This window comes from Roseovarius sp. MMSF_3359 (assembly GCF_030733385.1).
Classification (GTDB): domain Bacteria; phylum Pseudomonadota; class Alphaproteobacteria; order Rhodobacterales; family Rhodobacteraceae; genus Roseovarius.
In genome coordinates this window covers 1-55,466 of record NZ_JASHJC010000018.1, presented here as the reverse complement: position 1 = coordinate 55,466, position 55,466 = coordinate 1, and the positions used below count along the sequence as shown (strand labels likewise).

59 protein-coding genes (1 of these 59 running past the window's edge) are annotated in these 55,466 nt (G+C 61.8%); 8 read left to right on the top strand and 51 right to left on the bottom strand.

The window, feature by feature from the left end:
• The 6 genes from RBB29_RS19930 to RBB29_RS19905 form a co-directional block, all read right to left on the bottom strand.
• Nucleotides 1-1,086, bottom strand: the 5' portion of a protein-coding gene (locus RBB29_RS19930; RefSeq protein ID WP_306116671.1) for a hypothetical protein. The gene continues 24 nt to the left of window position 1, outside the view; only the first 1,086 of its 1,110 coding nucleotides appear in the window; it begins with the start codon at nt 1,084-1,086; its stop codon lies beyond the left edge, outside the window.
• A gap of 82 nt (nt 1,087-1,168) precedes the next feature.
• The gene (locus RBB29_RS19925; protein ID WP_306116670.1) at nt 1,169-1,924 is read right to left on the bottom strand and encodes an SDR family NAD(P)-dependent oxidoreductase; all 756 of its coding nucleotides are present in this window, start codon (nt 1,922-1,924) and stop codon (nt 1,169-1,171) included.
• Nucleotide 1,925: 1 nt separating this feature from the next.
• A complete protein-coding gene (locus tag RBB29_RS19920) occupies nt 1,926-3,014 on the bottom strand; it encodes an ABC transporter ATP-binding protein (protein ID WP_306116669.1) in 1,089 nt (362 codons plus the stop codon).
• Between the two features lie 91 nt (nt 3,015-3,105).
• Nucleotides 3,106-4,476, bottom strand: a complete 1,371-nt coding sequence (locus RBB29_RS19915; RefSeq protein ID WP_306116668.1) for a sodium:proline symporter — start codon at nt 4,474-4,476, stop codon at nt 3,106-3,108.
• A gap of 114 nt (nt 4,477-4,590) precedes the next feature.
• The gene (locus RBB29_RS19910; RefSeq protein WP_306116667.1) at nt 4,591-5,718 is read right to left on the bottom strand and encodes a DNA alkylation repair protein; all 1,128 of its coding nucleotides are present in this window, start codon (nt 5,716-5,718) and stop codon (nt 4,591-4,593) included.
• 2 nt (nt 5,719-5,720) lie between these two features.
• Nucleotides 5,721-6,500 carry an SDR family oxidoreductase gene (locus tag RBB29_RS19905; protein WP_306116666.1) on the bottom strand — a complete coding sequence of 260 codons (780 nt, stop codon included), beginning with the start codon at nt 6,498-6,500 and terminating at the stop codon, nt 5,721-5,723.
• Nucleotides 6,501-6,649: 149 nt separating this feature from the next.
• On the opposite strand from RBB29_RS19905, the gene RBB29_RS19900 reads away from it, so the two are divergent.
• On the top strand, nt 6,650-7,663 hold the full coding sequence (locus RBB29_RS19900) for a Hint domain-containing protein (RefSeq protein WP_306116665.1): 1,014 nt from the start codon (nt 6,650-6,652) through the stop codon (nt 7,661-7,663).
• Nucleotides 7,664-7,789: 126 nt separating this feature from the next.
• Here the strand turns inward: RBB29_RS19900 and RBB29_RS19895 are convergent, their stop codons facing one another.
• The 3 genes from RBB29_RS19895 to RBB29_RS19885 form a co-directional block, all read right to left on the bottom strand.
• Nucleotides 7,790-8,479: a cyclic nucleotide-binding domain-containing protein gene (locus RBB29_RS19895; RefSeq protein ID WP_306116664.1), complete on the bottom strand. Its 690-nt coding sequence runs from the start codon at nt 8,477-8,479 to the stop codon at nt 7,790-7,792.
• A gap of 83 nt (nt 8,480-8,562) precedes the next feature.
• Entirely contained in the window at nt 8,563-8,937 is a 375-nt protein-coding gene (locus tag RBB29_RS19890) for a nuclear transport factor 2 family protein (RefSeq protein WP_306116663.1), read from the bottom strand.
• Nucleotides 8,938-9,098: 161 nt separating this feature from the next.
• Complete coding sequence (locus tag RBB29_RS19885) at nt 9,099-9,353, bottom strand: hypothetical protein (RefSeq protein WP_306116662.1); 255 nt, start codon at nt 9,351-9,353, stop codon at nt 9,099-9,101.
• Between the two features lie 101 nt (nt 9,354-9,454).
• Here RBB29_RS19885 and RBB29_RS19880 point away from each other — a divergent pair, with 101 nt between their 5' ends.
• The 4 genes from RBB29_RS19880 (at nt 9,455) to RBB29_RS19865 (ending at nt 14,467) form a co-directional block, all read left to right on the top strand.
• Nucleotides 9,455-11,065, top strand: a complete 1,611-nt coding sequence (locus RBB29_RS19880) for a peptide chain release factor 3 (protein WP_306116661.1) — start codon at nt 9,455-9,457, stop codon at nt 11,063-11,065.
• Nucleotides 11,066-11,293: 228 nt separating this feature from the next.
• Entirely contained in the window at nt 11,294-12,061 is a 768-nt protein-coding gene (locus RBB29_RS19875) for a VPLPA-CTERM sorting domain-containing protein (protein ID WP_306116660.1), read from the top strand.
• A 67-nt stretch (nt 12,062-12,128) separates the two neighbouring features.
• A complete protein-coding gene (locus RBB29_RS19870; RefSeq protein ID WP_306116659.1) occupies nt 12,129-12,764 on the top strand; it encodes a hypothetical protein in 636 nt (211 codons plus the stop codon).
• A gap of 254 nt (nt 12,765-13,018) precedes the next feature.
• On the top strand, nt 13,019-14,467 hold the full coding sequence (locus RBB29_RS19865; RefSeq protein ID WP_306116658.1) for a DEAD/DEAH box helicase: 1,449 nt from the start codon (nt 13,019-13,021) through the stop codon (nt 14,465-14,467).
• 328 nt (nt 14,468-14,795) lie between these two features.
• Here RBB29_RS19865 and RBB29_RS19860 read toward each other — a convergent pair whose 3' ends face one another.
• From RBB29_RS19860 to RBB29_RS19715, 30 genes are all read right to left on the bottom strand, one after another.
• Nucleotides 14,796-15,638: a phytanoyl-CoA dioxygenase family protein gene (locus RBB29_RS19860; RefSeq protein WP_306116657.1), complete on the bottom strand. Its 843-nt coding sequence runs from the start codon at nt 15,636-15,638 to the stop codon at nt 14,796-14,798.
• A 103-nt stretch (nt 15,639-15,741) separates the two neighbouring features.
• Nucleotides 15,742-17,412: a ribonuclease J gene (locus RBB29_RS19855; protein WP_306116656.1), complete on the bottom strand. Its 1,671-nt coding sequence runs from the start codon at nt 17,410-17,412 to the stop codon at nt 15,742-15,744.
• A gap of 6 nt (nt 17,413-17,418) precedes the next feature.
• Entirely contained in the window at nt 17,419-18,189 is a 771-nt protein-coding gene (locus RBB29_RS19850; RefSeq protein ID WP_306116655.1) for a type III pantothenate kinase, read from the bottom strand.
• 15 nt (nt 18,190-18,204) lie between these two features.
• Nucleotides 18,205-18,954 (bottom strand): biotin--[acetyl-CoA-carboxylase] ligase, encoded by a 750-nt coding sequence (locus RBB29_RS19845; RefSeq protein ID WP_306116654.1) that lies wholly within the window; start codon nt 18,952-18,954, stop codon nt 18,205-18,207.
• A 15-nt stretch (nt 18,955-18,969) separates the two neighbouring features.
• The gene (gene nuoN, locus RBB29_RS19840; protein WP_306116653.1) at nt 18,970-20,406 is read right to left on the bottom strand and encodes an NADH-quinone oxidoreductase subunit NuoN; all 1,437 of its coding nucleotides are present in this window, start codon (nt 20,404-20,406) and stop codon (nt 18,970-18,972) included.
• A 15-nt stretch (nt 20,407-20,421) separates the two neighbouring features.
• Entirely contained in the window at nt 20,422-21,969 is a 1,548-nt protein-coding gene (locus RBB29_RS19835; RefSeq protein WP_306116652.1) for an NADH-quinone oxidoreductase subunit M, read from the bottom strand.
• The gene (gene nuoL, locus RBB29_RS19830) at nt 21,969-24,092 is read right to left on the bottom strand and encodes an NADH-quinone oxidoreductase subunit L (protein ID WP_306116651.1); all 2,124 of its coding nucleotides are present in this window, start codon (nt 24,090-24,092) and stop codon (nt 21,969-21,971) included. Before nuoL ends, RBB29_RS19835 begins: the two co-directional genes overlap by 1 nt.
• 4 nt (nt 24,093-24,096) lie before the next feature.
• Complete coding sequence (nuoK, locus tag RBB29_RS19825; protein WP_299848573.1) at nt 24,097-24,402, bottom strand: NADH-quinone oxidoreductase subunit NuoK; 306 nt, start codon at nt 24,400-24,402, stop codon at nt 24,097-24,099.
• Nucleotides 24,403-24,446: 44 nt separating this feature from the next.
• A complete protein-coding gene (locus RBB29_RS19820; protein ID WP_306116650.1) occupies nt 24,447-25,055 on the bottom strand; it encodes an NADH-quinone oxidoreductase subunit J in 609 nt (202 codons plus the stop codon).
• Nucleotides 25,052-25,465 (bottom strand): carboxymuconolactone decarboxylase family protein, encoded by a 414-nt coding sequence (locus RBB29_RS19815; protein WP_306116649.1) that lies wholly within the window; start codon nt 25,463-25,465, stop codon nt 25,052-25,054. The genes RBB29_RS19820 and RBB29_RS19815 overlap by 4 nt, the downstream gene beginning before the upstream one ends.
• The gene (gene nuoI / locus RBB29_RS19810; RefSeq protein ID WP_306116648.1) at nt 25,462-25,956 is read right to left on the bottom strand and encodes an NADH-quinone oxidoreductase subunit NuoI; all 495 of its coding nucleotides are present in this window, start codon (nt 25,954-25,956) and stop codon (nt 25,462-25,464) included. Before nuoI ends, RBB29_RS19815 begins: the two co-directional genes overlap by 4 nt.
• Before the next feature lies 1 nt (nt 25,957).
• Nucleotides 25,958-26,995, bottom strand: coding sequence for an NADH-quinone oxidoreductase subunit NuoH (gene nuoH / locus RBB29_RS19805; protein WP_306116647.1), 1,038 nt, complete (start codon nt 26,993-26,995; stop codon nt 25,958-25,960).
• 7 nt (nt 26,996-27,002) lie between these two features.
• Nucleotides 27,003-27,404, bottom strand: coding sequence for a hypothetical protein (locus tag RBB29_RS19800; RefSeq protein WP_306121209.1), 402 nt, complete (start codon nt 27,402-27,404; stop codon nt 27,003-27,005).
• Nucleotides 27,404-29,422 carry an NADH-quinone oxidoreductase subunit NuoG gene (gene nuoG / locus RBB29_RS19795; protein WP_306116645.1) on the bottom strand — a complete coding sequence of 673 codons (2,019 nt, stop codon included), beginning with the start codon at nt 29,420-29,422 and terminating at the stop codon, nt 27,404-27,406. Before nuoG ends, RBB29_RS19800 begins: the two co-directional genes overlap by 1 nt.
• Before the next feature lie 7 nt (nt 29,423-29,429).
• The gene (locus tag RBB29_RS19790; protein ID WP_306121208.1) at nt 29,430-29,840 is read right to left on the bottom strand and encodes a DUF5333 domain-containing protein; all 411 of its coding nucleotides are present in this window, start codon (nt 29,838-29,840) and stop codon (nt 29,430-29,432) included.
• Nucleotides 29,841-29,961: 121 nt separating this feature from the next.
• Nucleotides 29,962-30,294: a hypothetical protein gene (locus RBB29_RS19785; protein ID WP_306116643.1), complete on the bottom strand. Its 333-nt coding sequence runs from the start codon at nt 30,292-30,294 to the stop codon at nt 29,962-29,964.
• Between the two features lie 49 nt (nt 30,295-30,343).
• Nucleotides 30,344-30,760, bottom strand: a complete 417-nt coding sequence (locus RBB29_RS19780; RefSeq protein WP_306116642.1) for an MAPEG family protein — start codon at nt 30,758-30,760, stop codon at nt 30,344-30,346.
• A 4-nt stretch (nt 30,761-30,764) separates the two neighbouring features.
• On the bottom strand, nt 30,765-32,060 hold the full coding sequence (nuoF, locus tag RBB29_RS19775) for an NADH-quinone oxidoreductase subunit NuoF (RefSeq protein ID WP_306116641.1): 1,296 nt from the start codon (nt 32,058-32,060) through the stop codon (nt 30,765-30,767).
• Between the two features lie 6 nt (nt 32,061-32,066).
• Complete coding sequence (locus RBB29_RS19770; protein WP_306116640.1) at nt 32,067-32,285, bottom strand: DUF5337 domain-containing protein; 219 nt, start codon at nt 32,283-32,285, stop codon at nt 32,067-32,069.
• A gap of 13 nt (nt 32,286-32,298) precedes the next feature.
• A complete protein-coding gene (locus RBB29_RS19765) occupies nt 32,299-32,973 on the bottom strand; it encodes an NADH:ubiquinone oxidoreductase (protein ID WP_306116639.1) in 675 nt (224 codons plus the stop codon).
• A gap of 34 nt (nt 32,974-33,007) precedes the next feature.
• A complete protein-coding gene (locus tag RBB29_RS19760; RefSeq protein WP_306116638.1) occupies nt 33,008-34,177 on the bottom strand; it encodes an NADH-quinone oxidoreductase subunit E in 1,170 nt (389 codons plus the stop codon).
• Nucleotides 34,177-34,461, bottom strand: coding sequence for a hypothetical protein (locus RBB29_RS19755; protein ID WP_306116637.1), 285 nt, complete (start codon nt 34,459-34,461; stop codon nt 34,177-34,179). Before RBB29_RS19755 ends, RBB29_RS19760 begins: the two co-directional genes overlap by 1 nt.
• Nucleotides 34,462-34,493: 32 nt before the next feature.
• The gene (locus tag RBB29_RS19750) at nt 34,494-34,856 is read right to left on the bottom strand and encodes a hypothetical protein (RefSeq protein ID WP_306116636.1); all 363 of its coding nucleotides are present in this window, start codon (nt 34,854-34,856) and stop codon (nt 34,494-34,496) included.
• Complete coding sequence (locus RBB29_RS19745) at nt 34,856-36,088, bottom strand: NADH-quinone oxidoreductase subunit D (protein WP_306116635.1); 1,233 nt, start codon at nt 36,086-36,088, stop codon at nt 34,856-34,858. The genes RBB29_RS19750 and RBB29_RS19745 overlap by 1 nt, the downstream gene beginning before the upstream one ends.
• Nucleotides 36,085-36,264, bottom strand: coding sequence for a hypothetical protein (locus RBB29_RS19740; protein WP_306116634.1), 180 nt, complete (start codon nt 36,262-36,264; stop codon nt 36,085-36,087). Before RBB29_RS19740 ends, RBB29_RS19745 begins: the two co-directional genes overlap by 4 nt.
• Entirely contained in the window at nt 36,261-36,869 is a 609-nt protein-coding gene (locus tag RBB29_RS19735; RefSeq protein WP_306116633.1) for an NADH-quinone oxidoreductase subunit C, read from the bottom strand. Before RBB29_RS19735 ends, RBB29_RS19740 begins: the two co-directional genes overlap by 4 nt.
• Before the next feature lie 25 nt (nt 36,870-36,894).
• A complete protein-coding gene (locus RBB29_RS19730; RefSeq protein WP_306116632.1) occupies nt 36,895-37,428 on the bottom strand; it encodes an NADH-quinone oxidoreductase subunit B family protein in 534 nt (177 codons plus the stop codon).
• Complete coding sequence (locus RBB29_RS19725; RefSeq protein ID WP_306116631.1) at nt 37,419-37,784, bottom strand: NADH-quinone oxidoreductase subunit A; 366 nt, start codon at nt 37,782-37,784, stop codon at nt 37,419-37,421. The genes RBB29_RS19730 and RBB29_RS19725 overlap by 10 nt, the downstream gene beginning before the upstream one ends.
• A gap of 171 nt (nt 37,785-37,955) precedes the next feature.
• Complete coding sequence (locus tag RBB29_RS19720) at nt 37,956-39,005, bottom strand: cobalamin-independent methionine synthase II family protein (protein ID WP_306116630.1); 1,050 nt, start codon at nt 39,003-39,005, stop codon at nt 37,956-37,958.
• A 356-nt stretch (nt 39,006-39,361) separates the two neighbouring features.
• Nucleotides 39,362-40,312 (bottom strand): AraC family transcriptional regulator, encoded by a 951-nt coding sequence (locus tag RBB29_RS19715; protein ID WP_306116629.1) that lies wholly within the window; start codon nt 40,310-40,312, stop codon nt 39,362-39,364.
• A 138-nt stretch (nt 40,313-40,450) separates the two neighbouring features.
• On the opposite strand from RBB29_RS19715, the gene RBB29_RS19710 reads away from it, so the two are divergent.
• A complete protein-coding gene (locus RBB29_RS19710) occupies nt 40,451-40,969 on the top strand; it encodes a DUF4142 domain-containing protein (protein WP_306116628.1) in 519 nt (172 codons plus the stop codon).
• A complete protein-coding gene (locus RBB29_RS19705) occupies nt 40,966-41,304 on the top strand; it encodes a hypothetical protein (protein ID WP_306116627.1) in 339 nt (112 codons plus the stop codon). The genes RBB29_RS19710 and RBB29_RS19705 overlap by 4 nt, the downstream gene beginning before the upstream one ends.
• Before the next feature lie 31 nt (nt 41,305-41,335).
• Here RBB29_RS19705 and RBB29_RS19700 read toward each other — a convergent pair whose 3' ends face one another.
• From RBB29_RS19700 to RBB29_RS19670, 7 genes are all read right to left on the bottom strand, one after another.
• Entirely contained in the window at nt 41,336-42,583 is a 1,248-nt protein-coding gene (locus RBB29_RS19700; RefSeq protein WP_306121207.1) for a hypothetical protein, read from the bottom strand.
• An 86-nt stretch (nt 42,584-42,669) separates the two neighbouring features.
• The gene (locus RBB29_RS19695) at nt 42,670-43,458 is read right to left on the bottom strand and encodes a crotonase/enoyl-CoA hydratase family protein (RefSeq protein WP_306116625.1); all 789 of its coding nucleotides are present in this window, start codon (nt 43,456-43,458) and stop codon (nt 42,670-42,672) included.
• Nucleotides 43,459-43,470: 12 nt separating this feature from the next.
• The gene (locus tag RBB29_RS19690) at nt 43,471-44,325 is read right to left on the bottom strand and encodes a hydroxymethylglutaryl-CoA lyase (RefSeq protein WP_306116624.1); all 855 of its coding nucleotides are present in this window, start codon (nt 44,323-44,325) and stop codon (nt 43,471-43,473) included.
• A complete protein-coding gene (locus RBB29_RS19685; RefSeq protein WP_306116623.1) occupies nt 44,326-44,985 on the bottom strand; it encodes a glutathione S-transferase family protein in 660 nt (219 codons plus the stop codon).
• Nucleotides 44,982-45,650: a glutathione S-transferase family protein gene (locus RBB29_RS19680; protein WP_306116682.1), complete on the bottom strand. Its 669-nt coding sequence runs from the start codon at nt 45,648-45,650 to the stop codon at nt 44,982-44,984. Before RBB29_RS19680 ends, RBB29_RS19685 begins: the two co-directional genes overlap by 4 nt.
• Entirely contained in the window at nt 45,650-47,593 is a 1,944-nt protein-coding gene (locus tag RBB29_RS19675; RefSeq protein WP_306116622.1) for an acetyl/propionyl/methylcrotonyl-CoA carboxylase subunit alpha, read from the bottom strand. Before RBB29_RS19675 ends, RBB29_RS19680 begins: the two co-directional genes overlap by 1 nt.
• A gap of 100 nt (nt 47,594-47,693) precedes the next feature.
• Entirely contained in the window at nt 47,694-49,298 is a 1,605-nt protein-coding gene (locus RBB29_RS19670; RefSeq protein WP_306116621.1) for a carboxyl transferase domain-containing protein, read from the bottom strand.
• Nucleotides 49,299-49,438: 140 nt separating this feature from the next.
• On the opposite strand from RBB29_RS19670, the gene RBB29_RS19665 reads away from it, so the two are divergent.
• Nucleotides 49,439-50,056: an OmpW family protein gene (locus RBB29_RS19665; protein WP_306116619.1), complete on the top strand. Its 618-nt coding sequence runs from the start codon at nt 49,439-49,441 to the stop codon at nt 50,054-50,056.
• 110 nt (nt 50,057-50,166) lie between these two features.
• On the opposite strand, the gene RBB29_RS19660 is transcribed toward RBB29_RS19665, so the two are convergent.
• From RBB29_RS19660 to RBB29_RS19640, 5 genes are all read right to left on the bottom strand, one after another.
• Nucleotides 50,167-50,655, bottom strand: coding sequence for a hypothetical protein (locus RBB29_RS19660; RefSeq protein WP_306116618.1), 489 nt, complete (start codon nt 50,653-50,655; stop codon nt 50,167-50,169).
• Nucleotides 50,652-52,202 carry an AMP-binding protein gene (locus RBB29_RS19655; RefSeq protein ID WP_306116617.1) on the bottom strand — a complete coding sequence of 517 codons (1,551 nt, stop codon included), beginning with the start codon at nt 52,200-52,202 and terminating at the stop codon, nt 50,652-50,654. Before RBB29_RS19655 ends, RBB29_RS19660 begins: the two co-directional genes overlap by 4 nt.
• Nucleotides 52,203-52,252: 50 nt before the next feature.
• Nucleotides 52,253-52,870: a lysozyme inhibitor LprI family protein gene (locus tag RBB29_RS19650; protein ID WP_306116616.1), complete on the bottom strand. Its 618-nt coding sequence runs from the start codon at nt 52,868-52,870 to the stop codon at nt 52,253-52,255.
• Nucleotides 52,867-54,030, bottom strand: a complete 1,164-nt coding sequence (locus RBB29_RS19645; protein WP_306121206.1) for an isovaleryl-CoA dehydrogenase — start codon at nt 54,028-54,030, stop codon at nt 52,867-52,869. The genes RBB29_RS19650 and RBB29_RS19645 overlap by 4 nt, the downstream gene beginning before the upstream one ends.
• A 99-nt stretch (nt 54,031-54,129) precedes the next feature.
• Nucleotides 54,130-55,323, bottom strand: coding sequence for a DegT/DnrJ/EryC1/StrS aminotransferase family protein (locus tag RBB29_RS19640; protein WP_306116615.1), 1,194 nt, complete (start codon nt 55,321-55,323; stop codon nt 54,130-54,132).
• Nucleotides 55,324-55,466: the final 143 nt, after the last annotated feature.

The window sequence follows — 55,466 nt, the reverse complement described above, 5'->3', positions numbered from 1 at the left end:
AAAGGCGGTCAGCAAAGGCGATCCGGTCGCGATGAGCGCCTGGATGGCTTCGGTCATGCTGATCTGCAGCCCATGGCTTTTCTTCCATTTGTCGAGCCGCGTGACCGTGGGTACCACGTCATCCTCCGCGGCCTCGGGCGTGCTTTCTTCTTCCATCAGGCTTTCCATCGCCAATTGATCCGACCGCCGCGCTGCGAGATACATCACCGGGCCAAAACCGGTCACGATCAGCAATGTGTAGAAAACCCCAGTGTAAAACAGCGTCGCCTTGATCGTGTCGCCATAGCCGGGATGCGCCTTGGCATCGACGAAGGGCATCGGCCAGTGCATCCAGGCCATCGCCATGAACATCCCCGCGCTCAGCATCAGCCCCGCAAGGTACAAAAACCGCCGCGCCGCCCGCTGATTTCGACCGTGATCAAACGCCCGTTCGGACAGCGGCGTCCTCTCCGGCGGACAAGACAGCGACAGGATCATGCCCAGCACAAGCGCGGCCACCCCGATCCCCGACAGAAACGAGCCCAGATCAAGCAGGAACCGGAAAAGCGCGAGCCCCGGGTTTTCGGTACAGAGCCTGCCCGCAAAGAGCGGTTTGTCCGGATCCGTCCGATAGAAATTCCGCCCGTCCTCCTTAATCAGCACCTGGCAATGGCGCACCTCGCCGCGCGATAGCACCTCGGCCATCACGTCGGTACCAAGCTGATGATAGGCCCGCCAGTTCCAGATCTCGTCCTCCTGGTGGCCCATCACGGTGCCGACCACCGGCAATTGCGTGGCCAGGAACGCCGCGATGGCCAAAACCCGCGTCTGGGTCGTCAAAGGGCGCAACAGTTCACTCACGAACATGACCACGGCAATTACAACAAGCACGGCAAAGAACATCAGCGCGCCAAGATACCGGTTGCGCCCGCCCGCCTCCAGATACCCGTTGCCCTCGATCAGCAATTCGTCAGCCGTGATACCCAGCATCGGCACCCCGAGCGCCGGAACCATCCAGTCGCTCAGCAGGAAGATCAGCACAGGCGCCGCCAATATCAGGAAACAGGCCGGCGGCACCCGCCGTCGTGCGATCAGGAAATTGCGCATGTCTCAATCCGTTATGTCGCGGAAATCGCGGGTAATAACGGCACTCTAGCACATCAACCTGAACGCGCAAATTGCGGTGGCGTTACCCGCGCGGCAAGACACCCGACGCCATGAAACCGCCATCGACATTGAGGATATGACCGTTGATGAACGCGGCCTCATCCGATACCAGGTAGCAGACCGCCGAGGCGACCTCTTCCGGTTCGGCGTAGCGTTCGATCGGCGTTTGCGCGTACCACAATTCGCGGTCCTTGGGGCCGTGGACCTGCTTGATCATAGGCGTATCGACGGGGATCGGCGCCACGGCGTTGGCGGTGACCCCCGAGCCGCCCAGTTCCGCCGCCAGTAGCCGGGTCAGCATGTCGACCCCGCCCTTGGAGCAGGAATAGGCGCCGCGCCCGATATTGGCGATCTGCCCGTTCACGGAGCTTAGCGTGATGATCCGGCCCCAACCCTGCGCCACCATCTGCCGACCCGCAAGCTGGCAACAATGGAAGGTACCGTTGAGGTTCACGTCGATGATCTTGGCCCAGTCCTCCGGGTCGAAATCGAGCACCTTCACCGCCTTCACAATCGCCGCGCAGGTCACGAGGATGTCCACCCCGCCTTGCGCTTCAAGCTCGGCAAAACCGGCTTCGACCGCCGTGCGGTCTGCAACGTCGAAGGCGACCCATTCGACACCCGTCGGCAAATCCGCAGTGGCTTTTATGCAAGCCGCTTCCGACACATCCGTGATCGTCACATGCGCCCCTGCCGCCGCCAGCCCCCGGGCGCATGCCATCCCGATCCCCCCGGCCCCGCCGGTCACCAAGGCGCGCTTGCCCGTCAGGTCAGTCATTCTACTCCCCCTCCACCGGGAAAATGAAACAACGGTCCCGCCGGATCATCAGCCAGAGCGGTTTGCCGGGACTTGGCAGAAAGACATTCGGCACGGTCGCCTTGAGGGTCGAGCCATCGTGATCCATGCGGAATTCAACAAGGCTCTCGCTGCCCATGAACCGCGCGCGCTGCACGATCCCTCGTGCCGCCGTGCCGTCCGAGATTGTCGGATTCGGCCCACGCCCGTCGCGATCGAAGTCGATCTTGATGTGCTGGGGCCGGATGACAATCTCGACCTCCTGGCCTTCCATCACCCCCGGGGTGAGGAACTGCCCAAAAGGCGTCTGCACCAATGATCCATCAACTTTGCCGCGTATCACATTGATATCGCTGAAAAATGCTACAGAATCCCGATCCACCGGTGCGTTGTAGATGTTGTATGGCGCGCCCTGCTGTACGATCCGTCCGCCGCGCATCAGCGCAATCTCATCGGCCATGCGCATCGCCTCTTCGGGCTCATGGGTGACGAGCAGTACGGCAGTGTCCTGCTCGCGCAGAATATCCAGCGTCTCGTCGCGAATACCATCGCGCAGCCGGTTATCAAGGCCCGAAAACGGCTCGTCCATGAGCATGATCCGCGGACGTGGCGCCAGGGCGCGGGCAAGTGCCACGCGCTGTTGTTCACCACCGGACAATTCGTGAGGATAAGCGTCGAGATAGCGGCCCATGCCAACCCGGTCGAGCAGTTCGGTAACCCGCGCGCCCTTGGCGGATTTGTCCCCTTCCAGTCCGAAAGCCACGTTTTCCCCGACCCGCAGGTGCGGAAACAGGGCAAAATCCTGGAACATCAGCCCGATATGGCGCCGCTCGGGCGGGACGCGCGTGACCGTGTCGCAGATCAGGCCGCCATCGACATAAATCTCTCCGCTGTCCTGCATCTCGACCCCGGCGATCATCCGCAGCGTCGTCGATTTGCCGCAGCCGGAGGGCCCAAGCAGACAGGTCACCTGCCCCGGCATTACCTTGAGGGAGACATCATCCACCACAACGCGCCCGTCATAGAGCCGGCGCAGGTTCCTGATTTCCAGTCTGGGGGGATGTTCGTCCACGGGGCCTCGCGTTTTCCGATCAATTCTATCGGACATTCAGAGGCCAGATAGCAACCAACCCGGCCTGAGGCAATAGAAACCGCGCATTCCCTCAGGCTCGGCGGCGCATCCCGCAAAGTACGGCGGCAAATCCCACGATCAGGACAACGACGCAGATCGCTAGGAGTTGCTCGTACTTGTGACCCTCCGGCAGGAGCGAGGCGAAGAACGCCGAGGCGCGGGCGAAATAGGCCACCGCGCCGAGCAATGCTGCCGCAAAGGCCACCACATAGGCCCAGAGCGCGATGTCGCGCCCCATCACCAGGCCGACCAGCAGGACCGGTGTCAGGAACATGCTCGCCGTGCCGCTGACCGCGACCGCGTCAAACAGGGTCTGGTTGCCCCAAAGCGTCAGAAGCGCGCCGAGCACCATGAAGATCACCATCGCCAACCGTCCGCCATTCAAAGTCCGGGGGCTGAGCCGGAGTTCATCCACAACCAGCCGCGCGGCGCTGGCAAGAGCCGAATCCAGGGTGCTGAGCGCGGAAATCAGGAGCGACACCAGCAGCGCCACGAAGAGCCAGGGCGGGAAAATGCCCATCCAGGTGCCGATCAACTGCCCCTCGTATTCGGCACCCTGAAGCCCCGCCTGGATGCCGAAAAAGCCGAAACCGATGATGCAGACGGCCGAGATCCAGAACGCATGCAGGAAGGACCGGCGGGTCGTCTCCCGGTCGGCGATGAAGCCGCGGTCCATCATGACGGGATCGTGGGCGGGATAGGAGAAGACCTGCAGGAAGGCTACAAGCAGGAGCACTTGCCCGTTCCAGGCCCCGCTGGTCCCTTCGGCGGTCAGCACAGCGCCGAGGTCAAAGCCCGGGCTGGTGACCAGTGCGCCGAAGGCCAAAGCGAAAATCACCAGGAAAACAAGCATCTGAAGCACATCGGTGCGCAGGGCCGCACTCAGACCACCCCAGGCGCTGTAGGCGAGCCCGAGCGCGGCGACCAGCAGGATCGAGACCTCCCGCGCAAGACCCATTTCCGGCAACGCGGCGGCAAAGATCAACCCGACCACGAGCAGGTTGGCAAACACTTCCGACAGGAGCCGCAGCGCAATCACCACGTTGTAACACGCCACGCCCGGCGTCCCGAACCGCGCGCCCAGCCAGTCCTGCACCGATCCTGCCCCACCGGCGCGTAACCGGGCGACGATGAACCCGCCGGTCAGGAAAGAGCCGTAATAGGCCGCATAGGCCAACGTTCCCCAAATGCCGTAGAAGTACCCCAGAATGGCCGCGTTCATCAGCGAGCGCGCGAAAATCCAGGTGGTGACCTGGCTCAGGACCAGCACCCAAAGGCCCGGTGCGCGCCCGGCGTTGCCCGTGCCCGAAAAGAACCCCTCGATCGTGGCCCGGCGCGGGGCCACGGCGATGCTTGCGATGACGACAAGACCAAAAAGGGCAATGATGGCAGTGGCTTGCATATTGGGGAATCCTGAATTGGTGCCTTGGGTCGCATCGGCGTAGCAGGCAGCCGCGCCTCTGGCCAGCGCCTGTAACGCCGCCCTACGCGAATGTGATACCCGTTCAGATTGAGGTTACGTGGCGGGGTGCAAATCAAAGCCTGCCTGCGCCACGATCCGGCCATTCACCTGCAGTTCGATCCTGTGGGGTCCGGGATGAAGCGTGAAGGTCGTGGCATTACCCTTGAGCGCGTGTTTTTTGTGCAGCGTGAGAGGCTTGCCGTGCTCGCTGCGTGTCTGTTTGAGCTTGAAGACCTTCCGGCCCGCGCGCCCATTCGGGCGGTGAAAATGCAGGATGTAGTCCACCAGGAGGTTCGACGGCGCGTCGGTCGTGATATGGGCGTCGAAAGCCAGAACGTCGCCGATATGGATGGGGTCGGACGCAATCGAGAGCTCCGCCGCGATCTTGATATCATCCCTGTATCCAAGCTGCCGCAACGCGGCCCGGTCGCCGTTTTTGACCAAGGTGCGCAAGGCATGGCGCGTCATCCACGCCAGTTCCTTTTCGCTTTGCCGCGCCATCTTACGCCACTTCGACAATCGCTCCGTCACCGTATCGGGATGAATTTTTGCGATATCATTCAGATGGTTGGCGACCGATCTTGTCACATATCTCGTGGGATCCGCATGGAGCCTGTCGAGCAAGTCAAGCGGCATCAGGGGATCAAGGTCGATCTTTGCGGCCCAAGGCAGCTTCGGCCGGGTCCCTTCGGACACCAGCCGGCGGACATGATAGTTTTCGTCCCCCGCCCAATGCGACAGGCGCGCCAAGGTCTCCTCGGGCCAGCGGTTCAGGAAGGGCCGGATGTAGAACTCCATCGAGAACCGCTTGGTGGCCGCATGCAGCAGGTCGAGCGCGCGGTCGCGATGATGCTCCAGCCCGTGACGCACAGCCAGAATGCCCGGAACCGCGTGGATGAAACGGCCGAAATCGTCATCTGCCCGCGTCGGGTCCAGTTCCGGCGGCATCGCCGCGTTCAGTTGATCGGCCATCGTCGGGAAATCCGTGGCCAGTTGCGGCTCCAGACAATCCGCGATCCAGTTGAGCCGCGCGAGCAATTCGCGGTCTGCCAGCCCGGCCATCACCTCCGAATGGAACCGTTCGGGATCGAACCCCGGCACCCCGGCGGCAAACTCCGCCGCCAGGTCACCCACGCTATCCGCGTTAAACAGCTGATCCTTCAGCGAAAACCCCTGCGCCACGGTTACATCGTTGAATTGGTGGCACCGCCATCCAGCAGGATGTTCTGCCCGATCATGTAACCGGCATGCTGCGAACACATGAACGCGCAGGTCGCACCAAATTCCTCCATCGTGCCATAGCGCCCGGCGGGGATGGTCGCGTTACGGTTGGCCTTGGCCTGCTCGACGGTGATCCCCTGCGCTTCGGCGGCGGCATTGTCCAGTGACACGGCCCGATCGGTTGCATGAATACCGGGTTGCAAGTTGTTGATAACGACGCCGGAACCGGCAACCTGGCGCGATGTCCCAGCGACATATCCGGTCAAACCAGCGCGGGCCGAATTGGACAGGCCGAGCACCGGCACCGGGGCCTTGACACTAACCGACGTGATGTTGACCACCCGGCCCCAGCCACGGTCCATCATGCCCGGCAGCAACGCCTTCATCAGCGCAATCGGCGTCAGCATGTTGGCATCGAGCGCCTTGATGAAATCGTCGCGGTCCCAATCGCTCCACAGGCCCGGGGGCGGCCCACCCGCATTGGTCACAAGGATATCGACGTCCGCGGCCCGCGCGAGCACCTTGGCCTGCCCGTCCGGTGTGGTCACATCCGTGGCCACGGTCACGACGTCCACACCGAATTCTTCGCGGATGGCTGCGGCGGATGCCTCGAGCGCCTCTTCACCGCGCGCGTTCATCACCAGATCGACACCCGCCTCCGCCAATGCCCGCGCACAGCCCAGGCCCAATCCCTTGGACGATGCACAGACCAGCGCCCGTTTACCCTTTATTCCCAAATCCATGATGTCATTCCTCCGATTTTCCCCCTGACGCATAGCATCCGTAAGCGCAGGATTGCCAGCAAAAGACCCGTGGATTGACCGGACCGCCGGACAACCCTAGTTTATCCCACTGGCCCGAGGGCCGATACGACCAAAAAAACCGGAAACGCATGTCAAAACCACCGCCCGCCCCGATCCAGTCGATCCCCGTGTATCAGGCCGGTGATGTCACTGTGGTCAATGGTGCCAACCTGGGCGATCCGATGTCGTTTGCCGCCGAGTTGGACCTGGATGACACCTACGAGCTGCGGCGCGATGCGACCCCACATCTTTTGTCGCTGCAGACCGACGGCAAAGACGGGTTTATCGTGGCCGAGGATTCCGAGATCGGCGTGCATGGCGCGACGCTCTACCTCGACAGTTGCCTGACGCTGATGTCCGGCAATGGCGTCACGACCGAGGTGCTGATTCTTGTCGAGGTGGACGATGAGGGCGATGTGGAGGCGGTCTATGCCTTGCCGCTGGCCCCGCTGACGCCCCGCCTGGGCTACGCGTTGGTGGGCATCAGCAAGGACGACGCCCGCACCAAGTTTGCCGAGGTGGCCTGCGTTTCCTTCACCCGTGGCACCCATATCACCATGGCCTCGGGCGCCCAGTGCCGGATCGAGGAATTGCAGGTTGGCGATGCGGTTCTGACCCGCGATGACGGGCCGCAGAAGATCCGTTGGATCGGTCATGCGACCGTACGCGCCGTGGGGGATTTTGCGCCGATCCGGATCAAGGCGGGCGCGCTGCACAATGAGAACGACCTTCTGGTCAGCCCCGATCACCGGCTTTTCATCTATCAGCGTTCCGACGCCCTGGGTGCCGGGCGGAAAGAAGTCCTCGTGCGAGCGCGTCATCTGTTGAATGGCGATACGGTGGTGCGGGAGGATGGCGGGTTCGTCGATTACTTCCAGCTTCTCTTTGACGAGCATCAGATCATCTATGCCGAAGGGATCGCCGCGGAGACGATGCTGGTCGACACCCGCACGAGCCCGGCATTGCCCCCGGACCTGAGCCAGCAGATGGCACAATCCCTCGCCAGCCACGACATCCGTGAACATTCGCGTTTCGAGGTCAGCGAGAAGCTCCTGAAACACCCGGATATGGCCAAGCTCCTGAAGCGCGCATCGACACGCTGAGCGGGCAGAGTGCCGCCCTTGCGGTGTAATTCATCAGGCGAGGCGGTCTTTTAGGACGCCCTTCGTTGGCACAGGCCGATGAAGATCACCGCAAGCACCTCCACCCCGGGACTGCGCCGCCCCGCCTCAGGCCCGCGCCTTCATCACGTCGCTCAGGTTCGGCGGGGCCACGGCGAAGGAAACCTTCGTTGCCAAATCCCCCGCGATCATCGCCTCCAGGGCAAGTTTGAACCGCGATGACTTCGCGCTGCGACGGTAGAGGTCGCTATAGCGCCAGCGCAACACCTCGGAACCTTCGGCCAACACGGTCGTCGCAGCACTCCGCCGACCCGTCAGATAGGCGACCTCGCCCACGAAGGTGCCGGAGGGGAGCCGGAATTCCGCGCCCAGCTTCTGCACCCGGGCCGAGCCGTTGATGAGGAAATACAGATGCTCGGTCTCACCGCCCTCGGTCGCCAGTTCGATTTCCGTGTCAGTCACGAAACGATCCGCGCAGCGGACCAGCGATCGGAAATCACCAGGTGTGAGGTTGCCGAATTGCGGATAGATGTCGCGATGCTGCGCCGGGACGATCATCCGCGACCGCTGCGCATAGAGGCTCATCAACCCGAAGAGGTTTGCCGCCCCCATGGCCAGAGAGGTGTAAATCGCCTCCCACAAGGGCGCGTCTGCGACCGTGGCGTAATACCAGATATAAAGCACGGTCCCGGCCAGCACGAAGATGCGTAGCCACACCTGATTGATCGTCAGATATCCGAGCACGAAAGTGCCGCCCGCCAGCAGCACTAGCACCTCGGGCGTCAGTATTGCCCCCATGGTCCCCCCCAAATTCTTTGGCACATAGCAGCCGAAACTTGCCTCTGCGTAAAGAAATTTTTCAGGGGGGAAACAAATGAGGATCAGGCGTCAGGCATGGCGTAGAAGAATTCCTCCCGCACGATCTTGCCATCGGCGACCGTGTAGAGTGCGACTTCCTCCATATCCATCATCTGGCCGCTGCCCTTCTCGCCCGCGGTCATGCGGAAAATCACGGCAAACCGGTCCTCTCCATGGGGCATCGGATCGGAAACATGCGCCTCGGCCACCTCCATCGTGCTTTCCCACCAGTCATGCTTGGCTTTGATCGCCTCGACCCCCTTGGCTTCACGCCCCTGCCCCAGATCGGCCGCCTCCACCGACACGGCATCCGGCGCATAGAGTTTTTCGAGGTTCGCGCGCTGCCGGTCCTCGCGGCATCCGGCGACAAGCTCCTGTGCGATTTCACTCAACTGCATAATGTGATTCCTCCAGAATGTTCTTGAATTGTTCCTATACTTCCCCGGTTTCCCGATTGACGCTACTGACAATTGCAGGCGGTGGCAAAAACCTGCCAGACACACGGAAACACGCCGCTGCAATGTTCGGCAGCGGCGCGTCATCTCTTTGATTTAGAACTCTACTTCTTGTGCTTGTCTGCGAGCTCGTCCGTTACGGGATCGTCGGCTCCGTCGAAAGATGGCTTGCGCGTCTTCATCGCGATCGCCTCGCGGGTCCATCCTTCATCGGCCTTGGGGCCGCCAAAGGGGTCCTTCGCGGCAACATCGTTGCCAGGTTTGGCGTTCTCACCGGGTTCACGCTCGGTCAAAGGCTTTTCCGGTTCGCGTTGACTGTCGAGCACGCGGGTTTCCGACATTTGTTTCTTGGATGGCATGGTTTGGCTCCCTTCTGGGGCAATAACGCGGTTCTGTGGCAGAATGTTCCGATATCCGCTTCATATTGCACCGCCGGGCGACGCGCTCTATACGGCCCCTCATGTTGGATACCGCCCATAACCGCCCCGATCTGCCCCCGGAAATCGCACGCCGCCGGACCTTTGCGATCATCTCGCACCCGGATGCGGGCAAGACGACCCTGACTGAAAAGTTCCTGCTTTTCGGTGGTGCCATTCAGATGGCCGGACAGGTCCGCGCCAAGGGTGAGGCCCGGCGGACGCGCTCGGACTTCATGCAGATGGAAAAGGATCGCGGCATCTCTGTCTCCGCTTCGGCAATGTCCTTTGATTTCAAAAGCTTCCGGTTCAATCTTGTCGATACGCCGGGTCACTCGGATTTCTCGGAAGACACATATCGCACGCTTACCGCCGTTGATGCGGCGGTGATGGTGATTGACGGCGCAAAGGGTGTCGAAAGCCAGACGCAGAAACTTTTTGAGGTCTGCAGGTTGCGCGATCTGCCAATCCTAACCTTCTGTAACAAGATGGACCGCGAGAGCCGCGATACGTTCGATATCATCGACGAGATCCAGGAAAACCTGGCCATCGATGTGACGCCCGCCTCCTGGCCCATCGGAATGGGTGCGGATTTCTTGGGCTGCTACGACATGCTGAATGATCGGCTGGAACTCATGGACCGCGCCGACAGGAACCGCGTGGCGGAAAGCATCGAAATCAACGGCCTTGATGATCCCGCGCTGGCCGACCACGTCCCCGCGGAACTGCTCGACAAGCTGCGCGAAGAGGTCGAGATGGCACGCGAGCTTCTGCCCGCGCTGAACCCGCAATCGGTTCTCGAAGGGCATATGACCCCGATCTGGTTCGGCTCCGCGATCAAGTCCTTCGGCGTCAAGGAATTGATGGACGGCATCGGCACATATGGCCCCGAGCCGCAGCCGCAGCGGGCCGAGCCGCGCGAAATCAGCCCCGAGGAAACCAAGGTTGCGGGTTTCGTCTTCAAGGTGCAGGCCAATATGGACCCCAAGCACCGCGACCGGGTGGCGTTTCTGCGCATGGCGTCGGGGCATTTCAAGCGCGGCATGAAACTCACCCATGTGCGGACGAAAAAGCCGATGGCGGTCTCGAACCCCGTGCTTTTCCTCGCCTCCGACAGGGAACTGGCCGAAGAGGCCTGGGCCGGGGACATCATCGGCATCCCGAACCACGGACAGCTCAGGATTGGCGACACGCTGACCGAGGGCGAAGCACTGCGCGTCTCGGGCATCCCTTCTTTCGCGCCCGAGCTTTTGCAACAGGCCCGGGCAGGTGACCCGATGAAGGCCAAGCACCTCGAGAAGGCGCTGATGCAATTTGCCGAGGAAGGCGCGGCCAAGGTCTTCAAACCCACCTTCGGGTCGGGCTTCATCGTGGGCGTCGTCGGCGCGTTGCAGTTCGAGGTTCTGGGTTCTCGCATAGAATTGGAATATGGCCTGCCCGTGCGGTTCGAAGCCAGTCAGTTCACCTCGGCCCGGTGGGTCAATGGTGACCGGCAGGCGGTGGACAAGTTCACCGAGGCCAACAAGCAGCACATCGCCCATGACCATGATGGCGACATCGTCTACCTGACCCGGCTGCAATGGGATATTGACCGGATTGAACGCGATTATCCCGACGTCAAACTGACAGCGACGAAGGAAATGATGGCCGGGTGAAGTGCCGCCGCGCGCGATTCTCTGACAAGCGCGATACGCGGGTCAAAACCTTGGATGCACACGTATAAATTGCATTCAAGATGCCATTGTTTCGTCAAGGGGAACATTGCCGAATTTTCCCCCGTAATTGTTCCGGCCGCTGCCCCAGAAATGCCACAAACACCCTTGGAGGATCGGCGAAAAATTGCTAACGATTTAGCTGGAACTTTAACGAGTAAGGACATTACGATGACTCTGATCCGCAAACTGGCGTTTGCCGCATGCGTTGCATTCGCCCCCTCCACCGTACTGGCAGCACCGATCGCCGTAGGCACCTACGATGCGCTCGACTATAACGGCAAGCGTTCGGTCTGGACGCCCGGTGGCAACCCGACAACCCATTCCAAGTCGTTCGTGACCGGCAACAAGGCGAGCGCGCTTTGGTCGTTCAACCCCGGCAGCAAGTTCATCTACACCGGAAGCAAAGCCCGCCTTAAGGGTACAGCGACAAACACCGGCCAATCGAACCTGTCGTTCGACTTCGACCTGAAGTTCAACGTCAAGAAGACTGGCAACACGCCCTATTGCCAGCAAGCTGGCGCTGGCAGCATGCACAACTGCGCGACAACCAAAGCCGGCATCGACCCGTCGGACTGGACATATTTCTCGCTGACCTCTGCCATCTTCACCGGTGCCGCCGGCTCGCACATGGAAGGCCTGACCTACAGCCTGGTCAGCAACCCCAAGCACGCCCCGCAAGCAGGTGAAGCCGCCAACGCGCTGGACACAACCGGCACCGGTTTCTCGATGTGGTTCAACTGGACCGTTTCGGGCCAGGCAACTTCGCCTTTCGCGAACCTCTACGACTTCAACCGCTCGGGCAAAGGCGATATCAACATCGACCTGGAAATCGACCCGAATGGTGGTGGCGTCGTGCCGCTTCCGGCCGCTGGCTGGATGCTGCTGGCCGGCATCGGCGGTCTGGCCGCTGCAGGACGCCGTCGCAAAAAAGCGTAACGCCTGCTACACTTAAATTCCGAAGGCCGCCTGACCGGGCGGCCTTTTTCGTTGGAGAGACGCAACAATGCCGCTGCAGAACCGTGTGCTGCCCACCGGAGAGATCATCACCGCGTCCTGGCGCGGGGGTTTCATGGGCAATCGCGGCATCCTGCACGACGATAACCGGAGGCTGAAAACCGCGCGCTGGACCCATCCGCACTGGGTGACATGTGTCCTGAGATACAAGGATTGGCATCGGGAGGTCATGACCCCGCGCCACTATACCGAGTTGTTTTTCCTTGATGAATCCTCTGCCTTGGCCGCGGGTCACCGCCCATGCGGCCTGTGCCGGCGGGCGGATTACACGGCGTTTCGCAGGGCCTGGGCCACGGCGCATAGGGCGCAGGACCTCGATCACGACGACAGGATGCTGCATGCGGCCCGTGTGGATCGGACACGTCGCCACAAACGCTACGAGGCCGAAATCGACACGCTGCCCGACGGCACGTTCCTCTGGCACGAGGGGGCTGCGCATCTGCTTTGGGCGCAGCATCTGATCCGGTTCGACGCGGGCCGCTACATCGCCGCCCTGCCGCGCCCGGCAAGTGGTCGCGTGACCGTTCTGACGCCAAAGCCGACGGTGGCGGCTATGCTGGCCGGGTATAGGCCAGCCCTTCACGCCACGGCAGAACGGCTCCTGGAGGCCCGTTCCAACCGGTGAAATCCGGCCCTTTTCGGTGCAACAAGAACGATAAAAATCGGCCAGGGCCAAGTTATTGTTGCGCCCCCGTCAACAATTCGCGCTCCTGACCGCTCATTTACTCTCATTTTGCGGCGCGCATTGACCCACACCCCTCTCTTCCGGTAAACGCTTGCAAACCGGATCATTTATGTGGATGTCCACAGGCCCGTTCGGGGCCCGATCCGGCTCTCAGACGCGCGGGCCAAGGCAGTGTCCGCAAAAGACGGACACATATGACCAAGTTTTCCGAGTTGAAACTGAACCCGAAGGTTCTGAAAGCCATTGACGAAGCCGGGTATGAAAGCCCCACCCCGATCCAGGAAGGTGCCATCCCTCCGGCCCTTGAAGGACGTGATGTTCTGGGCATTGCCCAGACCGGGACCGGCAAAACCGCCAGCTTCACCCTTCCGATGCTGTCGCTGCTGGCGCGGGGACGGGCGCGGGCACGGATGCCGCGTTCGCTGGTGCTCTGCCCGACGCGCGAACTGGCGGCGCAGGTGGCCGAGAATTTCGACACCTATTCCAAACACCTGAAGCTGACCAAGGCGCTCCTGATTGGCGGCGTCAGCTTCAAGGAGCAGGACCAGTTGATCGACAAGGGCGTCGACGTGCTGATCGCCACGCCCGGGCGGCTGCTTGATCATTTCGAGCGGGGCAAGCTGATCCTGTCGGACGTGAAGGTCATGGTCGTGGACGAGGCCGACAGAATGTTGGATATGGGGTTCATTCCCGATATCGAGCGCATCTTTGGCCTCACGCCCTTTACCCGCCAGACGCTCTTTTTCTCCGCCACCATGGCGCCCGAGATCGAGCGGATCACCAACACATTCCTCAGCGCGCCGGAACGGATCGAGGTCGCGCGTCAGGCCACCGCGTCAGAGACGATCGAACAGGGCGTCGTGATGTTCAAAGCCTCTCGCCGGGATCGCGAAGGCACCGAGAAACGCAAACTGCTGCGTGCCCTGATCGACGGTGAAGGCGAAAAATGCACCAACGCGATCATCTTCTGCAACCGCAAGACGGATGTGGATATTGTCGCCAAGTCTTTGAAAAAATACGGCTATGATGCCGCGCCGATCCATGGCGATCTGGACCAGTCACAACGCACCCGGACGCTGGACGGCTTCCGCGATGGCGCGTTGCGCTTCCTCTGCGCCTCGGATGTGGCCGCACGGGGCCTCGATGTGCCCTCGGTCAGCCATGTGTTCAATTTCGATGTTCCCGGCCATGCCGAGGATTACGTTCACCGCATCGGCCGCACCGGGCGTGCCGGGCGGGACGGCAAGGCGATGATGATCTGCATCCCGCGTGATGAGAAGAACCTCGACGCCATCGAACGGCTGATCCAGAAGGAAATCCCGCGGCTGGACAACCCGTTGAAAACCGAGGCGCCGAGACCCGAGGCGGATGCAGAGAAGGCCGAGAAACCAAAACGCTCTCGGTCCCGCAAGAAGGCCGAGGAACCGACTGAACAGTCCGCTGAGCAAAGGGCCGACGATAAGGCGGCGGCGCAGGAGCAACCTGCGGAGGACAAGCCCAAGTCTCGCGGTCGCGGTGGCAGGGGCAAGTCGGACGGCGGCAAATCGGATCGCGGCAAACAGGGCGGCAACAAGGTTGTCGGCATGGGGGATCACCTGCCCAGTTTCATCGCCCTGAGCTTCGACGACCGCCGCGCGGGCTGAACTTCCGTAAGCACCCACCCCTGGTACTGGGAACATAGCTTTCCTGTGTCGGCGTGAGAGCAATAGCCACTGGCAAAGTCCGCTTTGAGCCCAAAGCGGACGTTCGTGGTTTCCGCCCGCGCGGAATCAAGGCCGAAGGCCGCCGCGCGATCGCCAGACCGCCCGCAAGGGCTGGCGATTTGGTGGGGTCGTGCACCGCACAGAGGTTTTCCGAACTTGGCAAAGATAAAGTGCGTCTCACAACGGTTGATCGCCATCCCGCGGTCTGGCCATCGCGCGGCTCGTTCTTGGATGTCCGGTTGGTCCCGCAAGGCTGCCAAAGACCTCCTCAGTCGATATAGTCATCCGTCCTCTGCCCCGCCCTTTCGTGATGAATAGGCAAAGTCCGGCCATAGAGCTGCTTGGTGCGCTCGGGCGCGCCGACCATTCCCGGCTCTTCGACATAGGAAAAGATCGCCACATAGCGCGGCCGTGCGCCGACGAGCGGCGCCACGCGGTGCAGCGAGTAGCGCCCGCGAAAGAGTTGCAGATCGCCGGGTTCAAGCTCAAGCACTGTCACCCTGTCCGACGTACCTTTGAGCACGCGCGCGACCTCGTCGAAATTCTCGTCACCCTCACGAATGCCCGCCGCATATTCAAACGCCCCGCCGCCTTCGGCGTTCTGAATGGCAAGGGTCACGGTGAAATTGTTGGTGTCAAAATGCCAGGGAAACCCCGGCCCCTCCTTCGCCATGTTGACGATCACATCCGCCAGCGGATCGGCATAGCGATAGAACTGCGCTTCTTGCAGGCAATCGCGGATGAACCCATCGAAGCCCTCGAAATCATGTACCGTCCGCAACGGGCCATCCTTGGCAAAATTATCAGCCGGGATAAACGCGTTCGAGCGGTCAAAGAATTGCCGCCGCGGGTCATCATCGGGCAGGCTCGGGTCATCCTTGGTGAAATAGGCGTTGGTGCGGCTGAAGGATTTATGCCCATTGTCGGCAACCCCGTCCGCCTCGGCGGTGAGGGCCGCCACCCCTTCCGCGGTCAGGAACCCCTTGAGAACAGCACAACCGTCCCGGGCCAGATCGGCACGCACCTGCGCCAATACCGCATCGCGCGCGGCGCCGTCCCGGTGGATCGGATAGCGCGCAAGGTCGATCAGTCGTGTGGCATCGAAAGGCATGGGCGGCACCTCCTCGTGGTGCCTCCCATGAAACGGTGCAGATCAAAGCCGCGTCTTTGCTGTTTTCGACATGGCAGAGGTCGCAAACCGCCTTTGACCGGCCTCAGGCCGACAGGCGGCTGATGATGATTGACACTTCGGGCTTTTTGCCGATCTCGCCCATCGCGCTTTGGCGGGTGACCCGGCGCAACCCTTCTTCGAGCTTATCATCGTCGATCAGCGTCTTGGATCCCGCCCGGCCCAGAAACTGGCTCAGGTCCTCTTCGAGCACATCCACCAGCGGCGCGCGGCTCACCCCGGTTTCCGGCAAGCCCTTGATTTCACACCAGGGTTCGCCCAATGGCTCGTCATCCTCGTCAAGGATCACATTGACCATCACATGCCCGTTGAGCGCCATGCGGATGCGGTCCCGCACCACCCCATCGAGCGCGCCGACCTTGATGCTGCCGTCGAGATAGGTCCGCCCGGTTTCGATATATTCGGCCACCACGGGCGTGTTTTGACTGAGGTCCATCATCATGCCATTCACCGCCAACACACCATAGAGCCGGTTCGACTTGGCCAGTTTCACATGCTCGCGCAGGTGGCGATGTTCCCCGTGCATGGGGATTACCATCTGCGGCTGGATCAGCTTGTGCATCTTGTCGAGGTCGGGCCGGTTGGCATGACCCGAAACGTGGTAGAGCCCGCTGCTGTCGTCGACCACATCGACGCCCATCTCGCTGAACTGGTTGATGATGCGGATCACGCCGCGCTCATTGCCGGGGATGGTCTTGGAGGAGAACAGAAACGTATCCCCCTCGGCCAGCGTGATTCCGTTATACTTGCCCTGAGCCAACTGCGCACTGGCGGCGCGACGTTCGCCCTGGGAGCCGGTCACGATCAGCATCAGGTTCTCGCGTGGAATGCTCTTTGCATCTTCGGGGCTCACGACCTTCGGGAAGCCCTTGAGCACGCCGGTCTCCACGCTGGCCTCGATCATCCGGCGCATCGCCCGCCCCATCAGGCAGATCGACCGCCCTGCCCGCTCGCCCGCCTCCGCCAGGGTTTTCACGCGCGCCACGTTGCTGGCGAAGGTGGTGCAAACGAACATGCCTTTGGCCCCTGCCACCAGCTTTTCGATCTCAGGCCCCACGCTCGATTCTGACCGCCCCTCGGCGGGGCTGAACACATTGGTGGAATCGCAGATCAGTGCCTTGACACCGGGCTTGGCGATATCCGCCCAGACGTCCGGGTCAAACGGCTCTCCCACCACCGGATCGGCGTCCATCTTGAAGTCGCCGCTGTGGACTAGCCGTCCGTCCGGCGTATCGATGACCAGGCCGGAGCTCTCTGGAATCGAATGAGAAATCGGCACGAAACCCACCTTGAACGGTCCCGCTTCGGTCACCTCGGGCCAGGGCGACACAGTGCGCACGGCCTTTTCCGGGTGGCCGTGTTCCTCCATCTTGCGGCGGGCGATATTGGCGGTAAAAGCGCGGGCATAGATCGGCGCGCCAAGAGCTTCGTAGTAATGAGCGACGGCGCCGACGTGATCCTCGTGGGCATGGGTGATGAACACCGCCTCAAGCTGGTTCTTGCGCTCACTGAGCCAGGAAATGTCGGGCAGGATCAGGTCCACCCCCGGGCTGCCATCCATATCCGGGAAGGTCACGCCCAGATCGACAAGGATCAGGCGCTCTTCATCCGGTTTCCCATAGCCATAGACATAGGCGTTCATGCCGATTTCGCCCGCCCCGCCAAGCGGCAGGTAAATCAGTCTTTCACTGCTCATGGGGCCTCAGCCCTCCTTGTTATAATCATGAATCACGGTTAGGCCGTGCATCGTCAGATCGTCTTCGATCACATCAAACAGGTCCTCGGTCTCGGCAAAGAGCGGCGCGAGGCCACCGGTGCCGATCACTTTCATGTCGCGATCACGTTCCGCCTTGATCCGCGCGCAGCACTCCTTGACCAGCCCGATATAGCCCCAGAAGACCCCCGATTGCATGCAGTCCACCGTGTTGGTGCCCACGACCTTCTGCGGCTTGGTGATGTCCACATGCGGCAGGGCGGCGGCGGCCATGTGCAACGCCTCAAGGCTCAGGTTCACACCCGGTGCGATCACCCCGCCAATATAGTTGCCGTCCTTGGATACCACATCAAAGGTCGTCGCCGTGCCGAAATCCACGACGATCAGGTCACCGCCGTGCCGGGAAAATGCACCCGCGGAATTGACCAGCCGGTCCGGCCCCACGATTGTGCCTTCATCCACGCGCGGCTCCGCCGGGAGGCGGCATTCGGGCTTGCCGACTACAAGCGGGCGACAGCCAAAGAAACGGTCAGCAAAGACACGCAGGTTGAACACGACACGCGGCACTGTGGAGGAGATGATCACATCGGTGATCTCAACGTCAATCCCGTAATGTTTCACCAGCGTCGAGTACCAGGTGAAATAGGCATCCGCCGTGCGGGCATGATGGGTCGAGGTGCGCAGGGTGCACAGGAATTTCCCACCATCCCAGATGGCAAAGACGGTATTCGTGTTGCCGCAATCAATTGCCAGAAGCATGACAGCCTGCCTTCGTCAGAAAAACACGTCGGCGGCCGGGATGGCCACGCGCGATTTGGCCGTAGATAGTACAAGATTGCCCGCCGCGTCCACCGTTTCAAAGGTGCCGGTCACTTCGTCGCGGGTGGTGCGTGCGGTCACCACCTCCCCCAGGCGGGCCGCCCGGGAGAGCCAGGCGGTGCGGATCGGATCGAAGCCGTAGGTGGTGAACTGCGCCTCGTAGCGGGCGTAGGCGGGCGCGAGCAGGTCGAGGAATTCCTCGGGCGTGATCGCGACACCGGTTTCCGACAGGAGCGAGACAGGTCGCGTGGCGCCCTCTTCGACCTCGGGAGCACCCGGCGCTTCCTTGAGGTTCACACCGATCCCGATGGCAAAATGGGTAAGCCGCCCGCCGCTGCCCGCGCTTTCGAGCAGGATACCGGCCAGCTTGCCACCGTTCAGCAGCACGTCATTGGGCCATTTGAGCGAAAACGGCTCCGCCCGACCGGTTGCGGCGACGAGCGCATCGTAGAGGGCCAGCGAGGTAACGAAGGACCTGAGCGCGACCTTGTCGGGTGTTTCGCCCGGGTGCATGACCAACGTGGCCGCGAAATTACCCTTGGGATTGACCCAGCCCCGCCCACGCCTGCCCCGCGCGGCGGATTGTTCGAGTGCGAGGATCCATTCCGGGCCGGCAAGACCGGGGGCGATCCGCGCCGCTTCGGCATTGGTGCTGTCCACGCGGGCCAGCACCCGTTTGCCATAGCCCTCGGGCCAGTCATTCATCGGGGCGATCCGGGATCAGTTGACAAGCGTGGCCGCGGCGGCTTCGGCGATGGTTTCGACGCCGAACATGTTGATGATCCCCACCAGCATGACCGTGGCCGACACCATCAGAAGGCTCCACAAGACCGGCGAGCGGGCAGTTTCAAGCTCTTCCTGCTCTTCGCCGAAATACATAAAGAAGACGATCCGCAGGTAGTAGAATGCGCCGATGACCGAAGCGATCACGCCCGCGACAGCAAGCCAGGCCAGCCCGCCATCATAGGCGGCGCGCAGCACGTAGAACTTGCCGAAGAAACCCAGAAGCGGCGGGACACCGGCGAGGCTGAACAGAAGGACCAGCATTGCCATCGCCCGCGCGGGATGCGCCTTGGAATACATGTTGAGGCTCGCGATATCGGTGACCGGCTGGCCGTCACGCTCCATCGACAGGATGAAAGCAAAGGTACCCACGTTCATCGTCACGTAGATCGCCATGTAGATCAGCATGGCCTGCACCCCGAACGCGGTTCCGGCGGCAAGGCCCATCAGGGCAAAGCCCATATGCGCGATCGAAGAATAGGCCATCAGGCGTTTGATGTCGGTCTGGCCAATCGCGGCCACGGCACCCAGGAACATCGACAAGACGCTCAGAAGCGCGATCACCTGCTGCCAGTCGCCCACGACCCCGCCATAGGCGTCATGCACGACGCGGGCAAAAAGCCCCATAGCGGCCATCTTGGGGGCGGTAGCAAAGAAGGCGGTGATCGGTGTGGGCGAGCCTTCGTAGACGTCCGGCGTCCACATGTGGAATGGCACGGCGCTGACCTTGAAGGCCATGCCGGAGATGACGAAGACGATACCAAAGAGCAGACCGAGAGGCGCCTGACCTTCGGCCGCCGCGATGATGCCCGAGAAGAGCGTTGTGCCCGCGTAGCCATAGGTGAGCGAAGCGCCATAGAGCAGCAAACCCGAGCTGAGCGCGCCGAGGACGAAGTATTTGAGCCCTGCCTCGGTCGACTTGGCGCTGTCGCGGCGCAGGGAAGCCACGACATAGAGCGCCAGCGATTGCAGCTCGAGCCCCATGTAGAGCGCCATCAGGTCGCCCGCGCTGACCATCACCATCATGCCGACAACCGCAAGCGCGATGAGCAGCGGATATTCAAACCGCAGGATGTTGCGGCGGGCCATGTATTCCTGCCCCATGACCAGCACCGCCGCGGCACTCAGCAGGATCGTGACCTTGGCGAAGCGCGCAAACCCGTCATCGACGAACATGCCGCCGAAAGCCTCGCGCGTGCCATTGGCCGTGGCCCCGACGAAGAGCGCCATCGCGACGAAAAGCGCCGCCGTGAGCCAGACGAGCATCCCCGCCATCTTGTCCTTGCCGGTGTAGACCGTGAACAGAAGCGCCGCCATCGCATAGACCGACAAGACGATCTCGGGAAGGATTACATTCAGATCAGCCTGGATCATGCCAAGGGCCTCCGGTTAATGCGAATTGGCTGCGGTCTGGCTAGCGGCGTGGCCGTCTGCCAGGGCAGCGTCGTAATTGGTAATGAGCGCCTCGACCGAGGGGCCGATGATATCGGTGACAAGGCTCGGGTAGACACCCAGCAGGATGGTCATCACCACCAGCGGCGCAAAGATCGCGCGCTCACGCTTGCCCATGTCGGAGATCGACTTGAGGCTTTCCTTGATAAGGTCACCCATGACGACCCGGCGATAGAGCCAGAGCGCATAGGCTGCGCTGAGGATCACACCCGAGGTCGCCACCAGCGCCACCCATGTGTTGACCTGGAAGATGCCGACCAGGGTCAGGAATTCCCCGATGAACCCCGAGGTCCCCGGCAGGCCGACATTGGCCATGGTGAAGAGCATGAAGATCAGCGCATAGGCCGGCATGCGATTGACCAGCCCGCCATAGGCGTCGATCTCGCGCGTGTGCATCCGGTCATAGATCACGCCCACGCAGAGGAAGAGCGCGCCCGAGATGAAACCGTGGCTCAGCATCTGGAAGATCGCACCATCAATGCCCTGCTGGTTCGCCGCAAAGATGCCCATGGTGACGTAACCCATATGCGCGACGGATGAATAGGCAATGAGCTTCTTCATATCCTCTTGTGCGAGGGCAACCAACGAGGTGTAGACAATCGCAATCGCCGACATCCAGAGGACCAGCGGCGTCATCACCTCGGACCCGATCGGGAACATCGGCAGGCTAAACCGCAGGAAGCCGTAGCCGCCCATCTTGAGCAGGATCGCCGCCAGTACGACCGACCCGGCGGTCGGGGCCTGCACGTGGGCATCGGGCAGCCAGGTATGGACCGGCCACATCGGCATCTTGACCGCGAAGCTCGCGAAGAAGGCGATGAACATCAGCGTTTGCGCGCCGCCGACGATATAAACGCCAAGGATGCTGAAACTGTCGGAGGCGAACTGGTGGTTCATCAGCGTCGGAATATCGGTGGTGCCCGCATCGGCGAACATCGCCACCATCGCCACCAGCATCAGCACCGAGCCGAGGAAGGTGTAGAGGAAGAACTTGAAGCTCGCGTAGATCCGCTCCTTGCCGCCCCAGATCCCGATGATGAGGAACATCGGAATGAGGCCCGCCTCGAAGAAGAGGTAGAAAAGCACCAGATCGAGCGCCATGAACACGCCCAGCATGAGCGTTTCAAGGATCAGGAAGGCGATCATGTATTCCTTGACCCGGTGGGTCACGTTCCACGACGCGGCAATGGTCAGCGGCATCATGAAGGTGGTCAGCATCACGAAAAGGACACTGATCCCGTCCACGCCCATCTTGTATTGCAGGCCCAGGAGCCAGTTACGTTCCTCGACGAACTGGAAGCCCGTATCACTGGCATCGAACCCGGCCAGGATGAAGAGCGACACCACGAAGGTCAGCGAGGTGGCAATCAGCGCCACCCACTTGGCATTGCGCTGCGCGGCCTCGTCCTCACCCCGCAGGAAGACCGCCAGAATGAGCGCGGCAATCGTCGGGATGAAGGTGGTGATGGAGAGAAGGTTATCCATTATTCAGCCCCTCCGGTGAAACTCATCCAGGTGATGAGCACCGCGATACCAATGACCATGGCGAATGCATAAGTGAAGATGTAGCCCGACTGCGCGCGCCCTGCGAGGCGGGTGAAGAAGGGGATGATCCCCATCGCAACCCCGTTGATCGTGCCGTCGATGACGCTGCCATCGCCCCGTTTCCAGAAGAACGAGCCCAATGCCATTGCGGGCCGGACAAAGAGGAAATCGTAGATCTCGTCAAAGTACCACTTGTTGAGCAGGAAGTTGTAGAGCGGACGCTGGTTTTCAGCCAGGCGTTTGGGCAGCGCCGGATTGACGATGTAGAACCAATAGGCCGTCGCAAGGCCAAGCAGCATCGCGATGAAAGGCGAGACCTTGACCCATTTCGGCACGTAATGCGCGTCGTGCATGACGTGGTTGTCCTTGCCGGTGTAAATCGCGCCCTCGCCTGGCTTGCCGGCAAACACGTAGGATGTTTTCTTCTTGTCCTTGCCTTCGGCTTTGGCCTCACCGTGGTCATCCTTGGCCTCGGCATGGTCGTCGCCGTGGCCGTCATCATGACCCTCATCATGGGCTTCCTGCGCATAGGGCACCCCGAAGAAAGACGCGACCTCGTTGGTCTTGCCGAAGAAGGCGGAATACCAGATCGCACCGGCAAAGATCGCCCCAAGGCTCAGCACACCAAGCGGGATCAGCATGACCATCGGGCTTTCATGGGCGTGGTCATGGGTATGCTTGTCACCGCGCGGCTCGCCGTAGAAGGTCATGAACATGAGCCGCCAAGAATAGAAGCTGGTGAAAAGCGCCGCCACGACGAGGAGCCAGAAGGCATAACCGCCGGGCGCGAAGGCATAGGCGCTCTCGATGACCGCATCCTTGGAGGCAAACCCCGCAAAACCAATCCAGCCGGAGAGCGGAATGCCGACACCGGTGATGGCCAGCGTGCCGATCATCATGGCCCAGAACGTGTAGGGCAGCTTCTTGCGCAGACCGCCATAGTTCCGCATGTCCTGCTCATGGTGCATCCCGTGGATGACCGACCCGGCGCCCAAGAAGAGCATCGCCTTGAAGAAGGCGTGGGTGAAGAGGTGGAACATCGCGACCGAATAGACGCCCACACCCGCGGCCACGAACATGTAGCCCAGCTGCGAGCAGGTCGAATAGGCGATCACGCGCTTGATGTCGTTCTGCACCAGCCCCACCGTGGCTGCAAAGAAGGCCGTAGAGGCGCCGAGGTACATGACGAACATCTTGGCTTCGGGGGCAAACTCCATCAGCGGCGACATGCGGCAGACCAGGAACACGCCCGCCGTCACCATGGTCGCCGCGTGAATGAGCGCCGACACCGGTGTCGGGCCTTCCATCGCATCCGGCAGCCAGGTGTGCAGGAAGAGCTGCGCCGACTTGCCCATGGCGCCCACGAAGAGCAGGAAGGCAATCAGGTTGGCCGCGTTCCAGTCCGTCCAGAGGAAGGTCAGCTGCGTTTCCGCCAGCTCTTGGGCGGCGGCAAAGATATCGTCGAACTTGATCGAGTCCGTCAGGTAGTACAGCGCGAAGATGCCAAGGGCGAAGCCGAAATCGCCTACGCGGTTGACGACAAAAGCCTTGATCGCGGCCGCGTTGGCGCTCGGTTTGCGGTAGTAGAAACCGATGAGCAGGTACGAGGCGAGGCCCACGCCTTCCCAACCGAAGAACATCTGCGCCAGGTTGTCGGCGGTCACCAGCATCAGCATCGCGAAGGTGAAGAGGCTCAGATACGCAAAGAACCGCGGGCGGTAGCTCTCCTTTTCCTCGTCAAATTGACTATCGTGCGCCATGTAGCCCATGGAATAGAGGTGCACGAGCGCCGAGACGGTTGTGACCACAATGAGCATGATCGCCGTCAACCGGTCGAGGCGGATGGCCCAGGCGGTGTCGAGCGTGCCCGACTGCACCCAGTCGAGGACGTGAATGTATTGGGTTGTGCCATCGTGACCCAGGAACACGATCCAGCTCAGGAAGGCGCAGAGGAACAGAAGGCCCGTGGTGACCCATTGCGCCCCCTTGTCCCCGATGATCCGCCAGCCGAAACCTGCGATGATGGCCCCGATCAGCGGCGCGAAGAGGATGATCTTTTCCATAATATCAGCCCTTCATCACGTTGACATCTTCGACCGCGATCGTGCCGCGGTTGCGGAAGAAGCAAACCAAGATCGCGAGGCCAATCGCCGCCTCGGCAGCCGCCACGGTCAGCACGAAGAGGGTAAAGACCTGCCCCACCAGGTCGCCCGCGTAGCTTGAGAAGGCGACGAGGTTGATGTTGACCGACAAGAGCATGAGTTCGATCGACATCAGAAGGATGATGACGTTCTTCCGATTGAGGAAGAGGCCGAAAATGCCAATGACGAACAAGGCCGCCGCCACCGTCAGATAATGTTCCAAACCTATCATGTCGTCCCTCGGTTTCTTTTTTTGCCTGGGTCAGTTCGGTGGCGTTAAAGCCCCTGCCCCGGTTTCACGTCTTTGAGTTCCATCGCCTTGGCCGGATCGCGGTACATCTGCGCCAGCACGTCCTGGCGTTTGACATCCGCGCGGTGACGCAGGGTCAGGACGATCGCCCCGATCATCGCCACCAGCAGGATCAGACCGGCCAGTTGGAAGAGGAGGAAGTATTTGTCATAGAGCAGGAGGCCAAGCGCCGCCGTGTTCTGCACACCTTCGGGTGGCACTGCCGCGCGGGCCGCTTCGGCGCCCTCGGCGGTTTCCCAGACACCGTAGGCGAGGCCGAACTGCATCAGGAGTATCATCCCGATGAGCAGCGCCAGCGGCATGTATTTCGCCATCTCCGCCTTCAACTCGGCAAAATCCACGTCGAGCATCATCACCACGAAGAGGAAGAGCACCGCGACCGCGCCGACATAGACGATGACCAGAAGCATCGCCACGAATTCCGCGCCGAGCAGGACAAACAAGCCCGCCGCGCTGATGAAGGAGAGGATCAGCCACAGCACCGAATGCACCGGGTTCCGGCTGATGACGGTGAAAAGTCCGCCCACCAGTACCGAAATCGCAAACAGGTAGAAGCATAGGCTCGCGATGGTCATGTCTCTTTTCCCTCTTCCTCGTGCCCGTCGAGCACCTCGCGCGCGGTCTCCATCGCGCGGGTCATCGACGGCAGGCCCGCGAACATCGACATCATCCCGATGGTCTCGGCTATCTCATCCTTGGTGGCCCCGGCCTCAAGCGCGTGGCGCACGGTCATGCGGATCTGCGTATCGCTCTGCGCGCCCAGCATCGTGAGCCCCGACAGCGTGATCAGCAGCCGCGTCTTGGCATCCAACCCGTCCTTGCTCAACCCCTTGCCAAAACTCATTTCCATGAATTCCTTGGGCATGGTCGGCCAGAGCTTTTCAAGGTCCTTGGGCGTGAAGGATTCCAGCGCCGGATTGAAGGCTTTCGCCATCTCCTGCGCCTGGGCCATCATCGCGGCAAAGGGGTTGGTGGTGTCGCTCATCGGTAAGGCGCGTCCAGTTCGAGGTTGCGGGCGATCTCGGCTTCCCAGCGTTCACCATTGTCCAGCAGTTTCTGCTTGTCGTAAAACAGCTCCTCACGGGTCTCGGTGGCAAACTCGAAATTCGGCCCCTCGACGATGGCATCGACCGGGCAGGCCTCCTGGCAGAAACCGCAATAGATGCACTTGGTCATGTCGATGTCATAGCGCGTGGTGCGGCGCGACCCGTCATCGCGGGGTTCCGCGTCGATGGTGATCGCCTGCGCCGGACAGATCGCCTCGCATAGCTTGCAGGCAATGCAGCGTTCCTCGCCATTGGGATACCGGCGCAGCGCATGCTCGCCCCGGAACCGCGGGCTCAGCGGGCCCTTTTCATGCGGGTAATTCACCGTGGCCTTGGGCGCAAAGAAATACTTCAGCCCCAGCTTGAAGCCCTTGATGAAGTCGGTGAGCAGGAAATATCCCGCCGCGCGTCCGTAATCTATCTGTGTCATATCAGCCTCCTACGGCCCAGCGGGCCCATGCGCCGCCGAGGACTTCGAATTTTGCGAGGAACGAGACGATGACCACCCAGGCCAGCGAGAGCGGCAGGAACACCTTCCAGCCGATCCGCATCAACTGGTCATAGCGGTAGCGCGGCGTGATCGCCTTGACCATCGCGAAGATGAAGAAGAAGAATGCCATCTTGGCGATCATCCAGAAGACGCCATCCGGCAGACCCGGGATGGGCGAGAGCCAACCGCCGAAGAAGAGAAGCGAGGTCAGCGCGCACATCAGGAAGATGGCGATATATTCGCCGGCCATGAAGAGAAGGAACGGCGTCGAGGAATATTCGACCTGATACCCAGCCACCAGCTCGGACTCGGCCTCCGGCAGGTCGAAGGGCGGGCGGTTGGTTTCGGCCAAAGCCGAGATGAAGAACAGGAAGACCATCGGGAAATGCGGCAGCCAGTACCAGCTAAAGAAGCCATAATCGCCATCCTGCGCGGCGACGATATCGCCGAAATTCATCGAACCTGTCGAGATGATGACGCCGATGATGATGAGGCCAATGGAGACCTCGTAGGAAATCATCTGCGCCGCTGAGCGGAGGGACCCCAGGAACGGGTATTTCGAGTTTGACGCCCATCCCCCCATGATGACGCCGTAAACCTCCAGCGAGGAAACCGCGAAGACAAAGAGGATGGCCACGTTGATATCGCTCAGAACCCAGCCGTCGTTCATTGGAATGACCGCCCAGGCGAGGATGGCCAGCACGAAACTGGTCATCGGCGCCAGCATGAACACCGCCTTGTCGGCGCCCGCGGGGACAACGACCTCTTTGACGACATATTTCAGTGCGTCCGCGACCGATTGCAAAAGCCCGAAGGTCCCCACCACGTTCGGGCCGCGCCGCATCTGCACCGCCGCCCAGATCTTGCGGTCGCCGTAGACCAGAAACAGCAGGCTGACCATGACGAAGGCGATGACCGCCAGACATTGCGCCACGATCAGAACCGCGATCCCGAGGGGGGTTGTAAAGAATTCAGCCATCAGGTCCTCACACCATCGGTATTCCGTTTTCCGCGCAATGCGCGGCGACGACTTCTGCGTCGATTGTCTTCAGTCCACGGGGCAGCGCCGGTGAAATCGTATAAACCGCATCGCCGCGCCAGATGCCACCCTCTTCGACCACATTCGTGCGTACATGACGCGCAAAACCGTAGCCCCGGATCAGGGTATATTGCGCAGCGGCGCATTCGGCGTATTGATCCACATCATCGGCCAGGTCTTCGCCCACCATCGCGACGTGGAAATTGACCAAATCACCGTCCAGTAGCCGCGTGTCGATCCCCCGATAAATGGGGGCATCACGGCTGACCTCGTCGGTCTGCGTGTCACAGCCCGCAAGCCCCGCCGCAAGGGCAAGGACCATGGGGGATATGACCAGCGCGGTGCGCATTACTCGGCAGCCATCGGTTTGCTACCACGCGCCTTGGCATTGGCGCTGAGCTCGGCCATGAGCTGGCTTGCGCGGGCGATCGGGTTGGTCAGGTAGAAATCCGCGATTGCGCCGCGGAAATCGGCCTTGCCAAGCGTGCCCGCGGGCAGCGCCTGCCACTCGTTTTCCGGAACGTCGTCGATCTGGGTCAGGTGCTGTGCGACCTCGACCATCGCCTGCCTGAGCTGCGCGAGGTTGTCATAGGGCAGCGCCGCGCCCATCTCGCCGCTGAGCGCCCGCAGGATCGCCCAGTTTTCCTTGGCCTCACCGGGCGCGAACCCCGCACGCAGCGCCAGTTGCGGACGGCCTTCGGTGTTGACGAAAAGCCCTTGTTCTTCGGTGTAGGCCGCGCCGGGCAGGATCACGTCGGCGCGATGCGCCCCACGATCCCCATGGCTGCCCTGGTAGATGACAAAGGCACCATCGGCGATCTCGACCTCATCCGCGCCGAGATTGTAGATTACCTCGGCCCCGTCGATGGCCGCATTGAGCCCGCCTTCGGTGGTGCAGCCCACATCCATCGCACCCACCCGGGCCGCGGCGGTATGCAGGACCAGCAGTTTGGATTTGGTTTCATCGGCCAGGCGCATCGCGGCGGCCAGAACCGCCTCGCCATCGGCCTCGCGCAGGGCGCCCTGCCCCACGATCACAACGCTCGGCGCGTCCAGCACGGCGCCATGTTCCTTGCCCAGAACCCCCTCCAGCGCGGCGCGGTCCGTGCCGACATGGGTGTAGTCGAAGGTCAGATCGACCGCTTCGCCGATCAACCCAACCGTGGCTCCGCGGCTCCATGCCTTGCGGATGCGGGAATTCAGCACCGGCGCCTCGACCCTCGGGTTGCTGCCGATGAGCATGATGAACTTCGCCTCATCAATGTCCTCGATGGCCGCCGTGCCGACATAGGCCGACCGGTTGCCCGCGGGCAGTTTCGCGCCATCGGTCCGGCATTCGACCGAGCCACCCTGCCCTTCGATCAACTGCTTGAGCGCAAAGGCGGCCTCGACCGGGGCCAGATCGCCCACCAGACCGGCAATCTTCTTGCCCTTCATGGCAGCGGCCGCAGCGTCAAGCGCCTCGCCCCAGCTTGCCGGGCGCAGCTTGCCGTTTTCACGAATATAGGGCCGGTCAAGGCGCTGACGGCGCAGACCATCCCAGACGAAACGCGACTTGTCGGAAATCCATTCCTCGTTCACGCCATCATTGTTGCGCGGCAGGATGCGCATCACTTCGCGGCCCTTGCAATCCACGCGGATGTTCGACCCAAGCGCGTCCATCACGTCGATGGTTTCGGTCTTGGTAAGCTCCCACGGGCGAGCGGTGAAGGCATAGGGTTTCGAGACCAGTGCGCCCACCGGGCAGAGGTCGATGATGTTGCCCTGCATGTTGCTGTCGAGCGTCTCGCCCAAATAGGCGGTGATCTCGCTATCCTCGCCGCGACCGGTCTGACCCATCTGGGTAATCCCGGCGACCTCAGTCGTGAAGCGCACACAGCGGGTGCAGGAGATGCAGCGCGTCATGTGGGTTTCGACCAGCGGGCCGAGATCAAGGTCATCCACGGCGCGCTTGGCCTCGCGGAAACGGCTGAAGTCCACGCCGTAAGCCATTGCCTGGTCTTGCAAATCACACTCACCGCCCTGGTCGCAGATCGGGCAATCGAGCGGGTGGTTGATGAGCAGGAACTCCATCACCCCCTCGCGGGCCTTCTTGACCATCGGGCTGTTGGTCTTGACCACGGGCGGCTGTCCCTCGGGGCCGGGCCGCAGATCGCGCACCTGCATCGCACAGGAGGCGGCGGGTTTCGGCGGGCCGCCCACGACCTCGACAAGGCACATCCGGCAGTTCCCGGCAATCGACAGACGTTCGTGGTAACAGAAACGCGGCACTTCGATCCCGGCCTGTTCACAGGCCTGGATCAGCGTCATCGCGCCATCTACCTCGATCTCGTTATCGTCGATGATGATCTTGCGTAGGTCGGACATCCCAAATTCACCTTGCTCTCAGTAAAGCGCCGATCTGGCTTTGTTTCTGGATTTCAGCCCGGCCCAACACGCACAGGCTCTCCGGGTCCAGGTTGCTGGCCCCTTTGGATTGGAAATAGGCGTTGCGGCGCAGGCGCATCTCGGCCTTGTTTTCCTTGTTCTCGATATAGTTGTCGATCTCTTCATCGCTGTAGCCACGCGACGATGCCAGCTCCTTGAGACCCACCGCATAGGAGCGTGCCTTGAAAATCCGGGCCGAAATGCTGTCACATCCCCGCCGGATCTTGTCGGCCACCGCGATGATAAGCAGGCCGTCGTTGATGTCTTTTTCATTATAGAGACCGGATTGGGCCGACGCCCCCACCGATGTCGCGGCAAGCGCAATACTCAGCGCCAATGTGGACAAAATACGCATCATGTGTCTCCTCTCATGCGAAAGCCGGGCGCCCCCGAGAATGAGGCCCCCCGCATCGCAAAAGTGGAGCGGCCAGCGCCTGATATGCAATAACAGGCCCCGCAACACATTGATATGACGCGCTTTATTCCCATACTTTACAGCGCCCTCTCAGCACCAGATTACCCTTGCTCGTCGACAGTTGCGCATCCTCCGCATCCGGTCCGATCTGCCAGTCGATCTCGGAATACCCGAAGGTCTCGACGCAGTAGCGCGTACCAGCGTGGCGCCCTGCCTCGCGTGCGCCGGGCAGGCCCTGCGAAGCCTTACGGACATTGACCACGAAGGATTCGCGATCGCCCTTCACCTTCTTGGCCTTCGCAGGATAGTATTTCCCGTCGAAATAGACCCGCTTGTCCTTGTTCGTGCATCCGGCAAGCATCAAAGCCGACGCCATAAACAGTACCAGCATCCTCATGTGCACCCCTCCCCCAACGGGCCGATGATATGTCTGCATCACCTTCACCCTAAAGCACCGCAAAAATCGCCAGCAGCGCCAGCAGGATACAGGCCAGCCAACCGGCCACGTAAACAAACGACCGCGCGCTCATGTCCGGCTTGCCAATGCCACCGATATGAACCACCGCCAACACCACACGGCTCAGGAAAAACACCGACGCCAGGAGGTTCACCCAAAACGGGCTGGCCCCAGCCAGGATCGCGGCGACCGTACAGGCCACGAAAAACCCCATGGTTTCCGAGAGGTTGCTGTAGGCGCGATGCCAGCGATAGACCTCGCTCGTGTAATCCGCCGCAGGTTCCGCACCGGGCGCGAGGCCCAGCTTGGACTTGCGCATGGCCGAGAGCGGGCTCAGCACCAGCCCGAAGATGGCCATCCCCGCCATCGCCACGATCGCATGTCCGTATGTTGCGAATTGTTCCATATTTCTACTCCGCCGCCACGGCGCTGACCGCGCCGGTGCGTTTCGCCTTGATCCGGTCCTCGATCTCGTCGCGGAAATTGCGGATGAGGCCCTGGATCGGCCAGGCCGCCGCGTCGCCAAGGGCGCAGATCGTGTGACCTTCGACCTGCTTGGTCACATCGAGCAGCATGTCGATCTCTTCCGGCTCCGCATCGCCTTTCACAAGTCGGTCCATGACCCGCATCATCCAACCCGTGCCTTCGCGGCAGGGCGTACACTGACCGCAGCTTTCGTGCTTGTAGAATTTCGACAGCCGCCAGATCGCCTTGATGATATCGGTGGAGTTGTCCATCACGATCACCGCCGCCGTACCCAGCCCCGAACGCTGGTCACGCAGGTAGTCGAAATCCATGATCGCCTCTTTCATGTGCTCACCGCGAATGCAGGGCACCGAGGAGCCGCCGGGGATCACCGCCTTGAGGTTGTCCCACCCGCCGCGAATGCCGCCGCAATGCTTGTCGATCAACTCCTCGAAGGTGATCGACATCGCCTCTTCGACGACGCAGGGGTTGTTCACATGGCCCGAGATCGCAAAGAGCTTGGTGCCCGCGTTGTTCGGGCGGCCAAAACCCGCAAACCATTCCGGCCCGCGCCGCAGGATCGTCGGCACAACGGCGATGGATTCGACGTTGTTCACCGTGGTCGGGCAGCCATAAAGCCCCGCCCCCGCCGGGAATGGCGGTTTCATCCGAGGCATGCCCTTCTTGCCTTCAAGGCTTTCCAGAAGCGCGGTTTCCTCGCCGCAGATGTAAGCGCCTGCGCCGTGGGCCAGGTAGAGGTCGAAATCCCAGCCAGACTTGCAGGCATTCTTGCCGATCAGACCGGCATCATAGGCCTCGTCAATCGCCGCCTGCAATGCTTCTTTCTCGCGGATATACTCGCCGCGAATATAGATGTAGCAGGCATGGGCATTCATAGCGAACGACGCGATCAGGCAACCCTCGACCAACGTATGCGGGTCATGGCGCATGATCTCGCGGTCCTTGCAGGTGCCGGGCTCGGATTCGTCGGCATTCACCACCAGGTAGGCCGGACGGCCATCGCTTTCCTTGGGCATGAAGGACCATTTCAGCCCCGTGGGGAAGCCCGCGCCGCCGCGTCCACGCAGCCCGCTCGCCTTCATCTGTTCCACGATCCAGTCGCGCCCGTTTTGCAGGATTTTCGCCGTGCCATCCCAATGGCCGCGTGCCTGCGCGCCCTTGAGCGTGCGGTCATGCATCCCGTAGAGATTGGTAAAGATACGGTCCTGGTCTTTCAGCATCCGTGACTACCCCTGATTATCCTGACGCGCGCGCCAGATTTGAAATACCATCCAAAGGCCCCAGACGAAGCCTGCGAAAGCGATCAGATCGAAAAGCGCGCGTGTGCGGTTGTCGAGGCCCAACTGGCCCCCCACAAAGGACGCCACGACCCAGAAGACCGCCGTTCCGGCGATCACCAGGGAGGCTTTGCGACCCTTCTTGCTTTCGTCGTCCTGCGCGCTCATCGCTCATCATCCGTCAATACACGTCGCCATCTTCGACGCGTTTCGAAAATTCGGTCTCTCCACCGGCGGCCAGGGTCTTGGCCTGTTCGACCCAGCCATCGCGGCTGACGCGGCCCCTAAACCCTTTGAGATTGGCATCCATCCACGCCACCTCGTCACCGCTCCAACTCGCCACCTGCCGGAAATGGTAGATGCCCATTGACTGCAACTGCTGCTCCAGCTTGGGGCCAACCCCCTTGATCCGTTTCAGATCGTCCGCCTTACCGTCCTGCGGTTCGGACAAGACCTGCGGCTTCGTGCCTTCATCTGCATCCTCGTCGCTGGACGCTGTGGCTGGTTCCGGTTTGGGGGCGGGCGCCGGTGCCGCTGCGGCGGGCTTGGCCTCGACGGGTTTCGGTTCTGCCGCGGGCTTCGCGGTCGCCGCGGCCGGTGCGACGCCCGAAGCCTCCTTGGCCTTCTCAAGGGCGGTTCGACCCATGTCCAGCATCGACGCAGACCCCTCGGGTTCGCCGGTGCAGACCAGCTTCTGAAAGAGACTGCCCAGAACGGCAACCGTTACGATCCCGAAGATAATGCCGAAGAACCAACCCACGACCGAACTCATGCCAATCATCATCGCCAAACCGCCAATCGCGGCCAGCGCCCAGCAGACGATGCGGCAAGTACTCCAGTTTTCAGTTGTGCTCATGACAAATCTCCCAGTCGTCGGTTAGGCTCGCTCCTCAGTACACGTCCCCTTTCTTGACCCGGTCGGAAAACTCTGTTCCCTTGCCGGATGCCAGCAGTTTGGCCTGCTCGACCCAGTTGTCGCGACTGACACGCCCCTTGAAGCCCACAAGGCTCTGATCGGCCCATGCGACTTCTTCGTCGGACCAGTTCGCAATCTGGTCGAAGTGATAAATCCCGTGCGAATTCAGCAGCCCCTCAAGTTTGGGGCCAACACCCTTGATCTGCTTCAAATCGTCCGCCTTACCGTCACGGGCCGCGCTCAGCGCTTCGGGTTTGGTGCCGGCATCCGCCGGCGCGGCGGCGGGCACGGGTGCGGATTTCTTGGGTTTTGCCTTGGATTTGGCAGCGTCCCCCTTCGATGCTTCCGGTTCGGGGATACGTTTTTCGGCGGGTGCCACGTCCTGCGGCGCTTCGTTGATCTTCACGTTCGGCGCATCGGGGTGATGGTTCGCCCCATGATCGCGCCACGGCGTCAGAAGCGGCACCTCCGTGCCGTCAATGCGCTTGACGGTCTCGCCGATATCCGTGGCAAGCTGCACGCTGGCATTGTATTTGGTCTGCCCGCTGTCGAATTCCTTGAGGCTGGTCAGCCCGCTCAAGGGTTCCGACGCATAGCGCCCGTTCTGCGGCCCGGGCGTCGGCACCTTGCCTGCGGCCAATTCGTCAATGATCTCGCCCAGACGTGCGGCGGTCAGGTCCTCGTAGTAATCCTTGCCAATCTGCGCCATCGGCGCGTTGGCGCAGGCGCCCAGACATTCCACCTCTTCCCAGCTGAACTTGCCATCGGCGCTCAGCGTATGGGGTTTGTCGGCGATCTTTTCGCGGCACACCGCGACCAGGTCTTCGGCCCCGCAGATCATGCAGGATGTCGTACCGCAAACCTGAATATTCGCAACGGAACCAACCGGTTGCAGTTGGAACATGAAGTAGAAACTGGCCACTTCCAGCGCACGGATATAGGCCAGTCCCAGCATATCGGCCACATATTCGATCGCCGGACGGGTCAGCCACCCCTCCTGCTCCTGCGCGCGCCACAGAAGCGGGATGATCGCGCTGGCCTGACGCCCTTCGGGGTATTTTGAAATCTGCCCTTCGGCCCAGGCCTGATTGGCGGACGTGAAGGCAAAGCTGTCGGGCTGTTCAGGGTGAAGACGGCGTAGCATTAAGCGCAGGCTCCTGTTGTGAGTTTCACACCGCCATCTTCGAGGGATTCGGCGCGATCCGCGGCAAGCTGGTACTTGGTGATGGCCAAAGTCTGCTCGCGGGTCAGGCCCGCTTGCAATTCTACCGGCAGGTAATCGGATTCGTGTTTGAGGACGCAGCCGATACTGGCCACGGCGGCCTCGTATTCAGCGATCTTCTCGCGGCTCACCCCGTCCGGCGGCAGGGCGCAGCCCGCCAACATCAGACCGGCGGCCATCAGGCAAAGAATAGGTTTCCGTGTCATGCACACCATCCAATCGTCTCATCAGTCATTCGTCACGCCTCCTGCTGCATCGCAAGAAGGGCCACCGCCACCACAATCAACGCCGCAATCCCCGCCCCAAGATGCTTGGCGATGGGGAAATTGCCCCGCGCATAGATCCAGGCATCCGCGAAGCCCATGAAGGCGAAGGTCGCAAAAAGCACCGCGATGACGTTCAGATCGCCATATAGCGTGGCCCCAAGCGCCAGGATCGTGAAGGCGATGTAGCGGTCGGCCATCACCTCGGGCAGTTTCTCCGAGCGATGGGTCGTTTGCTCAAGCCCGGCCACCGGATCACGCAGGAACGCGAGCGCCAGCGCCCCCGTCACCAGGATCCCCACACCCGACAGGGCTATGGCGGCCGTGTAAAGCGTCATTACCGGTCAATCTCCCCGAACACGACGTCCATGGTGCCGATGATCGCGGCCACGTCGGCCAATTGGTGACCGCCTGCGACATGGTCCATCGCCTGCAGGTGCAGGTATCCCGGCGCGCGGATCTTGGCACGGTAAGGTTTGTTGGTGCCATCGGCCACCAGGTAGACGCCGAATTCACCCTTGGGCGCCTCGACCGCGGCATAGACCTCACCGGCGGGCACGTGGAAGCCTTCGGTGTAGAGCTTGAAATGGTGGATCAGGCTTTCCATGCTGGTCTTCATGTCGCCGCGCGTGGGCGGTGTCAGCTTGCCACGGGCCAGCACATCGCCCTGCCCTTCGGGCGCGCGCAGCTTGGCAATGGCCTGATGGATGATGTGCAGCGATTGGCGCATCTCTTCCATGCGGCAGAGGTAGCGATCATAGCAGTCGCCATTCTTGCCCACGGGGATCTGGAATTCGAACTCGTCATAGCATTCATAGGGCTGCGCGCGGCGCAGATCCCAAGCCATGCCGGAGCCGCGCACCATCACACCGGAAAAGCCCCAATCAAGCGCCTCCTGCTCGGAGACCACGCCGATATCGGCATTCCGCTGCTTGAAGATGCGGTTTTCCGACAGGAGCCCGTCGATATCGTCGATCACGGCGGGGAACTCATTGGCCCATGTCTCGATATCGTCAATGAGCTCGGGCGGCAGGTCCTGATGCACGCCGCCGGGGCGGAAATAGGCGGCGTGGAGCCGCGCCCCGCAGGCGCGCTCGTAGAACACCATCAGCTTTTCGCGCTCCTCGAACCCCCAGAGCGGCGGCGTCAAAGCGCCCACATCCATCGCCTGCGTGGTCACGTTCAAGAGGTGGTTCAGGATGCGGCCGATTTCGGAATAAAGCACCCGGATCAGGCTGCCCCGGCGCGGCACCTCGGTGCCGGTGAGCTTCTCGATGGCCAGGCACCAGGCATGTTCCTGGTTCATCGGCGCCACGTAATCCAGCCGGTCGAAATAAGGCAGGTTTTGCAGGTAGGTGCGGCTTTCCATCAGCTTTTCGGTGCCACGGTGCAGAAGGCCGATATGCGGGTCACACCGCTCGACAATCTCGCCGTCGAGCTCCAGCACCAGCCGCAGTACGCCATGCGCCGCCGGGTGCTGAGGCCCGAAATTGATGTTGAAGTTGCGGATCTGCTGTTCGCCGGTCAGGGCGTCTTCGTAACCGCGTCCTGTGTTGGAGCCGTCCATCATGCCAATCCCCCCGTACGCACACGGATAAACTGATTAGAGCCACACATTTTCTCTTTTGATATCAAAGACACGCAGCGGATTTTTCTAAGCGCGAAGATTTTTTTTAAATCTGCAGCCCCTGCAAGCACGAGAGCAGCGACAACAAGTTCCAAGACCTCAGTCAGAAACGGGATCATTTCGCCTCCTCCTGCTTCTCGTCACCCGGCAGGATGTATTCGGCCCCCTCCCAGGGGGACATGAAATCGAACTGGCGATATTCCTGCACCAGCGAAACAGGCTCATAGACGACCCGTTTCTGCACCTCGTCATAGCGCACCTCGGTGTATCCCGTGGTCGGGAAATCTTTGCGCAGCGGATAGCCACGGAAGCCGTAATCGGTCAGGATGCGGCGCAGGTCCGGGTGGCCGGAGAACAGGATCCCGTACATGTCAAAGACTTCGCGCTCGAACCAGTTGGCAGACGGGTGCACCTCGACAATCGACGGGACCATCTCCTCCTCGCGGACGGCGACGCGCAACCTGATGCGCTGGTTCTGGTACATCGAGAGGAAATGATAGACCACGTCGAACCGCTTGGCCCGCTCGGGGTAGTCCACGGCGGTGATGTCCACGAGGGTCGAGAATTTGCAGGTCTGATCGTTCTTCAGAAACTCCACCAGCCCCACGATATTCGAGAGCGCCACATCGACATTCAACTCGTCATGAGCCACGTCCCAGCCCAGTACACAATCGGTGCGCTTCATCTCGATATGAGTGCCAAGTTCGTTCAGCGCGTCAGTCATCGTCATTCATCCTTTCACGCGCCAGTTAGCGCACGATTGTCCCGGTCCGGCGGATTTTGCGTTGCAGCGCCATGATCCCGTAAACCAGTGCCTCGGCAGTGGGCGGGCAGCCGGGGACGTAGATATCCACGGGCACCACCCGGTCGCAGCCGCGCACAACGGAATAGCTGTAGTGGTAGTAGCCGCCCCCGTTGGCGCAGGACCCCATCGAGATCACGTAGCGCGGCTCGGGCATCTGGTCATAGACCTTGCGCAGGGCGGGCGCCATCTTGTTGGTGAGCGTGCCGGCCACGATCATCACGTCGGACTGGCGCGGGCTGGCGCGGGGGGCAAAACCGAAGCGTTCCACGTCATAGCGTGGCATGGCGGTGTGCATCATCTCGACCGCGCAGCAGGCAAGGCCAAAGGTCATCCAGTGCAGCGAGCCGGTGCGCGCCCAGTTGATGATGTCCTCGGAGGTGGTCAGCAGGAAGCCCTTGTCCTGCAGGTCACGGTTCAGCTCCTGCGTGGCGTATTCGCGGTCAGCGCCCGCGACATTTGTTCCGGTTGCTACTCCCATTCCATCGCTCCTTTGCGCCACTCATAGGCAAACCCGGCGGTCAGAACGCCCAGGAAGACCATCATAGACCAGAAGCCCACCATGCTGATGTCCTTGAAGGCCACGGCCCAGGGGAAGAGCATCGCGATTTCGAGGTCGAAGATAATGAAAAGGATCGAGACCAGATAGAAACGCACATCGAACTTCATCCGCGCATCGTCGAAGGCGTTGAAGCCGCATTCATAGGCGCTGACTTTTTCCGGGTCGGGGTTGCGGACGGCGACGACGACAGCGGCAAGAATCAAAACCAATCCCAAACCGATGGCGATGGCCAGAAACACGAGAATGGGAAGGTATTCCCTCAGCATCTCTTCCACGTGGTGGCTCCTTTCATGCGCTTGAATTGCCGCGCATTCAGATGGCTGTACAGACTATAGTCGGGTTTACCCCTGCCCCATGGTGGGGTCAACCTGACCGGGACATTTTAAACGACGTCCCTGCCACGGAAAAGATGCACGCCGTGAAGGTCGGGTTTGCCAGCGGCCTGCCTAGATGGATTTGGCCGCGTCGGCCATGTTTTTCAGCTTTTTCATCGCCAGATCGCGCCCCAGGAAACCGAGCCCGCAATCCGGTGCCGCAATCAGCCGGTCCGCCGGAAGATGGGCCAGCACCTGTGTCATCCGGTCGCGAATTTCCTCGACTGTTTCGAGGCGGCTGGAAGCCACGGTGACGAATCCCACGATCAGTTTCGATTTCACAAAGCGCGGGAACAGGTCGGACGGGTTGTGCCGGTGGGCATCTTCGATCGAAATCTCATCGGCAAGACCATCCACCGCCTCGGCGATCTGCGCGTAGGAGGCCTGATCCGCCTTGGGGTAGTCGTCCTGATCGAGATAGGACGGATAGCCGCAACACATGTGGACGATGCGATTGACCTCCTCGGGCAGGCCGTGAAAACACCGCTCCAGCGTTTCCATCCCATAGGCCAGCGCCGCATCCGGTTTGCGGGCAAAGATCGGCTCGTCCACCTGGATATTGCGGCATCCGGCATCTGCAAGGGCGCGGATCTGACCGTTGAGCGCATCTGCAAGGTCGCGCGCCAGGGCGGGCGCGTCGTTGTAGTAGGCATCTGCGGTCGTGTCCGAGATCGTCATCGGCCCCGGCACGGTGATCTTGACGGGTCGGCCTGCGGCCTCTTCCGCCACTTGCCAGTCGCGCACGAGGGTCGAGGTATCGGTCGCCCGGATCGGTGCGCGGATCGTGGGCAGTTCGGATTTATAAGCGCCGTTGCGCTGCACCGTCTCGGTCAGGTTCTCGAAATCAAAGCCTTCGAAGTGACGGCATTGATAATGCACGTAGTTTTCGCGTCGCTGCTCCCCATCGGTGGGCAGGTCGATGCCACAGGCGATCTGATCTGCAACCGCCTCCGCGGTGGCACGATCAAGCAGCGCCTCGACTTCGTCCTGATCCGTCTCGGACCATTTCCGCAGGACCTTCTCGCCATAATCGTCATCATCGCACCGCACCTGGAACCAATCGGATATCGGCACGTAATCTGGCTTCGGATAGGCTCCGATACAGGTGGTGGGCAATGGCATCGCGGCGTCCTTCGATCTCGGTCTGTGTGAGGAGGATGTTAAGGCAGATCTGATTTCAGCGGAACCACAGCCTGTTAAATTTTGGCTTGAAGCGGATACCGAGACGTTACGCAAATCGCGGAATCAAGGCCGCAGGCCGCCGCGCATCGCCGGACCGCCCGCAAGGGCCGGCGATTGGTGAGGTCTGTGTAATGCTCTGACCGTACAAGTACTTGGCTGCCATAAAGTGCCCCGCACTCATGTCGGATCGCCAACCCGCGGTCCGGCAATGCACGGCTAAATTCTAAAACCGCTAGCGCCTGCTTCAGGCCAAAAGAAGCTAAAAAACAACGGTATAAGAGCCGGCGACGCCAGCGTCACGCCGCCGCCATCTGCGCCCGGTACCGCGCGGGCGGCAGGCCCTTTTCCTTCTTGAAGACCCGTGAAAACCCGGATTCCGAACTGTAGCCGACCTGCGCCGCCACATCCGCGATCGACCGGCCCGTTTCCCGCAACGCGCGGCAGGCCAGTTGCATCCGCCAATAGGTGACGTATTGCAGCGGCGGCATCCCGATCTTGTCGGCAAACCGCACGGCAAAGCCGGTACGCGACATGCCCGCCTCGCGTGCGAGCGCATCGAGGGTCCAGCCATGGGACGGGTCCGCATGGATCATCGTCAGCGCGCGCGCCAGTTGCGGGTCGGAAAATCCCGACAGCCCCGCATCCTGCGCCTCGGCACTGGACAGGAAGGCACGGATCGCCTGGGCGAAGATTGTCTCGGAGAGTTTCAGCGCGATCAGGTCGCCGCCCATGGATTGCCCGCCGGTTTCGGCCCCGATCATGCGCAAGGTCGCCTCCATCCATTGCCCTGCCTGCGCGCCGTAGTCCTGGATATGCACAAAAGGCGGCAGACGGTCGAAAATTGGATGTTCCTGCCCGTCGGCGATCGAGAAATGGCCGCAGATCAGCTGCGTCTCGCGATCCTCGAGATTATCGTCACCGGCATAAACCAAAACTCCCTCGCCCTCATACCCTGCACGCTCCAACACCGTCTCAAGCGGCAAGGCGTCGGGCTCGGTCTCGGGCTGGCAATAGAGCGAATGCCCCGCACCGCCGGGAATAATGACCAGGTCCCCCTGCGCCAGGCGGATCGGCTCGCCCCCCTTTTCATGCCGGATAAGGCATTCCCCCCGATGGGCAAAATGGAACCGCGCGACGTTGGAATAGGACGGCACCCGCACCCCCCATGGCGGACGGAAAGAGGTGCGGAAATACAACGTCCCCTTCATGGAAAGTTGCATCAGGATATCGCTCAGCAAGTCGCTCATAAGCGCAGTTTTGCAGATCGTTTGACCCGCGTCCATCCGTCTGAACGATCTGTTATGACATATGAACGCGCGGGCATTCAAAATTCACCGTGGCCCGCATTGATTGGTGTCATCACGACCAATCAACGGGAGAAAACCATGAAATCTTTTATCGCCGCCGCCCTTGTCGCGGCCACCGCCATGCCCGCTTTCGCCAACGATCCGGCGCAATTGAGCGACACAGAGATCGCCCATGTGGCCTATGTCGCCGACAATATCGACATCCGCTATGCACATCTGGCGCTGGCCATCAGCACCACGCCGGAAATCCACGAATTCGCCCGCACCATGATCCGCGATCATGAGGCCGTGAACGAGGCGGCGCTGGCGCTTCTCGACAAGCTCGGGGCCGAGGCGCAGGACAATTTCCTGTCACAGAAGCTGGCGGCAGATTCCGAGGAGATCATCAACCGCCTGTCACAACTGCGCGGGGCAGAATTCGACCGCGCCTATGCCGAGAATGAATTGGGCTATCACCAGGCGGTCAACAATCTTGTCGAGCATACCTTCATCCCGAATATCGACCACCCGGAGGTCAAGGCGCTGTTCGAACAGGGTCTTGAGATCTTCAAAGCCCATGAAGGGCATGCCGAGATGATGGTGAAAGCGGTTCAATGATCGCAAACCGCCGCCGGGTGCTTAGGCTTGGGGCGGCTGCCGCGATGGTGCCGGCCCTGGCACTTCCCGCCGGGGCGCAGAGCCGCCTGCACCAGATCGCCATCCACGGGTTTCTTTTCGGCCCCGACCGCCTGATGGTGAGGGTCGGCGACAAGGTCCGTTTCACCAATCACGATCTGGCACCGCATACCGCAACGGCGACGGATGGCAGTTGGGATACCGGCACGCTGGAACAGGGTCAGCATGCCGACTTGATGGTAACGGATGCCTGGGGTGGCGACTATTTCTGCGCCCATCATCCTGCGATGACCGCGCGGCTTGAGATAATGGCGTAACCAGGCCGCGCTGTCGGTCGGTGCCGGGGGATCAGAAGGTCAGCTCGGCACCGATGATGAATGTATGCGATTCCACGCTCCGGTCGCCGGTGCGGGTGGGCAGGATCAGCGGTACGAAACCGTTGTTATACATGTATTCCGCGCCCAGCTTCACATGCGGGGTCGGCTCCACCTCCAGCCCGAGGATCACCTGCTCCATCCGCTCCCATTCGGTGCCGCCGGCACCCTGCAATCCGCGGCTGGCCGACAGGGAATAGACCGCCGGTTTGCCAAAGATCGTCGATCTGTACCGCCCCTGAAGCGTTGTCGCCGTAACCTTGTGACCGGTCGCAGGCCAGATGTCTTCGGTCGTCGTGAATTCGGCCATCAGGTCGAAATTCGACCCGCTGTAGGTGGTGTTGATGTTGTAGGCCCCGTTCCAGGAGCGGAATGTCCCCTGCCCCGGCGGGTGGTGCGCGATGGCGCTGTCATAGATCGTGCCGCGCAGGTAGCCGCCGCCGATGGTCAGGCCGTTGCCGTTTTGCAGATCGAACCGATGCGAACCGTTCACGGCGAAATTCGACAGGCCGCCATTGTTTTCCGGGCTGCTGATGACGCGCAGGCCGCGATGTTCCGGAATCAGGGTCAGCACAACCTGCGTCTGATCAGTGACATAACCAAACTCAATCACCGGATCGTCCGACTGCGCCCAGAAGTAGTGATTGCTGTGGCTATGGGTGAAAGGCGCGTAAGTGGCCAGGTTACCGAAACTCACCGTCTTGCGGCCTACGGCGGCATAGACCGGGAAACGGCTCAGATCGCCGACAGCTACCCAGTATTTGCGCAGTTGCAGATCTTCCTGACCGGGGTATTCGACCTCGGTATATTCACCCTGGGCAAAGGCGGTGACCCAAGGCAGCGTGATCGTGAAATTGAGCGAGGCTTCGTTGAGAACGCCGTAATTGTCGGATTTGCCCGAGGTATGGGTGGGCGGCAGGCGCGACAGGATCGGGAATTTGCCCGCGGTGTTGGTTTCCTCGAAGATATAGGTCAGGACCAGGCGGCCACCGAGATAGAAGCTCTGCGGGTCCAGCACGCCATCGCGGCGCGCCAGAAGGGCCACGGCGATCTTGTCGGTGACATGATCCTGCCGGTCGAACATCTGTTCGGAGTAACGAAGGTCCGTCTTGACGACATTGTCGAAATTGTAAGCGCCAACCCGATCATTTGCGGCGGCGGCGAGCGGCAGAAGCGAAGCAATCAAAAAAAGCGAAAAAAATGACCTTAACCTATTCATCATCACAACTCCGTGAGCATTCGTTACCATTTCGTGAGCCCTAGGCGCACCTCTGGCAGCGTGTCAACACCAACGGGGTAAATGCGAGGTTAATTTTGCGGCGACCAGGACGGTTTGTGCTTTTTGAAGAACGCTTCGATGCCCTCGGGCGCCTCCTTCCCGGCCCAGCAGGCGGCAAGCTCGTCAATCGTATGGGCAATCACCGCATCGTCGATCTGCGGCCCCAGAGAGCGCAGTAACGCCTTGGCGCGGGCCACCGCCCCGGGGGCGCAGTTGAGATATGGCGTCACCTCCGCCTCAACCGCGGCATCCAGTTCCGACATCGGGACCGCGCGGGCCAGCAGGTTCAGGTGCACCGCCTCATCGGCGCCGAAAAGCCGGGCGGACATGAAGACGCGGCGCGCCTTGGCCTCGCCCATACGGGCGCAGACGTAAGGACCGATCGTTGCGGGGATCAGGCCCAGCTTCGTCTCGGTCAGGCCCAGCTTGACATGGTCCGCCCCGATCACCGTGTCGCAGACGCTGGCCATCCCGACGCCGCCGCCAAACGCATTGCCGTGCATCCGCCCGATCAGCGGCTTGGGCAGCGTGTTCAATGCCTGCAACATACGGGCGAGTTTGGTGGCCTCGGCAGCGCGGACCTCGGGCGTGGCGTCAAACTGCTCCCGCATCCAGCCCAAGTCGCCCCCCGCGCAGAAGGATTTGCCCTGCGCCGACAGGACGACCACGCGCACCGCATCGTCATCCGCCAGCCGGGCCGCCGCCGCGGTCAGATCGGCGATCATCTGCGCCGAGAGTGCGTTGTGTTTGTCCGGGCGGTTCAGGCAAAGCGCCGCGACACCGCGCGCGTCGGTTTCAAGGGTAATGGTCTCGTACATCTGCGTGTCCTCTCAATCCTGCCGCATCGCGCGGGCCATCTCCGCCGCCCGGGCGAGGACCTTCCGGTCAAGCCCGGTCTCATAGCCCAGATCATTCAGCCGATCATGCACCGCCTCGGTGGCGACATTGCCCGCAGCGCCCGGTGCGTAAGGGCATCCGCCCAACCCGCCCACCGCCGCGTCAAAGACCCGCACACCGCGTTCGAGCGACACCTCGATATTGGCAAGCGCCCGACCCGACGTGTCGTGGTAATGCCCGGCAAGCTGCGCCACCGGCACCTCGTCCGCCACCGCGGCCAGCATCGCGTCGATCCGCTCGGGCGTCCCCTGCCCGATCGTGTCACCCAGTGACACCTCGTAACACCCCATTTCGAACAGCGCGCGTGCCACACGGGCCACCTGCGCGGGATCGGTCGGGCCGTCATAGGGGCAGTCCGTCACGCAGGAAACATAGCCCCGCACGGGTACGCCAGCGGATTTGGCGGCCTCGGCCACCGGCGCGAACCGCTCAAGGCTTTCGGCGATGGTCGCGTTGATATTGGCCTTCGAAAACCCCTCCGAGGCCGATCCGAAAATCGCCACCTCGTCGGCCTTCGCGGCCACCGCGCCTTCAAAGCCGCGCATGTTGGGCGTAAGGGCAGCGTAACGGACGCCTTCCGCCCGGTCGATCCCCGCCAGCACGTCGGCGGAATCGGCCATTTGCGGCACCCATTTGGGGCTCACGAAACTCGCCACCTCGATCCGCCGGAAACCCGCCCCGCTCAGGCAATTGACGAGGGCGATCTTCTCTGCGGTCGGAATCTGACGCTTTTCGTTCTGCAGCCCATCACGCGGGCCGACTTCGAAAATCTCCACGAATTCAGTCATCTAGGCCTCCGGCACCGGGTAGAAATCCTGCGTATAGAATGTCTGCTCGCCATCCCGGGCGCGGGCCGCGATGAACCCGGGCCGCGCCTCCAGCCGGGTGCGATAGGCCAGCAACCCCGGAAAGGGATCAAGTTTGACATAGTATGGCGCGACAAAGAGGTTGAAACCCATCATCGCATCCGCCGCCGAGAACCCCGAGGCCAGCAGATAATCGTGATCGCCCAGCATCCCCTCCAGCGCGCCCAATGTGGCCGCAAGCCGCGCGGTGATGAGCTTGAGGACCACAGGCGAGGCCTGCGCCGGATCGCGCAGGAAGAGGTGCTGCATGTTGAGGTTCTCGATCAGGCTGGCCATGGTTTCGGCAAAGCCCATCAGTTCGAGGTACCGCACCCGCTCCGGCGCGCCGGGTACGGGGGCAAGCCCCGCCTGCGGATGGCGCTCGCACAGGGTCTGCAGGATCGCAGCGCTTTCGAAAATCACCTCACCGTCGATCTCAAGCGCGGGCACACGACCGGCGGGGGACTTGGCGAGGTAGGCGGGATCGCGCAGGCTGCCATCGCGGATCGAATGGTGGACGAGTTCGCAGTCGAGGCCCAGTTCCTCCAGCAGCCAGAGGATGCGGAAGGACCGCGACGCCGGAACGTGATGCAGACGGATCATTCGGGGGTCTCCTCATCGGATAAATCCGGCCGGGTCGCGAGGGCCGACGGGCGCCTGCCCATGCCATGCAGCCAGGCTGCCAGCGCATCGCGCTGCATCAGCATTTCGCGCCCCTCCGGCAGCAAGGCGAAATAGTCGAGCATCGGGAAGAGGTGACAAGACGCAAGGCAGATCGCATCACCCCGAAGGACCAGGCCTTCGGCGGCAATCTCTTCCAGCGCATCCAGGACCCGTGGTGCCTCGGTAAGACCTTTCTGCAGGGCCGCGGGATCGCCCTCTTCACCGACCAGGGGCCGGTAGTGCCCGTGGGAAAAGGCCTGCCGGACCAGCGGCCAATAGACATAGTTATCCGCAATCGCGATCACCTGCCGCATCCGAGCCGCAGCCTGCGCATCGCCGGGCGTTAGACCTATGCCCGCAAAACACGCATCGACATAACCGAGGATCGCCGCCACCTCATAGACGCGAAACCCGTCATGGTGCAGCACCGGCACCCGCCCAAACGGATGGCTCTGCATCAAAGACAGAGCATTCGTCGGATCGAACGGATCACATTCGACATATGAATAAGCCACGCCCTTCTCGGCCAGCGCGATGCGGACACTGCGCGTATAAACACTGTGCCGGAACCCCGTCAGGGTCAGATCAACGCCGGCCTCGGGCATCACGCGGCACTGTCCTCTTCGAGACGGACGAGCGCCGCCCCGGCGCTCACCTGATCGCCCTCGGCCACAAGAACCTCGGCCACCACGCCATCGCGCGCGGCAAGCAGGCTATGTTCCATCTTCATCGCTTCCAGCACCGCAAGCCGGTCCCCCTGCGCCACGGTCTGCCCCGCCGTCGCATGGACGGATTTGACGAGGCCAGGCATCGGCGCTTCGATCACCGCCGCATCGCCCGTGGCGGTGCTATCACGCTCCAGCGGGTCGATGATGTCAAAGCTGATGCCATACTGGGCAAAGACCGTCACGACGCCGTCGGCGACCGCCACATCCGGCGCGACGTGGCCATCGAGCTGCCAGCGTCCCCCGATCCGCCGCGCCTCGACCACCGTATCGCCGATCACCACGTCATGGGCGTCGCGCGACAGGGTTCTGATCCGCACCTCAAAGGTCTCCTCCCCACGGCGCAACCCCTGCGGCCTGCCGACCGGCGCCCAAAGCGCAAAGCCGATCTCCCCGCCCGGGAAGTTCAGCACATCCGCCGCCGCCAGCCCTGCAAGCGCCACATCGCGCGGGCCCGGCTCCGGCGGGACGACAAGCGTGTCGATGTCGCGGGCGATGAGGCCAGTATCCACCTGCCCCGCCGCAAATCCTTCATGGGCGGCCAGCGCGCCAAGAAACCCGAGGTTGGTCACGGTCCCCGCCACCTGACAGGCCGCCAACGCGGTCGAGAGCCGCCTGAGCGCCACCGCACGGGTCGGTCCATGGGTGGTCAGCTTGGCAATCATCGGATCGTAATAGGGGCTGATCTCGTCGCCTGCCCGCACGCCACTGTCGGCGCGCGCATCCGACGGGAAGCGCAGATGCGAGAGCGTGCCGGTGGCGGGCAGGAACCCCTTGGGGACGTCCTCTGCGTAAAGCCGGGCCTCGAAGGAATGACCGTTGATCGTCAGATCTTCCTGTCGCGCGGGCAACCCCTCGCCACTGGCCACGCGCAATTGCCATTCCACGAGATCGACGCCAGTAATGGCCTCGGTCACGGGATGTTCGACCTGCAGCCGCGTGTTCATCTCCATGAACCAGAACCCGTCGGGCTTGAGCCCGTCCGAGCCATCAACGATGAACTCCACCGTACCTGCGCCCGCATAGCCAATGGCCTCCGCCGCACGCACACCGGCCTGTCCCATGGCATTACGCATCTCTTCGGTCATCCCCGGCGCGGGAGCCTCTTCGATGACCTTCTGGTGGCGACGCTGCAGGGAGCAATCGCGCTCAAAGAGATGCACGGCTTTGGTACCATCGCCAAAGACCTGCACCTCGATATGGCGCGGCTGCTCCACGAATTTCTCGATCAGGACCGCATCATTGCCAAAAGCCTTGGCCGCCTCGCTGCGCGCACTTTCCAGACCGTCTGCGAAATCCGCAGGTTTCTCCACCAGCCGCATACCCTTGCCGCCACCGCCTGCAACGGCCTTGATAAGCACCGGATAGCCGATCTTGTCAGCCTCCGCCGCCAAATGATCCGCGTCCTGGTTATCCCCGTGATAGCCGGGCACCACCGGCACCCCCGCCTCCTCCATCAGCTTCTTGGCCGCGTCCTTGAGGCCCATGGCCCGGATCGCACTGGCCGAAGGGCCGATGAAGACCAGCCCGGCCTTATCCACCGCCTCGACGAAATCCGGGTTCTCGCTCAGGAAACCATATCCCGGATGAATGGCCTGCGCGCCGGTATCGAGCGCCGCCTGGATGATCGCGTCACCCCTGAGGTAACTCTCCGAGGGCGCCGCCCCGCCGATATGCACCGCCTCATCGGCCAATGCCACGTGCTTGGCCGCCCGGTCCACATCAGAAAACACGGCCACCGACCGCACGCCCACCTTGCGCGCCGTCTCCATCACCCGACAGGCAATCTCGCCCCGGTTGGCAATCAGGATCTTGTCAAACATTTCTGCCTCTTTTCCTAGACACATCGTCAAGCCAGCACTCTTTCGTCCCTGCCCGTGCAGGGCGGCGGGTGGGTGGGGCCGCCCTGCACGGGCAGCCTGGTTACATGCGGAATACGCCAAAGCGCGTCTCCTCGATCGGCGCACAAAGCGCGGCACTGAGCGACAGCGCCAGCACATCGCGCGATTTGCGCGGGTCGACGATCCCATCATCCCAAAGCCGTGCGGAGGCATAAAGCGGATGCGACTGATGCTCGAACATCTCGATCGTGGGCCGCTTGAATTCGGCCTCCTCCTCGGCGGACCAACTCCCGCCCTTGCGCTCGATGGCATCGCGCTTGACCGTGGCCAACACACCCGCCGCCTGCTCGCCGCCCATCACGGAGATCCGGCTATTGGGCCAGGTCCACATGAAACGCGGCTGATAGGCACGGCCCGACATGCCGTAATTCCCGGCCCCAAATGAACCGCCAACCACCATCGTGATCTTCGGCACCTTCGTCGTGGCCACCGCAGTCACCATCTTGGCGCCATGGCGGGCAATCCCCTCGTTTTCATACTTCCGCCCGACCATGAAGCCGGTGATGTTTTGCAGGAACAGCAGCGGGATGTTGCGCTGGCTGCAGAGTTCTACGAAATGTGCGCCCTTCTGCGCCGCCTCGGAGAAGAGCACACCATTATTGGCGATGATCCCCACCGGGCAGCCCTTGAGATGGGCAAAGCCACAGACCAGCGTTTCGCCAAAGCGCGATTTGAATTCATCAAAGCGCGAGCCATCCACCAGCCGCGCGATGACCTCTCGGATGTCGTAAGGCGTGCGCAAATCCGCAGGCACCACGCCCAGCAATTCCTCGGGATCATAGGCCGGATCCTCGGGGCTGGCCCAATTCACCGTCGCAGGTTTCGACCGGTTCAGACTGCCTACCGCCCGCCGCGCCAATGCCAGCGCATGGGCGTCATCCTCCGCCAGGTAATCCGCCACGCCCGAGAGGCGCGTATGCACGTCGCCGCCGCCCAGATCCTCGGCAGTGACCTCCTCCCCGGTCGCGGCCTTGACCAGCGGCGGCCCGGCCAGGAAGATCGTCCCCTGGTCCTTCACAATGATCGTCACATCGGACATCGCGGGCACATAGGCGCCACCGGCGGTGCAGGACCCCATGACCACGGCGATCTGCGGAATGCCCTTGGCGCTCATCCGCGCCTGGTTGTAGAAAATCCGGCCAAAATGATCGCGATCCGGGAACACCTCGTCCTGGTTGGGCAGGTTCGCCCCGCCGCTGTCGACAAGATAGATGCAGGGCAGATGGCATTCCTCGGCAATCTCCTGAGCGCGCAGATGTTTCTTGACCGTCATCGGGTAATAGGTCCCACCCTTCACCGTCGCGTCATTGCAGACGATCATGCATTCGATCCCCTGCACCCGGCCGATCCCGGCCACCACACCGGCGCAAGGCGCAGCACCGTCATACATGCCATGGGCCGCCGTGGCGCCCACCTCCAGAAAGGCCGAGCCGGGGTCCAGAAGTCCCGCCACCCGGTTCCGCGGCAGCATCTTGCCGCGCGACAGATGACGCTCCCGCGCCGCCTCGCCGCCCCCGATGGCCGCCAATTGCGCAGCCTCTTCGACAACCGCCAGCGCCTCGAGATGGCCTCGGCGGTTGGTCTGGAATGCTTCTGACGACACGATCGCCTGCGATTTCAGTTTCATGTTTCCTCACACGCTTCTGCTTGCCCGATGCCGCGTTGCAGAATTGCATCACACGCGACCTGGTTAACGATTTTGACCTGCATCAAAGAAGGTTGCTGCGCCGCGGCATATCCCCGGATCATTCGATAAGGAATGGAACGATGACCAATAAACTCAAAACTCTCACCCTCGCCGTTCTCATGGGCTCTGCCGCCCTTCCCGCGCTGGCCCAATCCAAAGGCGACTTCCTGCTTGGCCTCGGCGCCCACTCGGTCACCCCCGACAGCGGCTCCAGCCTGACCACCGCTGGCCGGATCGACGTTGATGCCAATATCCGCCCGACAATCACCGGTGAATACTTCATCGCCGATAATGTCGGCATCGAACTCCTGGCCGCCTGGCCGTTCGAGCATGACATCAACCTCGTCGGCACCGGCAAGATCGGCAAGACCAAGCACCTGCCGCCCACATTGTCGCTGCAATACCACTTCACCAACGCCTCGGCGGTCACCCCGTTTGTCGGTGCCGGTATCAACTACACCTACTTCTTCGATGATACCGCCACCGGTCCGCTCGCTGGCACATCGCTCGATCTGAGCGATTCCTGGGGCTACGCGCTGCATGCCGGCCTTGACTACGCGATCACCGACCGCGGCTCGCTGCGCGCGGATGTCCGCTACATCGACATTGAAACCGACGTGAAGGTCGGCGGCACCCCGATCGGCAAGGTCAAGATCGACCCGTGGGTCTTTGGCGTGGCTTACGTCCACAAATTCTGAAGCACACCCAATCGGACAGTGGGACGGGTCGGCCAAAACGCCGACCCGTTTCGTATCTTTGTCACACGCCTCTGCAATGTGTCCCCGAAATTCTCTTACAAAACAGCCCATCAGTCCGACACCTTTCGAAGCGCGGCGAACCGCAAGCTGTTCATCAGACCCGCCGGCACAAGATACAAAAGCACCATGAAAGCCGCGGGTGTCGGGTGGCTCCTGCCATTGGTGCCGCGCACAGAGAAGACGTTTTCGTTACCTGTAGCGGCAACCACAGCAAACCAGACCAGAAAGAGCGAAACCACCAGTAGAATTACGCCCAAGGCAAAACCTCCGAACATTCGCGCGTCATTCACCCCTGACCTCTTGACCTGCCAACGCGAACTGCACCTCAGGCACCCGGCACTTGCCGACGAGAATCTGTAGGGATCTTCGGGGTCATCAATGCAGCGCAATTTCCGAAGCAAGGGGCGGCGGTTCTGTCGATTTGCGAGCGCAAGTTCGATCAGTGGAAGACGTCCCTTGCATTCCGGACAACGCCGATAGAATGGCGCAGAAACGACATGCCACGCCGCTGAACCAATCATGGAGATCAAGCGCATCATTCGTTCGCCTCCTGCGCGGCACGCACCTTTAGCTCCCGGCGGATCACCTTGCCGGTCACGGTCATTGGCAGCGCCTCCAGAAACCCGATTTCACGCGGGTAGGAGTACTTGGCGAGACGCTCCTTGACGAAGCCCTGCAACTCTTCGGCAAGGGCGTCCGAGGCCTGCGCGCCCGGTTTCAACACGACATAGGCCTTGACGATCTCGGTCCTAAGCGCATCGGGTTTGCCGACCACGCCCACGGTCGCCACCGCCGGGTGTTGCAGCAGGCAATCTTCGACCTCCGCCGGGCCGATCCGGTATCCGGCGGAGGTAATCACGTCATCCTCCCGCCCGACGAAGCGCAGGAAATCCCCGTCCCAGATGCCCCGGTCGCCGGTCAACATCCACTCGCCCCTGAACTTCTCGGCGGTCTGTTCCGGCCGGTTCCAATATTCCAGCATCATCGAGGCCGAACCGCGTCTGACCGCCACATCGCCTTCGCCCTCCGTCGGGGCGCCGCCCGCATCCAGCACCGCCACCTCATGGCCCGGCACCACGCGCCCGATGCAACCGGGCTGCGGCTCGAACAGGGCCTGGCAGGAACAGGCGACCAGATTGCATTCCGTCTGGCCATAGAACTCGTTGATGGTCAGGCCGAACGCCTCACGGCCCCAATCGAGCATCTCGGCGCCAAGCGGTTCACCGCCGCTGGCCACGGTGCGCAGGCCCTCGATCCGGGCATCGGCGGTCTTGAGCATCCGAAGCGCCGTGGGCGGGAAGAAAATATTGCGCACCCGCGCCTCGCGGATGATCCGCTGGCACTCCTCGACATTGAACTTCGCCATGCGCGCGGCCACCACCGGCACGCCCAGCGCCAGCCCCGGCATCAGGATGTTGAACAGCCCGCCGATCCAGGCCCAGTCCGCCGGCGTCCAGAGGCAATCGCCGTCCTGCCCCAGAAAATCATGCGGCAACTCCGTGCCCGGCAGGTGCCCGGTCAACACCCGATGCCCATGCAGCGCCCCCTTGGCCGAGCCGGTTGTGCCGCTGGTATAGATCAGGACGGCGGGCGTGCCAGGCGTGGTTTCCGCCGTTTCGAACGGCGTGTCGGTCAGCGTCACGTCTTCTGGGAAAATGGGCGTCTGCCCGTCCAACATCTCCGCACCCTCGGCATCGGTGACGATGTACTCAGCCCCCGCATCGTCCACCCGGCTCAAAAGTGCGTCGCGCATGAAGAGCTTGAAGAGAGGGATTGAAATCGCCCCGATCTTCCAGATCGCGATATGCGCCGCCGCGGTCCACACCCCTTGCGAGCGCAACACGCCCACCCGGTCACCCCGCTCGACGCCCCGCGCCGCCAGATCACGCGCCAGACTGTCCGCGAGCTTGCGTAACTCAGCATAGCTGACATCGCGTCGCCCGTCCGTCAGATCAATGATCGCCACCCGGTCGGGATCCCGCGCCGCCCAGTCATCACAGACCTGCGCAGCCATGTTCAACTTCGCCGGCAGGTTCCAGTTGAACCCGGCGATTTGTTCACGATATGAGTTTTTTTGGGTAAGCATGAACTAACCGACGCATCTTCGATGATGAATCGTATGGGCGGACGCTAGTGTCATTTGGCCACCTCGAAGTCGCATGCGTCGCCGTAACGCTCACCCTTTTGTCTTCCGCATTCTCCGCGTAGTTGCGCTTCCATGTCGAGAGCGAATGCGGCCGTTTCGTGCGCGAGGCAGCCCCCCTCAACGATATCGCCCTCCCTCCCACGCGAGAAACCCTTGCCATATGAGTTGGATGCAACATTGCATCGCGCCTCGCGAAATGCACGCCACAGAATAACGGCGACCTGCAAATCCGCCGCTTGCATGAGAAACTCTGTGCCTTGGGCCAGCGGACTCCTTCCACCCGACAATCCATCAACAACCACACTCAACCGCCACTCCCAATATCGCGCTTCAAGACCGGAACAGGCTAGGTAGGAACGTCGGTCATAAGTACCATCACCGCCAACATCGCTGTCATCTAGGCAACGTTGCACTGACAACCCTCCACAGTGTTTCAATGCCTCGTATTCGAAGTGGATTGGGCTCGCTTCCCAGGTTTCTTCAACACAATCAGAAATAGCCTGCGCATTGATTGACCACCGACCGGAATTAAATTCCGGGGTCTTGTCAAACAGCCCGGCAAATCCGCATTGGGGAGCAACCAATAGGAGTACGACAAGAAGTCTCACCCCATCGCCCCCATCATCTCACGCCCCACCAGCATCCGGCGAAGCTCGGACGTTCCGGCACCGATTTCCATGAGCTTGGCATCACGGAAGATGCGCGCCACCGGGGCATCCTGCAGGAAGCCCGCACCGCCCATCGCCTGCACCGCCTGATGCGCCTGCACCATCGCCTGTTCGCTGGCATAGAGGCAGCAGGCGGCGGCATCCTGGCGAGTCACGTCGCCCCGGTCGCAGGCCTTCGCGACCTCGTAGACATAAGCCCGGGCCGAGTTCATCGCGGTGTACATGTCCGCGATCTTGCCCTGCATGAGCTGGAAGTTCCCGATGGGCTGGCCGAACTGTTTGCGTTCCGACAAATACGGCATGACCTCATCCAGGCAGGCCGCCATGATCCCAAGGCCGATCCCCGCCAGGACCACGCGCTCGAAATCGAGGCCGGACATCAGAACGCGCACGCCCTTGCCCTCTTCGCCCAGCACGTTTTCAAACGGCACCTCGACATTGTCGAAAATCAGTTCTGCGGTGTTCGACCCGCGCATCCCCAGCTTGTCGAAATGCGGGGAGGTCGAGAAACCGGTCATGGATTTTTCGATGATGAAGGCGGTGATGCCTTTCGATCCGGCCTCCGGGTTGGTTTTGGCGTAGACGACCAGCGTCGTCGCGTCCGGCCCGTTGGTGATCCAGTATTTGTTACCATTGAGGCGGTAATGATCGTTCCGCTTCTCCGCGCGCAGTTTCATGCTGACCACATCGCTGCCCGCGCCCGCCTCGGACATGGCCAGCGCGCCGACATGTTCGCCCGAGATCAGGCCGGGCAGGTATTTGTGGCGCTGCTCATCGCTGCCGTTCAGCTTGATCTGGTTGACGCAGAGGTTGGAATGCGCGCCGTAGCTGAGCGAAACCGAAGCGCTGGCCCGCGCCACTTCTTCAACGGCAACGACATGGGCGAGGTACGACATACCCGCGCCGCCGAACTCTTCGGGCACGGTGATGCCCAGAAGGCCCAACTCGCCCATCTCGGTCCAAAGTTCGTTCGGAAAGGCGTTCTTGGCATCGACCTCCGCCGCCATCGGTTTGACCCGCTCCTGCGCCCAACGATGCACCATCTCGCGCAGCGCATTTACATCTTCACCCAGATCGAATTGCATCACGGCGTTGAACATCTCGCCCCATCTCCGGCATTTATTGAACATTTGTTCATTTATAGCGCGCAGAAGTGAGTCGGGTCAATCCCCGCAATCGGGCCTCCGGGTGATCGGCTGTCAGTTTGCCTGGTAAACGGCCCCCACCTCAGCACGGATGATCCGCGCGATCAACGCGCAATCGTCGAGGTTGAAGGTGAGCGGCAAGCGCATATCGATGATCCCGCGCAGAATGCGGTCGCTTGTGGGCATCCGCTCCGACGGGGCATAGCGCCAGCTATCATAGCGGCTGGTAAAGCCGGTGGGTTCCGCCCCGCCGAACCACTTCAGTTCGACCCCGCGCTTGAGGCACCGCTGCAAAACATCGGCGATTGCCTCGTTGGACCAATCCAGCAACAGAAACTGGATCGACGAGCCTACGTAGGTTTCTTCCTCCGGACGCTCAACCACCGTGAGGCCGGGTGTCCCGCGCAATCCTTCTTCCACGATCCCATAACGGGCGTTCCATGCCGCGCACTGACTTTCCAGCGCACGCAATTGCGGTCGCAGGATCGCCGCACGCAGGTGATCCATCCGCCCCGAGACATTGGGCGTTTCATACTTCACCCGCTCGAACACGTCCGGAGGCGGCACCGTGCCATTGCGGCCATAAAGCATGTAGGAGCCCGACAGGATGATGGCCCGCGCCATGACCTCGTCATCATCGGTGACGAAAAACCCGCCCTCGCCCGAATTCATATGCTTGTAGGTCTGCGTGGAATAGCATCCGATCAGCCCGTCGCGCCCGGACGCTCGCCCCTTCCACGCGGCCCCCATCGTATGGGCGCAATCCTCGATCACCGTGATACCAGCGGCGTTGCAGATTTCCATCAGCCGGTCCATGTCGGCCAGGTGGCCACGCATATGACTGAGCATCAGGACATCGGCCTGATCGGCCTTGGCGGCAAGATCATCGAGATCAATCGTCAGGTTTTCGGTCACACCCACGAAGACCGGCACGGCACCGACGCTGGCAATGGACCCCGGCACCGGGGCAAGCGTGAACGCATTGGTCAACACCTTGTCGCCGGGCCTGACCCCGACCGCGCGCAGGGCCGTCGCCATCGCATAGCCGCCCGATGCGACCGCCAGCGCGTATTTCGCCCCCACATAGGCGGCGAATTCCTGCTCCAAGAGGCCGGTCTCGCCCACCTCATCGCCCGCAAGGTTATAACGATGCAACCGACCATTCCGCATCACCTCAAGCGCCGCCGCGATACCCTCTTCGGGGATCGGTTCCTGCTGGGTGAAACTGCCTGTGAAAATCTCTGTCATACGCTGGTTGTGGAGCCGCCACGCCCGCAGGTCAATGCCCCAGACCGCCGAAGCCAGCGGTTCATCAGAAATCCTGCAACGGGTTTGCATCTTTCCCGAACAGGCGACACCGCAGGGCTGGCATGCCCGGCGCGGGGTGGGCG

What these genes read in the sequence shown, in the direction of transcription:
- RBB29_RS19925 (WP_306116670.1), bottom strand. Translation starts at nt 1,924, where the DNA reads ATGACTGACCTGACGGGCAAGCGCGCCTTGGTGACCGGCGGGGCCGGG.
- RBB29_RS19915 (WP_306116668.1), bottom strand. Translation starts at nt 4,476, where the DNA reads ATGCAAGCCACTGCCATCATTGCCCTTTTTGGTCTTGTCGTCATCGCA.
- RBB29_RS19905 (WP_306116666.1), bottom strand. Translation starts at nt 6,500, where the DNA reads ATGGATTTGGGAATAAAGGGTAAACGGGCGCTGGTCTGTGCATCGTCC.
- RBB29_RS19900 (WP_306116665.1), top strand. Translation starts at nt 6,650, where the DNA reads ATGTCAAAACCACCGCCCGCCCCGATCCAGTCGATCCCCGTGTATCAG.
- RBB29_RS19895 (WP_306116664.1), bottom strand. Translation starts at nt 8,479, where the DNA reads ATGGGGGCAATACTGACGCCCGAGGTGCTAGTGCTGCTGGCGGGCGGC.
- RBB29_RS19890 (WP_306116663.1), bottom strand. Translation starts at nt 8,937, where the DNA reads ATGCAGTTGAGTGAAATCGCACAGGAGCTTGTCGCCGGATGCCGCGAG.
- RBB29_RS19885 (WP_306116662.1), bottom strand. Translation starts at nt 9,353, where the DNA reads ATGCCATCCAAGAAACAAATGTCGGAAACCCGCGTGCTCGACAGTCAA.
- RBB29_RS19880 (WP_306116661.1), top strand. Translation starts at nt 9,455, where the DNA reads ATGTTGGATACCGCCCATAACCGCCCCGATCTGCCCCCGGAAATCGCA.
- RBB29_RS19875 (WP_306116660.1), top strand. Translation starts at nt 11,294, where the DNA reads ATGACTCTGATCCGCAAACTGGCGTTTGCCGCATGCGTTGCATTCGCC.
- RBB29_RS19870 (WP_306116659.1), top strand. Translation starts at nt 12,129, where the DNA reads ATGCCGCTGCAGAACCGTGTGCTGCCCACCGGAGAGATCATCACCGCG.
- RBB29_RS19865 (WP_306116658.1), top strand. Translation starts at nt 13,019, where the DNA reads ATGACCAAGTTTTCCGAGTTGAAACTGAACCCGAAGGTTCTGAAAGCC.
- RBB29_RS19860 (WP_306116657.1), bottom strand. Translation starts at nt 15,638, where the DNA reads ATGCCTTTCGATGCCACACGACTGATCGACCTTGCGCGCTATCCGATC.
- RBB29_RS19855 (WP_306116656.1), bottom strand. Translation starts at nt 17,412, where the DNA reads ATGAGCAGTGAAAGACTGATTTACCTGCCGCTTGGCGGGGCGGGCGAA.
- RBB29_RS19850 (WP_306116655.1), bottom strand. Translation starts at nt 18,189, where the DNA reads ATGCTTCTGGCAATTGATTGCGGCAACACGAATACCGTCTTTGCCATC.
- RBB29_RS19845 (WP_306116654.1), bottom strand. Translation starts at nt 18,954, where the DNA reads ATGAATGACTGGCCCGAGGGCTATGGCAAACGGGTGCTGGCCCGCGTG.
- nuoN (WP_306116653.1), bottom strand. Translation starts at nt 20,406, where the DNA reads ATGATCCAGGCTGATCTGAATGTAATCCTTCCCGAGATCGTCTTGTCG.
- RBB29_RS19835 (WP_306116652.1), bottom strand. Translation starts at nt 21,969, where the DNA reads ATGGATAACCTTCTCTCCATCACCACCTTCATCCCGACGATTGCCGCG.
- nuoL (WP_306116651.1), bottom strand. Translation starts at nt 24,092, where the DNA reads ATGGAAAAGATCATCCTCTTCGCGCCGCTGATCGGGGCCATCATCGCA.
- nuoK (WP_299848573.1), bottom strand. Translation starts at nt 24,402, where the DNA reads ATGATAGGTTTGGAACATTATCTGACGGTGGCGGCGGCCTTGTTCGTC.
- RBB29_RS19820 (WP_306116650.1), bottom strand. Translation starts at nt 25,055, where the DNA reads ATGACCATCGCGAGCCTATGCTTCTACCTGTTTGCGATTTCGGTACTG.
- RBB29_RS19815 (WP_306116649.1), bottom strand. Translation starts at nt 25,465, where the DNA reads ATGAGCGACACCACCAACCCCTTTGCCGCGATGATGGCCCAGGCGCAG.
- nuoI (WP_306116648.1), bottom strand. Translation starts at nt 25,956, where the DNA reads ATGACACAGATAGATTACGGACGCGCGGCGGGATATTTCCTGCTCACC.
- nuoH (WP_306116647.1), bottom strand. Translation starts at nt 26,995, where the DNA reads ATGGCTGAATTCTTTACAACCCCCCTCGGGATCGCGGTTCTGATCGTG.
- RBB29_RS19800 (WP_306121209.1), bottom strand. Translation starts at nt 27,404, where the DNA reads ATGCGCACCGCGCTGGTCATATCCCCCATGGTCCTTGCCCTTGCGGCG.
- nuoG (WP_306116645.1), bottom strand. Translation starts at nt 29,422, where the DNA reads ATGTCCGACCTACGCAAGATCATCATCGACGATAACGAGATCGAGGTA.
- RBB29_RS19790 (WP_306121208.1), bottom strand. Translation starts at nt 29,840, where the DNA reads ATGATGCGTATTTTGTCCACATTGGCGCTGAGTATTGCGCTTGCCGCG.
- RBB29_RS19785 (WP_306116643.1), bottom strand. Translation starts at nt 30,294, where the DNA reads ATGAGGATGCTGGTACTGTTTATGGCGTCGGCTTTGATGCTTGCCGGA.
- RBB29_RS19780 (WP_306116642.1), bottom strand. Translation starts at nt 30,760, where the DNA reads ATGGAACAATTCGCAACATACGGACATGCGATCGTGGCGATGGCGGGG.
- nuoF (WP_306116641.1), bottom strand. Translation starts at nt 32,060, where the DNA reads ATGCTGAAAGACCAGGACCGTATCTTTACCAATCTCTACGGGATGCAT.
- RBB29_RS19770 (WP_306116640.1), bottom strand. Translation starts at nt 32,285, where the DNA reads ATGAGCGCGCAGGACGACGAAAGCAAGAAGGGTCGCAAAGCCTCCCTG.
- RBB29_RS19765 (WP_306116639.1), bottom strand. Translation starts at nt 32,973, where the DNA reads ATGAGCACAACTGAAAACTGGAGTACTTGCCGCATCGTCTGCTGGGCG.
- RBB29_RS19760 (WP_306116638.1), bottom strand. Translation starts at nt 34,177, where the DNA reads ATGCTACGCCGTCTTCACCCTGAACAGCCCGACAGCTTTGCCTTCACG.
- RBB29_RS19755 (WP_306116637.1), bottom strand. Translation starts at nt 34,461, where the DNA reads ATGACACGGAAACCTATTCTTTGCCTGATGGCCGCCGGTCTGATGTTG.
- RBB29_RS19750 (WP_306116636.1), bottom strand. Translation starts at nt 34,856, where the DNA reads ATGACGCTTTACACGGCCGCCATAGCCCTGTCGGGTGTGGGGATCCTG.
- RBB29_RS19745 (WP_306116635.1), bottom strand. Translation starts at nt 36,088, where the DNA reads ATGATGGACGGCTCCAACACAGGACGCGGTTACGAAGACGCCCTGACC.
- RBB29_RS19740 (WP_306116634.1), bottom strand. Translation starts at nt 36,264, where the DNA reads ATGATCCCGTTTCTGACTGAGGTCTTGGAACTTGTTGTCGCTGCTCTC.
- RBB29_RS19735 (WP_306116633.1), bottom strand. Translation starts at nt 36,869, where the DNA reads ATGACTGACGCGCTGAACGAACTTGGCACTCATATCGAGATGAAGCGC.
- RBB29_RS19730 (WP_306116632.1), bottom strand. Translation starts at nt 37,428, where the DNA reads ATGGGAGTAGCAACCGGAACAAATGTCGCGGGCGCTGACCGCGAATAC.
- RBB29_RS19720 (WP_306116630.1), bottom strand. Translation starts at nt 39,005, where the DNA reads ATGCCATTGCCCACCACCTGTATCGGAGCCTATCCGAAGCCAGATTAC.
- RBB29_RS19715 (WP_306116629.1), bottom strand. Translation starts at nt 40,312, where the DNA reads ATGAGCGACTTGCTGAGCGATATCCTGATGCAACTTTCCATGAAGGGG.
- RBB29_RS19710 (WP_306116628.1), top strand. Translation starts at nt 40,451, where the DNA reads ATGAAATCTTTTATCGCCGCCGCCCTTGTCGCGGCCACCGCCATGCCC.
- RBB29_RS19705 (WP_306116627.1), top strand. Translation starts at nt 40,966, where the DNA reads ATGATCGCAAACCGCCGCCGGGTGCTTAGGCTTGGGGCGGCTGCCGCG.
- RBB29_RS19700 (WP_306121207.1), bottom strand. Translation starts at nt 42,583, where the DNA reads ATGATGAATAGGTTAAGGTCATTTTTTTCGCTTTTTTTGATTGCTTCG.
- RBB29_RS19695 (WP_306116625.1), bottom strand. Translation starts at nt 43,458, where the DNA reads ATGTACGAGACCATTACCCTTGAAACCGACGCGCGCGGTGTCGCGGCG.
- RBB29_RS19690 (WP_306116624.1), bottom strand. Translation starts at nt 44,325, where the DNA reads ATGACTGAATTCGTGGAGATTTTCGAAGTCGGCCCGCGTGATGGGCTG.
- RBB29_RS19685 (WP_306116623.1), bottom strand. Translation starts at nt 44,985, where the DNA reads ATGATCCGTCTGCATCACGTTCCGGCGTCGCGGTCCTTCCGCATCCTC.
- RBB29_RS19680 (WP_306116682.1), bottom strand. Translation starts at nt 45,650, where the DNA reads ATGCCCGAGGCCGGCGTTGATCTGACCCTGACGGGGTTCCGGCACAGT.
- RBB29_RS19675 (WP_306116622.1), bottom strand. Translation starts at nt 47,593, where the DNA reads ATGTTTGACAAGATCCTGATTGCCAACCGGGGCGAGATTGCCTGTCGG.
- RBB29_RS19670 (WP_306116621.1), bottom strand. Translation starts at nt 49,298, where the DNA reads ATGAAACTGAAATCGCAGGCGATCGTGTCGTCAGAAGCATTCCAGACC.
- RBB29_RS19665 (WP_306116619.1), top strand. Translation starts at nt 49,439, where the DNA reads ATGACCAATAAACTCAAAACTCTCACCCTCGCCGTTCTCATGGGCTCT.
- RBB29_RS19660 (WP_306116618.1), bottom strand. Translation starts at nt 50,655, where the DNA reads ATGATGCGCTTGATCTCCATGATTGGTTCAGCGGCGTGGCATGTCGTT.
- RBB29_RS19655 (WP_306116617.1), bottom strand. Translation starts at nt 52,202, where the DNA reads ATGCTTACCCAAAAAAACTCATATCGTGAACAAATCGCCGGGTTCAAC.
- RBB29_RS19645 (WP_306121206.1), bottom strand. Translation starts at nt 54,030, where the DNA reads ATGTTCAACGCCGTGATGCAATTCGATCTGGGTGAAGATGTAAATGCG.
- RBB29_RS19640 (WP_306116615.1), bottom strand. Translation starts at nt 55,323, where the DNA reads ATGACAGAGATTTTCACAGGCAGTTTCACCCAGCAGGAACCGATCCCC.